The following is a 56,911-nucleotide window of genomic DNA, read 5'->3' as shown; positions in this document are numbered from 1 at the left end:
CGATTCCTCGTGATAGTTCTTCATGTCGAAGCCGACCGCTTCGAGCATGCGCTTGACCGCAGTCATGTATGGCGTCGGGCCGCAGCAGAACACCACACGGTCCATGTAGTCCGGCGCGATCAGCTCCATCAGGCGCTGGTTGAGGTAACCGCGATAACCCGCCCACGGCTCACCCAGGCCATGCTTTTCACAAATGATGTGCAGGCTGAAATTGGGGATGCGCGAGGCCATCTGCTCCAACTCGCGATGGTAGATGATGTCCTTCGGCGAACGGGCGCTGTGCACGAACACCATGTCGACATTGCCGTTGGTGTCGTAGAACCAGCGTGCCATCGACATGACCGGGGTGATCCCGACACCGCCCGAGAGGTACAGCACCTTCTGCGCCGGGAAATCGATGGCGTTGAACAGCCCCACCGGGCCGTGCACCGGCAGCTCGGCGCCTTCGTGCATGGTGTCGTGGAGGAAGTTGGACACCAGGCCGCCCGGTACACGCTTGACGGTGATCGAGAAGCTGTAGGGCACCGACGGTGAACTGGAGATGGTGTAGGAACGCATCACCGGCTTGCCTTCGATCTCCAGCTCCAGGGTGACGAACTGCCCCGGCTTGAAGAAGAACATGATCGGTTGATCGGCCATGAAGCAGAAGGTGCGCACGTCCCAGGTCTCCTGGATGACCTTGACGCAGCGCACGATGTGGCGGCCGTTGGCCCAGGTCTGGGTAGTGACCGGATTGAGGAAGGTATCGGACATGTTCATCTCCAGCAGCCGACTATTGGCCGTTTTATGGCTTGGATAATGCGCAAGCTGAAGACGACGTACATTCCTGCCAGCGACATCGGCGTGCTTATCGCGACCAGCCCCGCACTGCAAGGGCTGGCGCGTCGTAATTCAAATCGGCCATGTCGCCCATGGATACGGTTCATGACGCCTTCGGACGCACACTCCACGGCAAAACAACTAGCTGTTTCTGATGAGCAGCCTTGCGGCACCACAACAACGATTAGCCACCTTTTGCCGGCCGCACACGGCCCCGAGGAATACACGATGGACGTCACCGCAACCCTGAGCCTGGGCGATCCACTGGAACCTGCACGCAAGGCCACCGCCGAGATGCTGCAGACCCGCGAGCGCACCTACTCGCTGCCCCAGCCTTTCTACACCGACGAGCGTCTGTTCCAGATCGACATGCAGGAGATCTTCCACAAGGAGTGGCTGATCGCGGGGCTGGTAAGCGAGATCCCGACAAAGGGCAACTTCCTGACCCTGCAGATCGGCAAGAACCCGATCATCGTGATCCGTGGTGCCGAGGGTAAGGTGCATGCCTTCCATAACGTCTGCCGCCACCGCGGCTCGCGTCTGTGCACCAGCGAAAAAGGCAAGGTGGCCAAGCTGGTCTGCCCTTACCACCAGTGGACCTACGAGCTGGACGGCCGCTTGCTGTTCGCCGGCACTGAAATGGGCGCCGACTTCGACATGAACCAGTATGGCCTGAAGCCGGTGAACGTGAAGGTCGCTGGCGGCTACATCTTCATCAGCCTGGCGGAAAACCCGCCCGCCATCGACGAGTTCCTGGCCACCCTGGACCACTACATGGAACCGTACGACATGGAAAACACCAAGGTGGCGGTACAAACCACCTTGATGGAAAAGGCCAATTGGAAACTGGTGCTGGAAAACAACCGCGAGTGCTACCACTGCAATGGGTCGCACCCTGAGCTGCTGAAAACCCTGCTGGAGTGGGATGACACCAACGACCCTCGCGCCGACCAGGCCTTCAAGGACCACGTAGCCGCCTCCGCCGCTGCCTGGGAAGCCGAGAAGATCCCGTACCTGCACAAGAGCCATGGCCTGCGTAACCGTATCGTGCGTATGCCGCTGCTCAAGGGGACCGTGTCGATGACCATGGATGGCAAGCAGGCGTGCAAGAAGCTGATGGGCCGCATCAAGAACCCGGACCTGGGCTCGATGCGCATCCTGCACCTGCCGCACTCCTGGAACCACTGCATGGGCGACCACATGATCGTGTTCACCGTGTGGCCGATCAGCGCCCAGGAAACCATGGTCACCACCAAGTGGTTGGTGCACAAGGATGCCGTGGAAGGCGTGGACTACGACCCTGAGCAGATGCGCAAGGTGTGGGACGCGACGAACGATCAGGACCGTCGCCTGGCCGAAGAAAACCAGCGCGGTATCAACTCCACCGCTTACCAGCCTGGCCCGTACTCGAAGACCTACGAGTTTGGCGTGGTCAACTTCATTGACTGGTATAGCCAGCGCTTGCTGAACAATCTGGGCGCGGAACCTGCGCCTTACCTGAAAGAAGTGCAGGCGCAGTAACTGCCCGGGAAATACGGATAGCGACAGATGTCGCTATCCGTACTTCTAGGATGGGGTTATGCCTCTGATACCGGCCGCTGAAGTGTTCACATTTGCGGTAGGCGGAAATTCTCGCGGCCCCAAAGCGACAGGCGTGTCCGTTTTCCATGGCTTCTCCTGAGCCTGCCCCCATGCCTCATAGCCCGTCGTTGCGAGCGACACAACGGTCAGCGCAGCCAAGGCCCATGTCTGCCAGTTGTTTTCAGGATCGGCCGTTCTCACAACACCAATGGTCAACCCCGCAACGCCAGCGACCGCACTCACGCTGGACAAAGCCCAATCCTGTCGTGTTGGCGGCATAATCGACGGTGAAAGGCTTTCCACGGCAATTCTTCGACTAGCACCCACCTGCTTGACGAAAGCTCTGAATCGTAGCGCGCTGATAAACAGACCTAGCACGTTGGTAAGGATACTCAGCACTGGCAGTAGATAATCCTCTGCCTTCTGCCCTGTGGGATCGCGGTGGTTGACCGGGTCACCAAGGCAGTACAAATAAGCATTGAGCCCGCCCTCGCCGAACGGGCTTTGCGTGTCCGGTGACTGGAAACGCATGAGCGAGGGTGTGTAGGTACGATGGCCATTTCCCAGTGGGTAATTCCCAGTCACTGGGTCCCGATACTCTCCACAAAATGCCAGCCCTGGTGCGCAGGCGGCGCTCATGACTCCATAAGGCGCATAAGCACGCGGGCCGCCGAGATGCGCACCCAGTACAGAGTGCTGCCGATCGGCATTTAGCAGGTATGTCGCCATGAGTTATTCACAAATACGAAGACCTGTGGATACGGTAATGGTTGGTTGAACATTCGCGTACTGGCAAAAATGTCAGGTAGGACCTTGATCATTATTTGACCATATCAGCCAAGGTCGCGTATTAACTGGCCTACAGCGGAGTTCATACATCTTGTCCACAGAAACACCAACAGACTTTGTGGGCAACCAATGAGCTTTTTGCGATCGCCCTGTTGATAAGTGACCCAAGGGCTTGATTTTCAGGCATCGCGTAGCATCCGGGCGGGATTGTTCAATTTTTGAACAGATCTGCCAAAGCCTTTGACTACACCGCTTACAGGTGTTGCCGAACAGATTATCCACAGACCGGCTAACAGCGATTGTGGGCAAAATCGGCAGGGTGCTGCCGTGCTTTGCATGCGAAGGCAGGGATAAGACTGATCGTTTTTTGATCAAACGCTTGGAGGCCACGTCAGACAAGGGCTGCGGCCATGCGCCAACACTTTATCCACACCTTGGCGAACAGATTTGGTGGGCAAAAGCGCTCGGATGGATGCTGAGTATTGAATGTAGGAGCGGCCTTGTGTCGCGATGGGCAGCAACGCGGCCCCAGGATCTCGACTACGAGTCAAGATTGCTGGGGCTGCTGCGCAGCCCATCGCCACACAAGGCCGCTCCTACACCGGGACCGCGTGAGGCTCTAGCGCAGCACGCCTTCTTCCACCAGCAGCTTGAGGATGGCCTCGGCGCCTTCCTGTGCAGAAACGTCCTTCAACACCTTGCCACCGCCACCACTGGCCTTGGCCGTCGCCGCCTTCATCCGGTCGGCACCGCTCTTGGCCTTGATCACCTTAAGCCGCTTGGGCCGTGGGCGGGCTGGCTGCAGTTCGGCTTCGGCCAGCAGTTCGTCCTCGACGATAGCCACGTTGCGTGCCGCCAACACACCCCGACGCGCCGGCCCGAAAGCGCTCTGGCGTGGCTTGGGCGCAGCGTTATCCACAGTCGCCAGCAGCGGCAGGCGTACCTTCAGTCGACGCCGCTGACCGCGCGGCAGCGCCTGCAATACCTGGGCGGTGCCGTTGTCGATCGACTCCACTTCAGCCAACCCCACAATCAGTGGCCAGCCGAGCTTTTCGGCCAACAGGAACGGCAACATGCCCGACCCTTCGCCAGTCTCGGCCTGGCTGCCGGTCAGCACCAGCTGTGCCCCGGCATCGCGCAGGTAATCCCCGAGCACGCCCAGCACGTCGGCACCGGCCGGCTGCTCCAGCACATCCAGATGGTCCAGGCCCATCCCCAGGTAGGCGCGCAGCGCCTCTTCCCGTGGGTCGCCGGCATGCACCACCTGCAAGTTACCCCCCGCCAGCTGCAAACCCAGCTCCACGGCGCGCGCATCCTGCTCGGCGCGGCGAGCGCGACCGGAGCTGGGGTGGGCACCGATGGAAACCAGGCTGATCACTTTCGTACTCATGCTCGTGCCCTTATGCCGCGTCGCGCTGGCCGCCGCTGCGGTAGTTGTCCACAGCCTCGATCAGTGCCTGGAGAATCGCCGAACTGTCACCAATCACCGACAGGTCGGCCCGTTTGATCATGTCGCAGCCCGGGTCCATGTTGATCGCCACCACCTTGTCGCAGGCGCCGATGCCCTGCAGGTGCTGGATCGCGCCCGAGATACCCACAGCCACGTAGACCCGCGCGGTAACCCAGGTACCGGTGGCACCCACCTGGCGGTTGCGCGGCATGAAGCCGTCGTCCACCGCCACCCGCGAGGCGCCTTCGGTGGCGCCAAGGGCCGCGGTGGCCTTGTGATACAGGTCCCAGTCCTTGACCCCGTTGCCGCCCGAGACGATGAACTCGGCTTCAGCCATGGCAATGGTGGCCGGGTCCACGGCCACCGAGCCGAGGTCTTCGATGCGCGACAGGCTGCGCGCCACGCTTGTGGACAACTCCACCGGCAGCGCTTCGTGACGGGTTTCGCTGACTGGCTCGGCGCACTCGGCCGCCGCCAGGATCAAGCGTGGTACGGCGCGTTGCAGGTCTTGCTGGCCGGCACCGGCACGGCCGATGCACTGGCCGTCTTTGACCTGCCATACCCGCGTTGCCGGGCGCTCGCCCAGTGCCGCGCCCAGGCGCCGGCCCAGTTCGCCGCCACCGGTGCGGCTGTCGGGCAGCAGCCAGTGGCGCGGGGTGAACTGGTTATCCACAGCCCGCAAGCCTTGTACCAGTTGCTCCGGTGCATAACCTTCGAAAGCCTCGCCTTCGATGACCAGCAGGCGGTCGACCCCGGCTGTGGAAAAGTTGCTTTCCTTGTGCTCGCCAAACACCACTGCCAGCACCGCACCGTCGCTGCCGGCCAGGCTGTGGGCCAGGCCGAGCAGGTCGCGGTCGTGGCTGCTCAGGCGGCCACCGACCATGTCCGGCACCACGGCGATGTAGAACGCCGGCGCCGGCACCTGGTGCAGCGGCAGCTTGACTTCGGCCGCCGCCGTGCGTCGCCCGCCCACGGCGGTGCCCTGCTGGGCGCCGCTGCGGTCGATGCGCTTGATGCCGGCCGGGCCGATGAAGCCTGCGGCAATCGCGTGGGGGTTCTTGCGGATGAGGCCGTTGGGCCCCATCCAGCTGGTCTGCTGCGTCTGCATCGCTGCATGCAGCGGGTGCAGACGGTTACGGGCGATCCACTCGGCGCGTGGGTCGCGGCGGATAATGTCGCTCATCAGTGCACCTCCGCAGGTTCACGTTTGGCCGTTTGCGGCTTTGGGGCAGAGGGCGCGTCCTCTTCGATCAGCACGTCGGCCACCAGTTCGGCCAGGTCCTTGATCTGCGGGCGCGGTTCGACCACACCTTCGAGCATGGCGGTGCACTGTGGGCAACCCACAGCTACCAGCTCGGCCTCGGTCTCGCGGATGTCGTCCATGCGCATGTCCGGGATACGCTGCTTGCCAGGGATGTCGGTGATCGGCGCACCGCCACCACCGCCGCAGCAACGGGAACGGAAGCCCGAGCGCTGCATCTCGCGCACTTCGATACCCAGGGCCTTGAGCACGGCACGCGGAGCTTCGTACTCACCGTTGTAACGACCCAGGTAGCACGGGTCGTGGTAGGTGACGCTGCCGCCCTTGTGCTGGCCGAGGTTGAGCTTGTTGGCCGCGATCAATTCGGCGATGTAGGTGCTGTGGTGCTGCACCTGGTAGTCGCCGCCCAGGGCGCCGTACTCGTTCTTCAGCACGTGGAAGCTGTGCGGGTCGCAGGTGACGATGCGCTGGAACTTGTACTTGGCCAGGGTCTGGATATTGCGTTTGGCCAATTGCTGGAAGGTCGCTTCATCACCCAGTCGGCGTGCCACGTCGCCGCTGTCGCGCTCTTCCAGGCCGAGCACGGCAAAGTCCACGCCCGACGCCTTGAGCACTTTGACGAACGAGCGCAGGGTGCGCTGGTTGCGCATGTCGAAGGCACCGTCACCGACCCAGAACAGCACCTCGGTGGTTTTCACCTCCGACAGCAGTTGCAGGTTGAGGTCGGCGGCCCAGTTCATGCGCCCGCCTGGGGCGAAGCCGCCCGGGTTATCGGTAGCGATCAGGTTGTCCAGCACTTCGGCGCCCTTGTTCGGGGTAGCGCCTTTTTCCAGGGTGAGGTGACGACGCATGTCGACGATGGCATCGACGTGCTCGATCATCATCGGGCACTCCTCGACGCAGGCACGGCAAGTGGTGCACGACCACAGCGTTTCGGCGTCGACCAGGCCATTGACGATCGGCTGGTGCGGGTGGCCGCCATGTTCACCGATCGGTTTGCCCGGGTATGGGCTGCCGGCGAACTGCGCGTCGGTGCCACCGGCCAGGCCGATGACCATGTCCTGGATGAGCTTTTTCGGGTTCAGCGGCTGGCCGGCGGCAAAGGCCGGGCACATGGCTTCGCATTTACCGCACTGCACGCAGGCGTCGAAGCCCAGCAGCTGGTTCCAGGTGAAGTCCACCGGCTTTTCCACGCCCAGCGGCGCGTTCGGGTCTTCCAGGTCCAGCGGCTTGAGGCCGGTGGAACGGCCGCCGCCAAAGCGTTCGGCGCGGCGGTGCCAGGCCAGGTGCAGGGCACCGGCGAAGGCGTGTTTCATCGGGCCGCCCCAGGTCATGCCGAAGAACAGCTCCGACACGCCCCACAGCACGCCCAGACCGAGAATGCCCACCATCACCCAGCCACCGGTGTTGGCCGGCAGGATGCCGGCAACCGGCAAGGTGGCGATGAAGAAGCTAACGGCAAACGCCAGCAAGCTCTTCGGCAGGCGCATCCACGGGCCCTTGGACAGGCGCGAAGGCGGGTTGAGGCGGCGCTTGAAGACGAAGATGGCGCCGCTGAACATGATCACCGTGGCCACCAGCAACGCGTAGCCGAGGATCTTGCTCTGCAAGCCGAAGCCGTGCACCAGGATCGCCAGCACGGCCGACAGCACGAAGCCGCCAGCGGTGGCCACGTGGGTCTTGGACATGTACTTGTCGCGCTCGACCACATGGTGCAGGTCCACCAGGTAGCGGCGCGGCATGGCCAGCAGGCCGCCGATCAGGTTGACCTTGGACGGCCGGCCACGCCGCCACATGCGCACCCGGCGCAGGGCGCCGAGCACTGCCAGGCCAAGGGCAGCGAACAGCAGGATTGGTAGAAGGGTGTTCAACATGGGAGGCTCCCACAACAGCTGGATTCTTGCGCCACTCTGAAGATGGGATTGGCCCCTTGTAGGAGCGGGTTTACCCGCGAATGCGTCAGATCAGACAACTCTGTTGCTTGTGCTGACGCTTTCGCGGGTGAACCCGCTCCCACAGGGACCGCGCCCGGTGGCGACGATTTTTCTCGATCAGAAGTCCTTGCACAGGCGCAAGGCGTCGTAGATCGCCGCATGCACGTTGCGCTGGGCCACGCAGTCGCCGATGCGGTACAGCAGGTAGCCTTCGCCCGGCTGGCTGAGGATCGGCTGTGGCTTGATGGCGAACAGCGCCTCCACGTCGATCTGGCCTTTGTTGCGCGAACCTTCCTTCAGTGCGTAGTACAGCTGCTCGTCAGGACGCACGCCGTTCTCCACCACCACCTGGTCGACCACGCGCTCTTCCTTGGCACCGGTGTATTCGTTTTCCAGCACCGCCACCAGCTTGTCGCCTTCGCGGTAGACCTTTTCCAGCATCATGTCGCCGGTCATGATCACTTCTTTCGGATACATGCTGCGGTAGTAGGTCGGGAAGGTAGTACCGCCCATGGCCACGCCTGGCTTGATATCGTCGGTGACGATCTCGACCTGGCTGCCCTTGTCGGCGATGAAGTCTGCCACCGACATGCCAGTGAACTCGCAGATGGTGTCGTACACCAGCACGTTCTTGCCCGGCGCAACCTTGCCGTCGAGCACGTCCCAGCTGCTGACTACCAGCCCTTCGGCGGCGCCCCAGTGCTCGTTCTGCTCCAGGAAGGAATGCCCACCTACCGCCAGCACGATGATGTCCGGGCGCAGGTCCTGGATGGCAGCCACGTCGGCGGCGGTGCCCAGGCGCAGGTCGACCTTCAGGCGCGCCAGCTCCAGCTGGTACCAACGGGTGATACCGGCGATCTGGTCACGCTGCGGGGCCTTGGCGGCGATGGTGATCTGCCCGCCAATCTGCTCCTTCTTCTCGAACAGGGTCACATCGTGGCCACGTTCGGCAGCCACACGGGCCGCTTCCATGCCGGCCGGGCCGGCACCAACCACCACCACCTTGCGCTTGGCGCCGGTGGTCTTCTCGATGATGTGCGGCACGCCCATGTATTCACGGGAGGTCGCGGCGTTCTGGATGCACAGCACATCCAGGCCCTGGTACTGGCGGTCGATGCAGTAGTTGGCACCGACGCACTGCTTGATCTGGTCGATCTGGCCCATCTTGATCTTGGCGATCAGGTGCGGGTCGGCCATGTGCGCACGGGTCATGCCGACCATGTCCACGTAGCCACCTTCGAGGATACGGGTAGCCTGGTTCGGGTCCTTGATGTTCTGCGCGTGCAGCACCGGTACCTTGACCACTTCCTTGATGCCGGCCGCCAGGTGCAGGAACGGCTCCGGCGGGTAGCTCATGTTCGGGATGACGTTGGCCAGGGTGTTGTGGGTGTCGCAACCCGAGCCGACCACGCCGATGAAGTCGAGCATGCCGGTGGCGTCGTAGTAGGCAGCGATCTGCTTCATGTCCTCGTGGCTGAGGCCATCGGGGTGGAATTCGTCGCCACAGATACGCATGCCCACGCAGAAGTCGTCACCGACTTCGGCGCGCACGGCCTTCAGTACTTCCAGGCCGAACTTCATGCGGCCTTCGAAGGTGCCGCCCCATTCGTCAGTACGCTTGTTGACCCGTGGGCTCCAGAACTGGTCGATCATGTGCTGGTGCACGGCCGACAGTTCCACGCCGTCCAGGCCGCCTTCCTTCGCACGGCGGGCAGCTTGCGCATAGTTGCCGATCACGCGCCAGATCTCTTCCACCTCGATGGTCTTGCAGGTGGCGCGGTGCACGGGTTCACGGATACCCGACGGCGACATCAGGGTCGGCCAGTTGAAGCCGTCCCAGCGGGAGCGACGGCCCATGTGGGTAATCTGGATCATGATCTTGGCGCCATGCTTGTGCATGGCGTCGGCCAGGTTCTGGAAGTGCGGGATGATGCGGTCGGTCGACAGGTTGACCGACGACCACCACTCCTGCGGGCTGTCGATGGCCACCACCGACGAGCCGCCGCAGATCGCCAGGCCGATACCGCCCTTGGCCTTTTCTTCGTAGTACTTCACGTAGCGGTCGGTAGTCATGCCGCCGTCAGTGGCGTAGACCTCAGCGTGCGCGGTGCTGAGCACACGGTTGCGGATGGTCAGTTTGCCGATCTGGATCGGCTGGAACATTGCTTCGAATGCCATGACGCTATCTCCGGCTTACAACGGCTTTGTAACGAACAGGCCATCTTCGTGGCCTTCTTCCGACCCGCCATAGACCTGTTCGGCCACGGTGCGGATCGAGCTGCCGCGGGCAGCGAGAATCTGGTCCATGGCGCCGGCGAACCAGCCGGTGAACATGTAATCGACCTTGCGGCCGCACTTGCCATAGACGTACACGAATGCGGAGTGCTTGAGCTTGACGCTGCAGGTGCCTTTGTCGAGGTCGATGTCCTGGATTTCGAACAGGCCCCAGCCACGCTGGCTCAGACGCTTCATGTAGTGCTCGAACACCGCCACGCCTTCCAGGCCATGGCACTCGGCCTCTTTTTCACACCAGTGCCAGGCGGACTTGTAGCCGGCCTTGTAGAGGATCTCGGCGTACTTGTCGGCGCCCAGGACTTCTTCGATGCCCATGTGGTTGTTGACGAAGAAATGGCGCGGCACATACAGCATCGGCAAGGCGTCGCTGGTCCAGACACCGGTCTCGCTGTCTACTTCGATTGGCAATTGCGGGGCGATCTTGGCCATGGAAACTCAACTCCATAAAATTTTTTATCGGGATGCCCCGGCGTTGCTGGCAGGGGCTTTCAGGCTTGGAGAGCGGCTTATTCGCCCCACACGTCCTTGAGGACGTTGACCCAGTTCTCACCCATGATCTTGCGCACCACGCGCTCGGAGTGGCCGCGCTTGAGCAAGGTTTCGGTGAGGTTGGGGAATTCGCCCACAGTGCGGATGCCCAGTGGGTTGATGATCTTGCCGAAGTTGGTCAGGCGACGGGCGTAACCCTTGTCGTGGGTCAGGTATTCGAAGAAGTCCTGGCCGTGGCCCTGGGTGAAGTCGGTACCGATACCGATGGCGTCTTCACCGACGATGTTCATGGTGTACTCGATGGCTTCGGCGTAGTCGTCGATGGTCGAGTCGATGCCCTTGGCCAGGAACGGCGCGAACATGGTCACGCCAACGAAACCGCCGTGGTCGGCGATGAACTTCAGCTCTTCGTCCGACTTGTTGCGCGGGTGCTCTTTCAGGCCCGAAGGCAGGCAGTGCGAGTAGCAGACCGGCTTTTTCGACTCGAGGATGACTTCTTCGGAGGTCTTGGAGCCCACGTGGGACAGGTCGCACATGATGCCGACGCGGTTCATTTCGGCAACGATCTCGCGACCGAAGCCCGACAGGCCGCCGTCACGCTCGTAGCAACCGGTACCGACCAGGTTCTGGGTGTTGTAGCACATCTGCACAATGCCCACGCCCAGCTGCTTGAACACGTCGACGTAGGCGATCTGGTCTTCGAAGGCGTGGGCGTTCTGGAAGCCGAAGAGGATGCCGGTCTTGCCCAGCTCCTTGGCCTTGCGGATGTCGGCGGTGGTGCGTACCGGCATCACCAGGTCGCTGTTATCGCGGATCAGCTTCTGGCTGGCGGCGATGTTGTCGACGGTAGCCTTGAAGCCTTCCCAGACCGACACCGTGCAGTTGGCCGCAGTCAGCCCGCCTTTGCGCATGTCTTCGAACAGCTCGCGGTTCCATTTGGCAATGATCAGGCCGTCGATGACGATGCTGTCGGCGTGAAGTTCGGCTGGGCTCATCAGGCTGTCCCCTTTTATTGAATGGGTTTGCGCCAAACCTTATTGCCGGCGCTTTGGGGCCAGCATATGCCTGTGCCCAAAGGCGCCCCGATGCAAAAACGACAGGGGGTTTGCCGAAAGCGTCAATGCGCGACATCGCGCCCTCTGGCGCGCCGTCTGGCGATGAGAGACAGTCTCGATAACGACATTTCCGACCGTTTCATGAACATTTCTTCAGGGAGCTATCGTCTTGTCGGCGGCTGAGCGAGAATCCAGCCGATTCGTCAGCCTGGTTGAGGAGAAAACGGATGAAATCAATGGCATGGCTGGTATTGCTGGCTGTCGTATCGGGCGCCCAGGCCGGCGAGGAAGAAAGCACCCCGTGCGACAACGTCGAGACCGACCAGCAGACATTCGCTTGCGCGGCGTTCAACAAGCAGACGGCCGAGCGTGAACTTAAGTCGGCGTATGACGACCTGATACAGCGCATTCGCGACCAGTACGCCGACGAAGGCGACAAGGCAGACGCCTTGGCCGGGCGTATGGAGGCGGCTGAGAAACTGTGGACGCAACTGCGCGATGCCGACTGCAAGGTCGAAACCTATGCCGAGAAACCGGGCAGCAAGGCGTTCGAAGCAGCGTGGAACACCTGCGTGGCACAACGCAGTGATGACCGCTCGGAGTACCTGCAGTCCATCGGCCAGCAGTAAGGGAGTTCCTCGGCAGGAAAGGCTTTCGGCTTATCTGTCTTGACGATCCGAACCAAAGTGCGTTCCCGGCGCCTCACCCGAGGTGCCGATGATGAACTCGATCGGAAACCAAGACATGACCTCTACTATCAGCAAGACCGACATGAACAGCGCCATTGCCGCCCTGAAGAAAGAAGGCGAAGAACGCGCCGTCATGGTTGCCAACACCGTCTGCATCTTTGCCCCGGATGTACCTGCCAGCGTTGCCGAAGACGTGCTCGATGGCATGCGCTTGATGAACCTGTCGGCAAACAAGAAGTTCGACAAGGAAACCCAGCAGCGCGAGTGGTACAACTTCTACAACGACGGCCTGGGCAAGTTCGGCTGGACGCTGACCGGCGCCGCCCATGTCGAGGAGGCAATCGACAAGGACACCCACACGCTGGCCACCCTGGTGCCGCAGATCGTCACCGTCCAGATCGGCGCCAGCCACCGCCTGAGCCGCTGTGTAAAACGCTCCTTCGAAGTGATCGTGCAAACACCCAAGGCGCAGCAACTGCTCGAAGAAAGCAGCGTGAGTGTTTCGGGCAAATCCAGCACCATTCAGATTTCGGCCTGCGAGATGACACCGCAGGGCCTGCCGATCATGCACATGACCAGCGTTCAGCTGAGCTATGACAAGGCCGAGAAAGCCGCAGGGTCCGCTGGCCGCATCATCGACAAGTCGAATACCCGTGTATACCGGGCCTCGCAACAGGGCTCGTTCAGTGTTCGCCACTTCGACGCCATGCGCGAAGCCGTCAGGATGAAGTTGGCCAGCCAGGCGTTCGACATCCTGGCGCTGGAACTCTGACCTGCACCTGGCGCCGCCCAGCGGCGCCAGGCTCCCCTTCCTACGCCTGCAGCGAGGACCACAAGCATGCCCACCAAACTCGCCAACCAACCCTGGGAAGACCTTCATGCCTGCCTACGCCTGGCGCAACTAGAGGCCAACCAGGCTCACGATCGCCAACAGGATGGCCAGCGCTGGTTCAGCCGTTTTCTGCAGGGCCTGGAGAACAGCGGTGTCGAACTGATCGAACGGACGACGAAAAGCATCAACTGCGTACCCACGGATGCTGTGTTTCAAGACGTCTTCAACGGCTGGATTCCAGCGCCCCAGCGTCGCAACCTCAAGTTCGAGCGGGTTGCCAACGACATACTTAATGGCTTGAAACAGCCAGACCTCGCCCTGCTGCGCAGCACTTCGGCCAGCTCGCACCTGCGCATCGAATTTGACCTGGATGACAGCGGCAGCCCGCTGGCGATCGTCTTCAACCTGTGCTGTTCGACCGACCCGGATGCCCCACGTACGCGCCTTGCCCTGCAACTGGACCACATGGGCGCGAAACTCGACGCCCGGGCTTTCGAGGCGCGACGAGTACAGGTCGAAAACCGCCTCCAGACGCTTTCTGACCTCGATCAGTTCTGATCCGGCAGCTGCGGCTTGAGCGCCTGACGTTCTTCACGCGGACAGCGCCCAAAGCGTCTTTTGTACCGGCGGGTGAAGTACGACGGCAGCTCGAAACCACATGCCACGCTGACCTGCGTGATGCTCATCTGCGTCTGACACAACAGCTGACGCGCCTTGTCCAGACGCAGGTCAAGATAGAAGCCACTGGGCGTATCATTCAGGTACAAGCGAAACAAGCGCTCCAGTTGACGCCTGGTGATCATGGCACGGGCGGCCAGCTCCAATGTGCTCAACGGTGGCTCGGTATGCTTTTCCATCTCGCCGATCACCTGCACCAGCTTGCGGTTGCTGATGCCATAGCGTGAGGCGATCTGCATCCGCTGATGATCCTGCCGCGGCCGAATACGGCCCAACACGAATTGCTCCGAAACCTGCACCGCCAGCTCGCTGCCATGGGATTGCGCAATCAGGTCTAGCATCAGGTCGATCGAGGCTGTACCGCCCGCACAGCTGATGCGCCGCCGGTCGATTTCGAACAGTTCCTGGGTGGCCTGCAGGCTCGGGTAGTTCTCCTTGAACGCCTCCAGCGCCTCCCAGTGCACGGTGGCGCGGTGGCCGTCGAGCAGGCCGGCCTCGGCCAGCACCACCGCGCCGGTATCGATGCCACCCAGAACCACCCCCTCATGGTCCAGGCGGCGTAGCGCCTGCTGCAGCGCCGGCCCATAACAGGCCAATGGCTCGAAACCGGCGACGATCAGCAGGATGCCACCAGGCTCGCCCGCCGCCAGCGCTGCATCGGCGTTCACCGACATGCCATTGCTGGCCTGCACCGCCCCGCCGTCCAGGCTCAATACCTGCCAGCGATACAACGGGCCCTTGAAGCGGTTGGCCACCCGCAGTGGTTCCAGGGCACTGATGAAACCCATGGCCGAGAACCCGGGCAACAACAGGAAGTGAATGATTTGCGGCATTGCATGCTCCACGGCAAAGGTGGTCGCCTCCGTGCAAATGTTGGTCGCCAGGGTGCGATTTTCCACCCTGACAGCAGCGTAGCTTCTTCATACGACCCAGAGAGGTCGAACCCCAATAACAATATGCACTGCCGATGGAGAGCCACCATGCACAGCTTGATCCGCCGCAGCCTGTTGACCCTTGCCCTGAGCAGCATCGCCACTTCCCCACTATTCGCCGCCGAGCCCGCGGCTTGCAAGAACGTCCGTCTGGGCGTGGTCAACTGGACCGACGTCATCGCCACCAGCGCCATGGCGCAGGTGCTGCTCGATGGCCTTGGCTACCAGACCAAGCAGACCAGCGCTTCACAGCAGATCATCTTCGCCGGCATCCGCGACAAGCGCCTGGACATGTTCCTGGGTTACTGGAACCCTATCATGACCCAGACCATCACCCCGTTCGTCGACGCCAAGCAGGTCAAGGTGCTCGACAAGCCGAGCCTGGAAGACGCCCGCGCCACCCTGGCGGTGCCCAAGTACCTGGCCGACAAGGGCCTGAAGACCTTCGCCGACATCCACAAGTTCGAGAAGGAACTGGGTGGGAAAATCTACGGCATCGAACCGGGTTCCGGCGCCAACACCCAGATCAAGGCGATGATCGCCAAGAACCAGTTCGGCCTGGGCAAGTTCCAGCTGGTCGAGTCCAGCGAGGCCGGCATGCTCGCCGCCGTCGACCGCGCGGTGCGGCGCAACGAAGCCGTGGTGTTCTTTGGCTGGGCACCGCACCCGATGAACGTGAATATCGACATGGTCTACCTGGGCGACAGCCAGGACGCCCTGGGCCCTGACGAAGGCCGCGCGACAGTGTGGACGGTGACCGCGCCGGACTACGCCGAACGCTGCCCCAACGCCCACCGCCTGCTGGCCAACCTGAACTTCAGCGCCGAGGACGAGAGCCGCATGATGCAGCCACTGCTCGACCACAAGGATGCGCTGGAGTCGGCCCGCCAGTGGCTCAAGGACCACCCCGAGGACAAGGCCCGCTGGCTGGAGGGTGTGACCACCTTCGATGGCAAGCCGGCTGCCGACAACCTAAACCTCACTGCCAACTGATCCGGCCCATTCGCGGGTAAACCCGCTCCCACAAGTCATGCACATGCCAGGGGCAACATCGTCCCCTGTGGGAGCGGGTTTACCCGCGAAAAGGCCACCAGACACCACAAGGAACCCCGCCATGAACCACGACGTCATCATCACCTGCGCCCTCACCGGCGCCGGCGACACCGCCTCGAAAAGCCACCTTGTTCCAGTCACCCCCAAGCAGATCGCCGAGTCTGCCGTAGAGGCCGCCAAAGCCGGCGCCACCGTGGTCCACTGCCACGTGCGCGACCCGCAAACCGGTCGCTTCAGCCGTGACGTGGCGCTGTATCGCGAAGTCATGGAGCGCATCCGCGAAGCCGACGTGGACATCATCGTCAACCTTACCGCGGGCATGGGTGGCGACCTGGAAATCGGCCCGGGTGAAACACCACTGGAGTTCGGCGCGGGTACCGACCTGATCGGCCCACTGGAGCGTCTGGCCCATGTCGAAGCGCTGCTGCCGGAAATCTGCACCCTCGACTGCGGCACTCTCAACTTCGGCGACGGCAACTCGATCTACGTCTCCACCCCGGCACAACTACGCGCCGGCGCCAAGCGCATTACCGAGCTGGGGGTAAAAGCCGAGCTGGAAATCTTCGACACCGGCCACCTGTGGTTCGCCAAGCAGATGATGAAGGAAGGCCTGCTCGAAGACCCGCTGTTCCAGCTGTGCCTGGGTATCCCGTGGGGCGCTCCGGCCGATACCACCACCATGAAGGCGATGGTCGACAACTTGCCGCCAAACGTCACCTGGGCCGGGTTCGGTATCGGTCGCATGCAGATGCCGATGGCCGCACAGGCGGTGCTGCTGGGCGGCAACGTGCGGGTGGGCCTGGAGGACAACCTTTACCTGGACCGTGGCGTGCTGGCCAGCAACGGCCAGTTGGTCGAGCGCGCGGTGGAAATCATTTCGCGCCTTGGCGCACGTGTGCTGACCCCGGCCGAAGGCCGGGAAAAGATGAACCTCAAACGCCGCTGACACTTTCAGGAGCCCAACATGACCTTCATCACCGAGATCAAGACCTTCGCCGCGCTGGGTAGTGGCGTGATCGGCAGCGGCTGGGTCGCGCGCGCCCTGGCCCACGGGCTGGACGTGGTCGCCTGGGACCCGGCGCCAGGCGCCGAGCAGGCCTTGCGCAAGCGCATCGCCAACGCCTGGCCGGCACTGGAAAAACAAGGCCTGGCACCAGGCGCATCACAAGACCGCCTGAAGTTCGTCGCCACCATCGAGGAATGTGTCCGCGACGCCGATTTCATCCAGGAAAGCGCCCCTGAGCGCCTGGACCTGAAGCTCGACCTGCACGCAAAGATCAGCGCCGCCGCCAAACCCGACGCGATCATCGGTTCCAGCACCTCGGGCCTGCTGCCCAGCGAGTTCTACGAGTCGGCCACCCACCCCGAGCGCTGCGTGGTCGGCCACCCGTTCAATCCGGTGTACCTGCTGCCGCTGGTGGAAATCGTCGGAGGCAACCGCACCGCCCCCGAAGCCATCGAAGCGGCCCGGACCATCTACACCGCCCTGGGCATGCGCCCGCTACACGTACGCAAGGAAGTGCCCGGGTTCATCGCCGACCGCCTGCTCGAAGCGCTGTGGCGCGAAGCACTGCACTTGGTCAACGACGGCGTGGCCAGTACCGGCGAGATCGACGATGCCATCCGTTTCGGTGCCGGCTTGCGCTGGTCGTTCATGGGCACGTTCCTCACCTACACCCTGGCCGGTGGTGATGCGGGCATGCGTCACTTCATGGCCCAGTTCGGCCCGGCGTTGAAACTGCCCTGGACCTACCTGCCGGCGCCGGAACTCACCGACAAGTTGATCGACGATGTGGTCGAAGGGACATCCGTGCAACTGGCGGATCGCAGCATCGCCGCGCTGGAGCGCTATCGTGATGACACCCTGTTGGCAGTGCTGGAAGCGGTAAAGACCAGCAAGGCCAGCCACGGTATGGCTTTCGGCGACTGAGGAGACCGCGATGCCCGCACTGATCACCTACCGCACCCCGGTCCAGGAGGACTGGGTCGACTACAACGGGCACCTGCGCGATGCCTACTACCTGCTGATCTTCAGCTACGCCACCGACGCGCTGATGGAGCGCATCGGCCTGGATGCCGACAGCCGCGGCCAGAGCGGTAACTCGCTGTTCACCCTGGAGGCGCACATCAACTATCTGCACGAAGTGAAGCTGGGCACCGAGGTATGGGTGCAGACGCAGATCATCGGCTTTGATCGCAAGCGCCTGCATGCGTACCACAGCCTGCACCGGGCAGGGTTCGCCGAAGCGCTGGCGGCCAGTGAGCAGATGCTGCTGCATGTGGACCTGGCGGGGCCGAAGTCGGCTCCGTTCAGTGAGCGTAGTGTCGAGTTGCTGCAAGGGTTGGTGGATGAGCAGCAGGATGTGCCCCCGGCTGAGTTCGTCGGACGGGTGATGGGTTTGAACACCCGATCCTGAACAAAACTGCGTACCCTGTGGGAGCGGGTTCACCCGCGAATGCGATGGTGAAGCTACCGACGCATTCGCGGGTGAACCCGCTCCCACAGAGGCATGCATGCCTGCAAGTACTGAGCAAGACATTGTGCCAACAGCGGTGGAGGTGTTGCTCCGGGCAAAAAATAACCCCGGAAAGCCGTGAGCATCCGGGGCCAAGAGCGAGCAACATCCACTGTACACGAACGAGGGTGACCAAACCCTCCGTTGCGGCAGATGGCTTGAGTTTGCGCACTTCCCGAACACTGGATTTAGCCGTAAACGACCTGTTCTTAGCCAAAGCAGCCATGGCGCCATTCTGTTGTTGCGGGCATGTCGCCGGCGTCACAGAATCGGTCGTAAATCACAGCAGCACTCTCTTAGCGATAAAAGGGACAACAGCCATGATGCATGCGGATTTGATTGACCAGGACGATCTGGCAGGCCACCTGCGCGCGCGCGGGTTCGAGATTCCGGCCGGCGCTACTGCCGAGCAGGCGTGCGAAGCGGTGGTGCGTGGGCTGACCGAGCCCAATGCACGGGCGCTGAAGGGGATGGTGGAGCAGATGTATACCGGTAGTGCGACGATCCTGCCGGCGGTGCGCCAGGCCATCGACAAACAGCTGTTGCCGGCGTTGGCGCAGTTCAACAAGCGCGGCTGATTCGTTTTCCTGTACTGGCCTCTTCGCGGGTAAACCCGCTCCCACAGGTACTGCACTGAATTCAAAAGCAGTGCAGTACCTGTGGGAGCGGGTTTACCCGCGAAGAGGCCAGTGCTGTTTCAGAGCCTTACACTGGCAAAGGTCGACTCGTTGCGCGCCTGGCTCAGGGCCGCCATCGGCCCGCTGTGCGGCGACAGGGTCATGGCCTGCGGGATCGGCATCATCGCCACCTGCTGCGCGGTGTTGGAGCCCACGCGCTCGTCACGCGGCGGAATGCCGAAGTACTCGCGATAGCACTTGGAGAAGTGCGGGGTAGACACGAAGCCGCACACCGACGCCACTTCGATGATCGACATCGGCGTCTGCTTCAGCAGCTGCCGGGCGCGGATCAGGCGCAGCTTCAGGTAGTAACGCGACGGCGAACAGTGCAGGTACTTCTGGAACAGGCGCTCGAGCTGCCGGCGCGATACCGACACGTATACCGCCAGTTCGTCCAGGTCGATCGGCTCTTCGAGGTTGGCCTCCATCAGCGCAACGATTTCCTGCAGCTTCGGCTGGTTGGTGCCAAGCATGTGCTTGAGCGGCACGCGCTGGTGATCCTGCTCGTTGCGGATGCGCTCATAGACGAACATTTCGGAGATCGCCGCCGACAGTTCACGGCCGTGGTCGCGGCTGATCAGGTGCAGCATCATGTCCAGCGGCGCAGTACCGCCGGAGCTGGTGAAGCGGTTACGGTCGAGGGTGAACAGGCGGGTGCTCATGTTGACGCGCGGGAAAGCCTCTTGCATCGCGGCCAGGCACTCCCAGTGCACACTGCAATCGAAACCATCCAGCAACCCGGCACAGGCCAAGGCCCAGCTGCCGGTGCATACCGCGCCCAGGCGGCGCGACTGGCGGGCCTGGGTTTGCAACCAGGTGACATGCTCGCGGGTGACACTGCGCTGGATGCCCACGCCGCCGCAAACAATCACGGTATCGATGGGAGGCGCACTGTGCATCGCGGCGTCAGGGGTTATCTGCAAGCCATCGCTGGCCCACACCTGTCCACCATCGGCGGTGAGGGTGTGCCAGCGGTACAGCTCGCGGCCGGACAGCTGGTTGGCCATGCGCAGCGGCTCGACGGCCGACGCCAGGGAAATCAGGGTGAAATTGTCCAATAGGAGAAACCCGATGGACTGGGGGGCTGTGCGGTTCTGGGTTGGGTTCCCGGAGGTGTACGACGTCATCGCGATTTCTCCTCACACAAATGCAGGGGGTGCCTCAGGCGAGCACTGATTTCTTGTTATGTATGGCCCCGGTTTCATGTGTGGGGGCCTTGGTACCAATCTCTACGCAAACGCCGTGCCTGAAGTTGAACGGCCATCCAAAAAAACCTGAAAACGACGCCTTTGTTAGGCAAATCAGGTGCTTTGATCGAGTTGGTCAATCATCGTAGAACGGGCGTGCTAGGCGGTGTGCGTGGAATGGCTGAGCAATTTGGTGACACGCGCAGTGTAGGATGCCCAGAAACGACACTCTTGAGTGTCACCGACAATGCCCGCACTGATTACGACACCCGACGATTGGTATGCGTCGCACTGCACCATAAGGATGCATTGGGGGGCTGTGCTGCACCTGCGTCAAACTCAAGGGCCTCTTCACGGTTTCACCCGCGAAGAGGCCCTTGAGGTCCGGTCAAGCTATCAGCACTCGATCGCGCTGACCGCCAAACCACCGCGCGAAGTCTCTTTATACTTGTCGTGCATGTCGGCCCCGGTATCGCGCATGGTGCGGATCACCTGGTCGAGGGAAATGAAGTGCTCGCCGTCACCACGCAGGGCCATCTGCACAGCGTTGATGGCCTTGACCGCGGCAATCGCGTTGCGCTCGATGCACGGAACCTGCACCAACCCACCGACCGGGTCGCAGGTCAGGCCCAGGTTGTGCTCCAGGGCGATCTCGGCAGCGTTCTCCACCTGTGGCGGGGTCGCGCCCAGCACTTCGGCAAGCCCCGCCGCTGCCATGGCGCAAGCCGAACCGACTTCCCCTTGGCAACCCACTTCGGCACCAGAGATCGAGGCGTTCTTCTTGCACAGGATGCCCACCGCGGCAGCACCGAGGAAGAAGTCGACCACGCTGGACTCGTCCACCGCATCGCTGAAGCGCATGTAGTAGTGCAACACCGCCGGGATGATGCCCGCCGCACCGTTGGTCGGTGCGGTAACCATACGCCCGCCGGCAGCGTTTTCTTCATTGACCGCCAAGGCGAACAGGTTGACCCACTCCATGGCGCTCATGGTCGAGCCGATCACGTTGGGTTTGCCGATTTCCTGCAGGCTGCGGTGCAGCTTGGCGGCGCGGCGGCGCACGTTCAATCCGCCGGGCAGCGTGCCTTCGTACTTGAGGCCGTTGTTGACGCATTCCTGCATGGCTTCCCAGAGCTTGTGCAGGCCGGCGCGGATCTCTTCCTCGCTGCGCCAGACCTTCTCGTTGGCCATCATCAATTGCGACACGCTGAGGTCGTTTTGCTTGCACAGGCGCAGCAGTTCGGCAGCGCTATTGAAATCGTAAGGCAGCACCGTCTGGTCAGCATCCAGCACGCCGCTGGCGGCCTGGGCGGCATCGACCACGAAGCCGCCACCCACCGAGTAGTAGGTGTCGCGGTGCAGCTCGCCCTGTTCGCCTTCGGCAACCAGGGTCATGGCGTTGGGGTGGTACGGCAAATTCTCGTCCAGCAACAGCATGTCGCGGGCCCAGACGAATTCGATGGGCAGGCGGCTGTCCAGCTGCAGGGTGTTGGTTTCGCGCAGGTCGGCTATACGCGGCACGATCTGGGTCGGGTCGATGGCGTCAGGCCATTCACCCATCAAGCCCATGATGGTGGCATTGTCGGTGCCGTGCCCCACACCTGTGGCCGACAGCGAGCCATACAGGCGCACTTCGATCCGCTTCACACGTTCCAGCTCGCCGCGTTCGCGCAGGCCCTGGACGAACAGGGCGCCAGCACGCATGGGGCCTACGGTGTGGGAGCTGGAGGGCCCGACACCGATCTTGAACAGGTCGAACACGCTGATGGCCATTGTCGAATCACCTCTTGCTGGGCTTGTCTCTGCGCGCCATGCGCAGGGCGGGGCAACTGCTAGGCTGAAGCAGCGGGCCGCCTTGAATGCACGCATCATCGGGCTTTTACCAACCCCCTCGCCGTCTGCAACCGACGTACTTTTGTCCAGCAGCGCCGCGCTGTTTTCAACCGGGGAGCTGCCCTTGCCACGCCGCTTTACGGCGGCCTGGTGACGTAAAAATGCGGCTGAGGGGGTGGAAAAATCCATAAACGACATCGCCCATACTGGATACGACCCGTTCCGTACTGGTTACGACCCCACCAGTAGGCGATTGCCCGGCGCTGGAGGATTATCGAAAGCGACTCGTAAAGCACGGCCACGCATCCTGCCCTCTGCAGGCCTGGTCGACCGGACCCTGAGAAAGCCCGGCGACCCACGCGAACCCGAAGACAAAATCACAGGAGTCCATCCATGAAAGGTTCACCCTCGCTGTTGCTGGTTGCGTTGCTGTCCGCGCCTTTGCTGGCCCAGGCCGCCGAACCCGAGCAATGCCAGACGGTACGGTTCTCGGATGTCGGCTGGACCGACATCACGGTCACTACCGCGACCACCAGCGTTGTGCTCGAAGCACTGGGTTACAAGACCCACACCACCATGATCTCGGTACCGGTGACCTACAAGTCGCTGGCCACCGGCAAGGACCTGGACGTGTTTCTCGGCAACTGGATGCCGACCATGGAGAACGACATCAAGCAGTATCGCGACGCCGGCACCGTGGAAACCGTGCGCGCCAACCTGGAAAACGCCAAGTACACCCTGGCAGTGCCCCAGGCGCTGTATGACAAGGGCCTGAAGGATTTCAGCGACATTCCCAAGTTCAAGCAGGAACTGGACGGCAAGATCTACGGCATCGAGCCCGGCAACGATGGCAACCGCACCATCCAGAGCATGATCGACAAGAACGCCTTCGGCCTGAAGGACGCCGGATTCAAGATCGTTCAGTCCAGCGAGGCCGGCATGCTGTCGCAGGTCGACCGCGCGCAGAAACGCGGCGAGGCCATCGTGTTCCTCGGCTGGGAACCGCACCCGATGAACACCCGCTTCAAGATGCAGTACTTGACCGGCGGAGACGAATTCTTCGGCCCCGACTTCGGCAAGGCGACCGTATTGACCAACACCCGCAAGGGCTATGTGCAGGAATGCAGCAACGTTGGCCAGCTGTTGAAGAACCTGTCGTTCGAGCTCAAGGATGAAAGCACCATGATGGGCTATGTCCTGGACGACAAGATGAAACCCGAGGCGGCTGCCAAGAAGTGGCTCAAGGACAACCCTGGCAAACTGGATGCCTGGCTGGCCGGCGTAACCACCGTGGATGGCAAACCCGGCCTTGAGGCGGCCAAGGCCAAGCTGACGCAATAACGAAATACGCAATAGCGCTACCTCGGGGCAGGACCGTGCCTGCCCCGGGTTGAGTTCAATCTATGCAGGTGGAAGCTCGCTATCATGCTTATCGATCAGAAAATACCCCTGGGCCAGTACATCGCGTCGTTCGTCGAGTGGCTGACCCAGAACGGCGCGAATTACTTCGACGCCATCGCGCAAGGCCTGGAGTTCATGATCCATGGCGTAACCAGTGCCCTGACTTTCTTCAATCCGTTCGTGCTCATCGCTCTGTTCGCCGCCCTGGCGCATTTCATCCAGCGCAAGTGGGCGCTGACCGCATTCGTCGCCCTGTCGTTCCTGCTGATCCTCAACCTGGGTTACTGGCAGGAAACCATGGAAACCCTGGCGCAGGTCACCTTCGCCACGGTGGTTTGCGTGGCCATCGGCGTGCCACTGGGCATCGTCGCCGCGCACAAACCGATGTTCTATACCGCCATGCGCCCCGTACTCGACCTGATGCAGACGGTACCTACCTTCGTCTACCTGATCCCCACCTTGACCCTGTTCGGCCTGGGTGTGGTGCCGGGGCTGATCTCGACAGTGGTGTTCGCCATCGCCGCGCCGATCCGTCTCACCTATCTGGGCATCTGCGACGTCCCGCAGGAGCTGATGGATGCCGGCAAGGCCTTTGGCTGCTCACGGCGCCAGCTGCTCACCCGTATCGAACTGCCGCACGCGATGCCAAGCATCGCCGCCGGCGTTACCCAGTGCATCATGCTGTCGCTATCGATGGTGGTGATCGCCGCCCTGGTCGGCGCTGACGGCCTGGGCAAACCTGTGGTCAACGCACTGAACACCGCCGATATTTCCCTGGGCTTCGAAGCGGGCCTGGCGATCGTGCTGCTGGCGATCATGCTCGACCGTATCTGCAAGCAACCGGACCTGCCGGTAAGGGGTGAAGCATGAGCATCATTCGTTTCGAAGACGTCGACGTCATCTTCTCCAACAAGCCGCGCGAAGCGCTGGCGCTGCTCGACCAAGGCCAGACCCGCGAGCAGATTCTCAAGCAGACCGGCCTGGTTGTGGGTGTCGAGAAGGCCAACCTGGATATCCAGAAGGGCGAGATCTGCGTGCTGATGGGCCTGTCCGGCTCGGGCAAGTCGAGTTTGCTGCGCTGCATCAACGGCCTGAACACCGTCAGCCGCGGCAAGCTGTTCGTCGAGCACGAAGGCAAGCACATCGATATTGCCCACTGCACCCCGGCCGAACTGAAGATGATGCGCACCAAGCGCATTGCCATGGTGTTCCAGAAATTCGCCCTGATGCCCTGGCTGACGGTGCGCGAGAACATCAGCTTTGGCCTGGAAATGCAGGGCCGCCCCGAGAAGGAACGGCGCAAGCTGGTAGACGAGAAGCTCGAACTGGTGGGCCTGACCCAGTGGCGCAACAAGAAGCCGGACGAACTGTCTGGCGGCATGCAGCAGCGCGTGGGCCTGGCCCGGGCGCTGGCGATGGATGCCGACATCCTGCTGATGGACGAACCGTTCTCGGCACTGGACCCGCTGATCCGCCAGGGCCTGCAGGACGAGTTGCTTGGCCTGCAGGCCAAGCTGAGCAAGACCATCGTGTTCGTCAGCCACGACCTGGACGAGGCACTGAAACTGGGTAGCCGCATCGCCATCATGAAGGACGGGCGGATCATCCAGTACAGCAAGCCGGAAGAGATCGTGCTCAACCCGGCCGACGAGTATGTGCGTACCTTTGTCGCCCATACCAACCCACTGAACGTGCTGTGCGGGCGCAGCCTGATGCGCAGCCTGGACAACTGCAAGCGGGTGAACGGTTCGGTGTGCCTGGACCCCGGCATCGACTCGTGGCTGGACCTTGGCGAAGGCGGCTCGATCAAGCGCGCACGCCAGGGGCAGAACGGGCTTGACCTGCAGAACTGGGCACCAGGGCAGGATGTGGAGCTGCTGGGCCGCCGCCCAACGTTGGTAAATGCCGACATCGGAATGCGCGAGGCGCTACAGATTCGTTATCAGACCGGCAACAAGCTGGTGTTGCAGGATAACGACAAGGTGGTGGGGATACTTGGGGATACCGAGCTTTATCACGCATTGCTCGGCAAGAACCACGGTTGATGCCATTGGGGCCGCGTTGCGGCCCTTTCGCGACACAAGGCCGCTCCTACAGGGGAACGCATATCCCTGTAGGAGCGGCCTTGTGTCGCGAAAGGAGGGCAAAGCCCTCCCAACAATGGGTCAGCGAACGACGATCCCGCGCGAAGCCATGTAGGCCTTGGCTTCCGGCACCGTGTACTCACCAAAGTGGAAGATACTGGCAGCCAGCACCGCACTGGCATGCCCTTCCAGAATGCCGTCAGCCAAGTGCTGCAGGTTACCCACACCGCCCGAGGCAATCACCGGAATACCCAGCGCATCACTGATCGCACGGGTAACACCCAGGTCGAAGCCGTTCTTCATGCCGTCCTGATCCATGCTGGTCAGCAGGATCTCGCCAGCACCCAGGCCTTCCATCTTCTTCGCCCATTCAACGGCATCCAGCCCGGTCGGCTTGCGCCCGCCGTGGGTGAAGATTTCCCAGCGTGGTTCTTCGCCCGGCCCGGACACCTTCTTGGCATCAATGGCGACGACGATGCACTGCGAACCGAAACGGTCCGCGGCCTCGCCGACGAACTCTGGGTTGAACACCGCGGCCGTGTTGATCGAGACCTTGTCGGCACCGGCATTGAGCAGGTTGCGGATGTCCTGCACGGTGCGCACGCCACCGCCCACGGTGAGCGGGATGAACACCTGGCTGGCCATGCGCTCGACGGTATGCAGGGTAGTGTCGCGGCCGTCGACGCTGGCAGTGATGTCGAGGAAGGTGATTTCGTCGGCACCTTGCTCGTCGTAGCGACGGGCGATTTCCACCGGGTCGCCGGCATCACGGATGTTCTCGAACTTGACGCCCTTGACCACCCGGCCGTTGTCCACGTCCAGGCAAGGGATGATGCGCTTGGCCAGTGCCATGGTTCAGTCCTCAGCCTTGGTAGTTGTCGCAGAAGGCCTGGGCCTCGGCGACATCGAGGGTGCCTTCGTAGATGGCACGGCCGGTGATGGCGCCGATGATGCCCGGGGCCTTGGCGTCCAGCAGGGCCTTGATGTCGCCCAGGTTGTGGATGCCGCCCGAGGCGATCACCGGGATCGAAGTGGCTTCTGCCAGCGCCTTGGTGAACGGCACGTTGCAGCCCTGCATCATGCCGTCCTTGGCGATGTCGGTGTAGACGATCGCCGAGACGCCATCGGCCTCGAAACGCTTGGCCAGGTCGATGACCTGAACCGAGCTCACTTCAGCCCAGCCGTCGGTGGCGACAAAGCCGTCCTTGGCGTCCAGGCCGACGATGACCTTGCCCGGGAAGGCCTTGCACGCTTCGGCGACGAATTCCGGCTGCTTGACCGCCTTGGTGCCGATGATCACGTAGCTGACGCCGGCCTTGACGTAGTGCTCGATGGTTTCCAGCGAGCGAATACCGCCGCCGATCTGGATCGGCAAAGTCGGGTAGCGCTTGGCAATGGCAGTGACCACTTCACCATTGACCGGCTGGCCTTCGAAGGCACCGTTGAGGTCGACCAGGTGCAGGCGGCGGCAGCCACCCTCGACCCACTTGGCGGCCATGCTCACCGGGTCGTCGGAAAATACCGTGGAGTCTTCCATGCGGCCTTGGCGCAGGCGCACGCAGGCACCGTCCTTCAGATCGATAGCGGGGATAATCAGCATCTTGGGAACCTGTCTGTTCTTGGGGTTTCAGGGCTTCTCGAGCGCCCACAGATCGCTTTCGATGCTCTCGAACCGCTCCTTGAGGTGCAGCTGAACATCGGCAATCGCCCTGTTGTAGTAAAGGGGTGCAATTTCTTTGCTGAACAGTTCGAGGACTTCGGCCACTTCGAACGACCCCAGCTCCAGCTCGAAACGGTCTTCGAGGAAGCGCTTGAGCATGTGCAGCGCTTCGCGCTCCTGCTCGGGGGCCAGGGTGATGACCGGGGCCTTGGTCTTCGACCTGCTCATTTACCAGCGCCCGTCCCAGGCGACGAAGTTCTGCAGCAGCTGCAGGCCATGGGTATGGCTCTTCTCCGGGTGGAACTGCACGGCAAAGCGCGAGCCATCGGCCAGTGCAGCGGCGAAATCGACACCGTAATGGCCGCGACCGACCACCTGGGCCGGCTTGCCGGCATTGATGTAATAGCTGTGCACGAAGTAGAACCGCGCACGATCGGGGATGTCGTGCCACAGCGGGTGGTCGTTGGTCTGGCCGACTTCGTTCCAGCCCATGTGCGGCACCTTCAGGTGCTCGCCGTCTTCCTGCAGGTCTTTGCCGAAGAAGCGAACCTGGCCGGGGAATAGGCCGATACAGTCGACACCGTCGTTTTCTTCGCTGTGGTCGAGCAGTGCCTGCATACCCACGCAGATGCCGAGAAACGGGCGGTCCTGGCTGACTTCACGCACCAGGCTGTCGAAGCCCAGGCGGCGGATTTCTGCCATGCAGTCGCGAATCGCGCCCACGCCCGGGAATACCACGCGGTCGGCTTCGCGGATGACCGTGGCATCACTGGTGACCAGCACCTTGCCGGCACCTACATGCTCGAGCGCCTTGGCCACCGAGTGCAGGTTGCCCATGCCATAGTCGATTACGGCTACCGTCTGCATTTACAGGCACCCTTTGGTGGAAGGCATCTGCCCGGCCATGCGCTCGTCGAGGGTAATGGCCATGCGCAGGGCGCGGCCGAAAGCCTTGAACACGGTCTCGATCTGGTGGTGGGTGTTGTGGCCACGCAGGTTGTCGATGTGCAGGGTCACCAAGGCGTGGTTGACGAAGCCCTGGAAGAACTCCTGGAACAGGTCGACATCGAAGCCGCCGACGCTGGCGCGGGTGTACGGCACATGCATCTGCAGGCCCGGGCGACCGGAGAAGTCGATGACCACGCGCGACAGCGCTTCGTCCAGCGGCACATAGGCGTGGCCGTAGCGGAAGATGCCCTTCTTGTCACCGATGGCCTGGGCAAATGCCATGCCCAAGGTGATGCCGACGTCTTCGACGGTATGGTGATCGTCGATATGCGTGTCACCCTTGCACTCGATATCCAGATCGATCAGCCCATGGCGGGCAATCTGGTCCAGCATGTGTTCAAGGAAAGGCACACCGATATCGAATCGGGCCTTGCCACTGCCATCGAGGTTGATCGAGCACTTGACCTGGGTTTCCAGGGTATTGCGCTCGACGGAAGCCTTACGTTCGACCATCACCAGCTCCGCAAAATCATTAGGCGAAAAGGGCTTCATTATAGGCCTAGAACGCGCCGGCTTGAAACGCGGATGACATATGGCAGAACGAGGAATTACGCAGGCTGGATACCGTTACAGGTCTATACAACCGCATGGCTTGGGGCTGCTTTGCAGCCCATCGCGACACAAGGCCGCTCCTACAGGGGTCACCTGTAGGAGCGGCCTTGTGTCGCGAAAGGGGCGCAAAGCGCACCCAATCAATGGAACAGCACAGCCGTCTTCTGCAGGGTAATCCAAACGCCCCAGGCCAACGGCACGACCACCACAGCCCAGGCCAGCAGCACCAGCGGCAGGCTGCCCGGCGCCGCCTTCCACTCCAGCGAGCGCGCCCCGTCGGCGCCCTTGTCATGGCTCAAAGCCCGCTCGGCAGCCAGTTCGGCATCGCTCATGAAGTGCTTGTCGGCCACCGGTCGTACCAGCATGTTGCAGACAAAGCCCAACACCAGCAGGCCGGCGAGGATGTACAGGGTCATGTCATAAGCAGCCGCACGCTCCACCCCGGCCGCCAATTGGTACTCGCGCAGGTAGGTGATAAGCACCGGCCCCAGCACCCCCGCCGCCGCCCAGGCAGTCAGCAGGCGGCCATGAATTGCGCCGACCATCTGCGTGCCGAAGAGGTCGGCCAGGTAGGCCGGTACCGTGGCAAAACCACCACCGTACATCGACAGGATGATGCAGAACGCCGCCACGAACAGCGCCACGTTACCCAGGTGCCCCATGTTCGGCACCAGGCTGTACAAGCCCACGCCCAAGGCAAAGAAGGCGAAATAGGTGTTCTTGCGGCCAATGTAGTCCGAGAACGACGCCCAGAAGAACCGCCCGCCGATGTTGAACAGGCTCAGCAGGCCAGTGAAGCCGGCGGCGATCGCGGCAATCTGCGCCAACTGGGCGCTGTTCAGCTCGCTGAAGCTCAGCCCGTTGCCCAGCAGCTTGCCGGCGAACACTTCCTGCAGCAACGGCGAAGCCTTGCCGAGGATGCCGATACCCGCCGACACGTTCAGGCACAGCACCAGCCAGATCAGCGCGAACTGCGGGGTCTTCCAGGCCACGCTGACGTGAACGTGGCGGTCGGTGACCATGGTGTTGCCAGCTTTCTTCACTGGGGCGCTCCAGCCTTCGGGCTTCCAGCCGGTTGGCGGTACGCGATACGCCAGGGCACCAGCGGTCATGAACACGAAGTAGATCGCCGCCATGACGACGAAGCTCTGCCACACGCCCACTTCCTGCGCATTGCCGAAATGGCCCATCAGCGCGGTGGCCAGCGGTGCACCGACCATGGCCCCGCCACCGAAGCCCATGATCGCCATGCCGGTGGCCATGCCGCGCTTGTCCGGGAACCACTTGATCAGGGTCGACACCGGCGAGATGTAGCCCAGGCCCAGGCCGATACCGCCGATTACGCCGGAACCCAGCCACATCAGCCACAGCTGATGGGTTTTCACGCCAATCGCCGAAATCAGCATGCCACCGCACCAGCACAGCGCCGACACCAGGCCGGCCTTGCGCGGGCCGGCGTGTTCCAGCCAACCACCCAGCACGGCCGCCGAGCAACCGAGGAAGACGAAGAACAGGGTGTAGATCCAGCTCAGCATGGAAATCGGCCAATCGCATTCGGCGCTGAACATGCGGGCCATGAAGCCCATGTCCGCCGCGCAGGCGACCGGGGCGGTGATGCCTAGGGCTTGCGACAGCGGCAGCCAGAACACCGAGAAGCCATAGGCCATGCCGATGCACAGATGGATGGCAAGGGCGGCCGGTGGGACCAGCCAGCGGTTGAAGCCCGGACGGGCGATGATGCGCTCCTTCGACAGGAAGCCTGGCGCACTGGCCAAGGTCCCCGCCGCGACGGTACTGCTCATGGATCAGATCCTTCTTATTGGGAGGGTGCAGGCAAAGCGGCGCAAGGGTAGCAGCATCAAGTAGCGTGAAAGCAATCTGATATCGTTAATTTTTGCTCGGCTGAAACGGTCATGTTGCCTATACCGGCGATAGGGCCAGTACAGGCCACACATTCGGAACTGACAAAATCATGGCTGTCGAAAGCCGTACCATCTGCTGTACGCGTAGGAAATGCCCCGTATCTCTAGTCGAATACGCAGGGGTAACCACTGCGGCGCTATACTCTGGCGCTTGAATTTCAAAAACGGACTACAAGGACTCGCCCATGAAAGCGTTCGGCAAAATCCTGGGACTTGGGCTTCTCGGGTTGCTGCTGATCATCGTGGCGCTGGGCTTCGCCCTGACCCACCTCTTCGATCCCAACGACTACAAAGACGAGATTCGCCAGCTGGCACGTGACAAGGCTCACGTCGAGCTGACCCTCAACGGTGACATTGGCTGGAGCCTGTTCCCGTGGCTGGGCCTGGAGTTGCACGATGCGAGCATCGCCACCTTGAACAAACCCAAGGAGCCGTTCGCCGACCTGCAGATGCTGGGGCTTTCTGTACGTGTGCTGCCACTGCTGCGCCGCGAAGTGCAGATGAGCGACGTGCGCGTCGAGGGCCTGAACCTGACCCTGGCCCGTGACGAACAGGGCCATGGCAACTGGGAAGACATCGGTAAACCGCTGCCCGCGCAGAACGGCGCCAGTGCCGATGGGCAGGCCAGTGCTCCAGCCCAGGCACCGGCCGAACAGGCGTCGGCACCGGTCGCCAGCAACGAACGCGCCGTCAAGCTTGACATCGACAGCCTGACCGTGAACAACGCTCGCGTACAGTACACCGATGCCAAGACCGGCCAGAGCTACAGCGCCGAAAGCATCCAGCTGAGCACCGGCCCGGTCCACGAAGGGGCGAACATTCCGCTCAAGGCCAGCGCTTTCCTCAGCGCCAGCCAGCCGAACATCAAGGCCCGCACCGAACTGGCCGGCGAGCTGCGCTTCGACCGCAAGCTCAAGCGCTACAACTTCGAAGACATGCGCCTGTCGGGCGAAACCTCGGGTGAGCCCACCGGCGGCAAGACCGTGACCTTCGCCGCCCAAGGCCAGTTGCTGGTCGACCTGGCCGCCAATGTCGCCTCGTGGAACGGCCTGAAAGTCTCGGCCAACCAGCTGCGCGCCCTGGGCGAGCTGAACCTGCGAGACCTGGACAAGGCACCGCAGCTGAGCGGCGGCCTGTCCATCGCCCAGTTCGACCTGCGCACCTTCCTCGACAGCATCGGCCGCCCGCTGCCGGCCACCAACGACCCGGCGGCCTTCGCCAAGCTGGAACTGGTCACCCGCCTGCAGGGCACGCCGAACAGCCTGGCCCTGGAAGACCTGGCGGTGAAGCTGGACGACAGCACCTTCACTGGCCGCGTGGCGGTCGAAGACTTCGCCAAACAGGCCCTGCGCCTGCAGCTCAAGGGTGACACCTTCAACGCCGACCGCTACCTGCCGGCCAAGAGTGAAGAGGCCAAGGGCGCCACCGCCGCGCGTCAGGCCGAGGTCAAGCAACAGGAAGCCACCGCGGTCGCCGGCCCTGGCACCACGCCGCTCCCCAACGCCCCGACCCAGGTCGCCTGGAGCGACGACAAGCTGCTGCCGGTCGACCGCCTGCGCGCCCTCGACCTACAGGCCGACCTGGCCTTCGGCTCGCTGACCCTGGACAAACTGCCGATCGAAGACGCCCAGCTCAAGGCTATCGGCCAGGGCGGCCTGCTGACCTTGCAAACGCTGCGCGGTGAACTGTACAACGGCACCTTCGAGGCCAAGGGCACGGTCGATGTGCGCCCTGCCGTGCCGCAACTCGGTGTCAACACCAGCATCCAGCGGGTGCCGGTGGAACACTTCATCAAGACCAAGGGCAAGGAACAGACGCCACCGGTCAAAGGCCTGCTGACCCTGACCAGCGACCTGACCGCCACCGGCAACAGCCAGAAGGCCCTGGTCGACACCCTCAACGGCAACGCCAACTTCGTCATCAACGATGGCGTGCTGGTCAATGCCAACCTGGAACAGCAACTGTGCAAGGCCATCGCCACGCTGAACCGCAAGTCGCTCAGCGGTGAGCCGCGTGGCAAGGACACCCCGTTCCAGGAACTGCGTGGCAGCCTGGTAGTACGCAATGGCGTCGCCAACAACCCGGACCTCAAGGCGCGCATTCCGGGCCTGACCGTCAATGGCCATGGTGACCTCGACCTGCGTGTACTGGGCATGGACTACAACGTTGGCGTGGTCGTCGAAGGCGACCAGCGCGCCATGCCGGACCCGGCCTGCCAGGTCAACGAACGCTATGTGGGTGTCGAAATACCGCTGCGTTGCCGCGGCCCGCTGGAGCTTGGCGCCAAAGCCTGCCGCCTGGACCAGGACGGCCTGGGCAAGGTAGCTGCCAAACTGGCCGGCAACCGCCTGCAAGACAAGATCGATGAAAAACTCGGAGACAAAGTGAGCCCGGAATTGAAAGACGCGCTCAAGGGGCTGTTCAAGCGATGAGCCCCGAGCAGTTCTCCAGCGCTGTGCTGGATTGGTATGACGAACACGGCCGGCACGACCTGCCCTGGCAACAGGGCATCAACCCGTACCGGGTGTGGGTGTCGGAAATCATGTTGCAGCAGACCCAGGTCAGCACCGTACTCAACTACTTCGACCGCTTCATGCAGGCCCTGCCGACCGTGCAGGCCCTTGCCGAGGCGCCGGAGGACGAAGTGCTGCACCTGTGGACAGGCCTGGGTTACTACACCCGGGCACGCAACCTGCAAAAGGCCGCGAAGATCGTGGTCGAACAGCATGGCGGCGAATTCCCGCGCAGTGTCGAGCAGCTCACCGAACTGCCCGGCATCGGCCGCTCCACCGCCGGCGCCATCGCCAGTATCAGCATGGGCATCCGCGCACCGATCCTCGACGGCAACGTCAAGCGCGTGCTGGCCCGCTACACCGCCCAGGCCGGCTACCCCGGCGAGCCCAAGGTGGCCAACCAGCTGTGGGCCACGGCCGAACGCTTTACCCCACAGCAGCGCGCCAACCACTACACCCAGGCGATGATGGACATGGGTGCCACGCTGTGCACCCGCAGCAAGCCCAGCTGCCTGATCTGCCCGCTGCAGCGCGGCTGCGAAGCGCACCTGCACGGTGAAGAAACCCGCTACCCCGAGCCCAAGCCGCGCAAGGCACTGCCGCAGCGCCGCACGCTGATGCCGCTGCTGGCCAACCACGAAGGCGCCATCCTGCTTTACCGCCGTCCGTCCAGCGGCCTGTGGGGTGGTTTGTGGAGCCTGCCGGAACTGGACGACATTGCCCAGCTCGATGACCTGGCCTACCAGCACGGCCTGCGCCTGGCTGACAGCCGCGCCATGGACGGCCTGACCCATACCTTCAGCCACTTCCAGCTGGCGATCGAGCCCTGGCTGGTGCGCGTCGACCCGGTCGGCCAGCACGTGGCCGAGGCCGACTGGCTCTGGTATAACCTCGCCACCCCGCCGCGCCTGGGCCTCGCCGCCCCGGTGAAAAAGCTGCTCAAACGCGCGGCCGACGAACTGATTGCAGGAGACGCCCGATGACCCGCACCGTGATGTGCCGCAAGTACAAAGAAGAACTGCCAGGCCTGGAGCGCCCGCCCTACCCAGGCGCCAAGGGCCAGGACATCTTCGAACACATCTCGCAGAAAGCCTGGGCTGATTGGCAGAAGCACCAGACCATGCTGATCAACGAAAAGCGCCTGAACATGATGAACGCCGAGGACCGCAAATTCCTCCAGGGCGAGATGGACAAGTTTTTCGCCGGCGAAGAATACGCCCAGGCGGAAGGCTACGTTCCACCCTCGGAATGACCCCACGGAACGTAAGCGACGGAATTAATTTAAAATTTTTTCAAAAAGTCGTTGACGAGCGGTCTGAAAGTCTATTTAATTCACCTCGTCGCCCAGATAGCTCAGTCGGTAGAGCAGAGGATTGAAAATCCTCGTGTCGGCGGTTCGACTCCGTCTCTGGGCACCACCTTCAAGCTTCTGGTGGTTGCAAAGTTACCCGAAGCGACAACAAGAAACCCGCCTAGTGCGGGTTTTTTGTTGTCTGTGGTTTTCTGCCCGCTCCGCCTATCCGCCCAAGCATACCCCCACCGCAACATACCGTCATGACAAGGCGCTGGACTCGGTTACCACTCACGCCGAGACTCTTCCCCCAAGCGGCCCGCTTGAAAGGAGAGGAAAATGGTTTTTACGGTAGAAGAGCAGCAGCTGTGGAACAGCGCCATAGCATTTGCAAAAGCCAATAAGAAAGCGATCGCCAGAAAACTCACCTGTACCGATCGGTACCCGGCCGAGCAGGAGCCAGTGTCGGTTTTCATGTCTGGTTCACCCGGCGCAGGCAGACAGAGGCTTCCATTGAGCTTCTGAAACTGTTCTCCGATCAGCCAATCCTTCGGATTGATCCTGATGAGCTGCGCAGTGAGTTTGCCGACTACCAAGGCGGAAACGCCTACCTCTTCCAGGGCGCGGTCTCCATCGTGGTAGAAAAAATTCTGGATTTCGCCCTGAAACAGCACCAGTCGTTCCTGCTTGACGGGACGCTGGCCAACCTGGATGTAGCACGGCGCAACATTGATCGCTCGCTACAGAAGGGGCGCTACGTTCAGATTCTCTACGTCTACCAGAATCCGCAGTTAGCATGGGAGTTCGTGAAGGCCCGGGAGCAAGCTGAAGGACGACGGATTCTGGTCGACCATTTCGTCGAACAGTATTTCGCCGCTCGTGACGTGGTGAATACCCTTAAGCTAGAGTATGGCAAAGAGGTCCACGTTGACCTACTGTTGAAGCACATTGATAACTCGAACCGCCTTTACAAGGCAGGCGTTGACAAAATCGACTACCACATTCCCGAGCGCTTCACCCGCGAACAACTGAAGGCGACGCTTGAGAACCCCCAGGAGTGAAGCATGAGCCTCTTCAAGTCCACACCCGAGAAGGTAAAAAGCCCCTTCGCGGAGTTCATTCGCAATGCCAAGTCCGACGAGAAGAAACGCGTATATAACACCGTGCTCGTTGAAGCCACAAAACGCCAGAAAGCAGTCATGCTCGAGGCTGCTGCCAAATCTGCGTAAGGCCTGTTCTCAATGGCCGCTGGACTGCATCAACCCTGCAAGGGCCCATAAAGGGCCCTTTGAAGCACACCATTTTCCGCTAGCCTTCATACCCCTTGCTTTCACCCCTCTTCCTCCGTCTCCAGACCAATGAACCGCAGGCAGAAATGGCCCATTCAGGCAACCTGAGTTGACCAGCATCAAAAAGCCATCAATCGCTCATCCTTAAGATGCCAGGTGGACATTGGACCTGACCTCGCAAGGACCTCCATGAGCGAAGAATCCCCCCTCCTGCTCCCCGCCCCCAGCGAGCCCGCCATCACCCCAGCCCGCACGCGCCGCCCACGCCAGCGCAAGCCGGAGTCGACGATCACCAGCATCAGCCAGCAACCTGCTGCACTGGAAGTCGCCACCGCCCCCAAGGGCAGCAACGAAGACAGCACCTCGGCCCGCTTGCCCACCAGCTACCCGTACCGCACCCGCATGCGTCGCCAGGACTACGAGAAGGCCAAGCATGCGCTGCAGATCGAGTTGCTGAAGGTACAGAGCTGGGTGAAGGAAACCGGCCAGCGCGTGGTGATCCTGTTCGAAGGGCGCGATGCCGCAGGCAAGGGCGGCACCATCAAGCGGTTCATGGAGCACCTCAACCCACGCGGCGCGCGCATCGTGGCCCTGGAGAAGCCTTCCGAGCAGGAAAAAGGCCAGTGGTACTTCCAGCGCTACATCCAGCATCTGCCCACGGCAGGTGAAATGGTGTTCTTCGACCGCTCCTGGTACAACCGCGCCGGTGTCGAGAAGGTGATGGATTTCTGCTCGCCACTGCAGTACCTGGAGTTCATGCGCCAGGCGCCGGAGTTGGAGCGCATGCTGTGCAACAGCGGCATCCTGTTGTTCAAGTACTGGTTCTCGGTGAACCGAGAAGAGCAGCTGCGCCGCTTCATCTCGCGCCGGGACGACCCGCTCAAACACTGGAAGCTGTCCCCCATCGACATCAAGTCGCTGGACAAGTGGGAGGACTACACCGCAGCCAAGGAGGCGATGTTCTTCCATACCGACACGGCCGATGCACCTTGGACAGTGATCAAGTCCGATGACAAGAAGCGTGCGCGGATCAATTGCATCCGGCACTTCCTGCATTCGCTGGACTACCCGGGGAAGGACCGCAGCGTGGCGCATGCGCCGGATGCGCTACTGGTCGGGCGAGCGTCCCACGGCGTCGAGGAAGATGAGGCAGAGCCGCAGGCCAGTTGAATCGGCGTGCCTGCTGCGCTTCAATACGCGCAATTTCCGCCCCACCAAGGATTCACCCCATGGCCACCCCAACCAAGCAACAGAAACGCGCCAAGCGCGCCGCCAGCAAGGCCAAGCAGAACCGCATGGTACGCAGCGGCCAGGCGGTCAAGGCCAGTGCTGGCGACAGCGCCAGCATCGAGCAGGTGTACAACAAGGCCATGGAGTCGGGCAGCTACGACCCGCTGTTCAAGAAGATGAAGGAAGCCCAGGAAGGCGGCTTGGTACCGATGATTTCGGTGTTCCTGGTAGACCCGCTGCTGGCCCTGGTGCTCAAGGGGCACAAGGAAGAGCACGCCACCGATTACATCGTGCTGGTGTTCAACGCCTACCGCAAATGGCTGGATGGGGCCGACGAAGAAGCCACCATGGCCTGGCTGGAGAGCGATGAGTTCCAGGCCGCCTACGTGGCGGCTTCGGAGCTGGTTGCCAAGCAGCAACAGCAGCAGAAGCAATTTGGCTGACAGGGCTGCGTAGCCTGCCCGGGCCCTATCGCCGGCAAGCCGGCTCCCACAGGTACACCCCAGGCTTAAAGGCAATGCCGTCCCTGTGGGAGCGGGCAAGCCCGCGAAAGAGCCGGAACAGGCAACAAAAAGGCCGCGCCCTTCACAGGACGCGGCCTTTTCATTTCAGCCAGCGCGGATCAGTTATCCAGCGCCACCCGCCCGGCAGCTTCACGCTTGCGGTGCACCAGCAAGCCAGCCGCCACCACACCAATGCTCAGCAGCGCGGTCGCGATGATTTCGGCGCGGTGGTCCTCACGCAGCGCCATTACCACCAGAATGGCAATGATGAAGGCAATGGTTGCCCAGGTAAGGCCCGGGAACAGCCACATCTTGAAGGTGATCTTCTCGCCGCGAGCCTCACGCTGGGCGCGCATGCGCAGCTGCGATACGGCAATCACCAGGTACACCAGCAGCGCAATGGCACCAGAGCTGGCCAGCAGGAACTCGAACACCTGGGCCGGGGCCACGAAGTTGGCGAACACACAGAGGAACGCCGCTGCAGTGGACAGCAGAACCGCCACATGCGGGGTAGCCGACTTGGTGGTGCGCTGGGCAATGGCCGGGGCGTCACCACGCTTGCTCAGCGAGAACAGCATGCGCGACGAGGTGTACAGCGCCGAGTTCAGGCAGCTGGTCACGGCGATTAGCACGACGATGTCGACAATCAGCTTGGCATTCGGCACGCCGATGCGGCTCAGCACGGTCTGGTAGGAACCGGTCTCGGCCAGGGCCGGGTCGTTCCACGGTACCAGGGCTACGACCAGGAAGATCGACACCAGGTAGAACAGGCAGATACGCCAGATCACCGAGTTGGTGGCGCGGCTGATCTGCTTGCCCGGGTCCTTCGACTCGGCAGCGGCGATGGTAACGATTTCGGTACCCATGAACGAGAACATGGTGGTCAGCATGGCTGCCAGCACCGCGCCCAGGCCGTTAGGCATGAAGCCCTGGGTGTCGAACAGGTGGCTGGCACCGCTTACCTGGCTGCTCGGCACAAAGCCGAACAAGGCAGCACAACCCACAGCGATGAAGCCGATGATCGCCAGCACCTTCAGCAGAGCGAACCAGAACTCGAACTCGCCGTAGTTCTTCACGCTGCACAGGTTGGTCAGGGTCAGCGCCAAGGTGATGACCAGGGAGAACGCCCACAGGTCGACCGCAGGGAACCAGGCATGCAGGATGGCCGCGGCGGCGTTGGCCTCCAGCGGAATTACCAGTACCCAGAACCACCAGTACAGCCAGCCAATGGTGAAACCGGCCCAGCGCCCGATGGCGCGGTCGGCATATGTAGAGAAAGAACCGGTGTCAGGCGAGGCCACAGCCATTTCACCCAACATGCGCATCACCAGCACGACCAGCGTACCGGCGGCAGCGTAAGCCAGCAGCACGGCGGGGCCGGCAGCAGCGATGGCGTGGCCGGAGCCAACGAAAAGGCCGGCACCGATGACGCCAGCGATGGACAGCATGGTCACATGCCGTTGTTTGAGCCCCTGAGCGAGGTCATTGGAATTGTTACCGCTCATTGAAACTACCTTTGTAAGGAGTGGACCACTCCGACTGCGGTTACGGAGCGCGCCTGGGGTTGACCTGGGCGTCGCTGCAATCGGCGGTTTCCTACTGGCAATAAGCGCGCCATGTGCTGAATGCATTCGTCAGAAAAGTCGGTAGCCCTTTTAGCATGCGGTTTGGAGGGCTTTCGGCCAACGGCTGACCGAAAGACCATCAAATCATCGGATTACTGAAATACCCACTTACAAACGCACCAAAGGTGCTCCCCGGTAACACCTGTGCACCGCTGCAATGCAAAAAAGTGCAACCTAGAGGTACAACCTAAAGACCTGGCCGCCCCCGTTCGCGGGCATGCCCGCTCCCACAGGTCAGGTGCAACCATTTGAGCCCTTTTAAAGAACCTGTGGGAGCGGGCGTGCCCGCGAAAGGTCTAAAACCGCTTCCATGAGCGGGCCAAAGCTGGCACCATCGCGCCTTTTTTCATCAAGGCTCTGGTGCTGGGCGACACCTTCGCGGACATCCGCGCGACGTTGCGCTGCAACGATGCGACAAACTGCCCCACCAGCGCCCCGAGTCCCCAGCGACCCTGTTGGCCGTGATAATGCCGCTATGCTAGCGTGGCGCACGCCAGGAAGGCCGCCAACAGCTGGGAACGCACCCGTACACATGAGGACCGCACATGGCTCAGGCCACGCCCGCGCTGGAAATCCGCAATCTGCACAAACGCTACGGCGAGCAGGAAATTCTCAAGGGCATTTCGCTGACCGCACGCGACGGTGACGTGATCTCCATCCTGGGGTCGTCCGGCTCCGGCAAGTCCACCCTGCTGCGCTGCATCAACCTGCTCGAAAACCCGCACCAGGGTGAAATCCTGGTTGCCGGTGAAGCCCTCAAGCTCAAGGCCGCCAAGAACGGCGACCTGGTCGCCGCCGACAACCGCCAGATCAACCGCCTGCGCAGCGAGATCGGTTTCGTCTTCCAGAACTTCAACCTGTGGCCGCACATGTCGATCCTCGACAACATCATCGAGGCGCCACGCCGCGTGCTCGGCCAGAGCAAGGCCGAGGCCATCGAAGCCGCCGAAGCCCTGCTGAACAAGGTGGGCATCTACGACAAGCGCCACAGCTACCCCGCCCAGCTTTCCGGTGGCCAGCAACAGCGCGCCGCCATTGCCCGTACCCTGGCCATGAAGCCCAAGGTCATCCTGTTCGACGAGCCAACTTCGGCGCTCGACCCGGAAATGGTCCAGGAAGTGCTAAACGTTATCCGCGCATTGGCCGAAGAAGGCCGTACCATGCTGCTGGTGACGCACGAGATGAGCTTTGCCCGCCATGTGTCCAGTGAAGTCGTCTTCCTGCACCAGGGCCTGGTCGAAGAGCAGGGATCGCCGCAGCAGGTCTTCGAGAACCCGACCTCGGCGCGTTGCAAGCAATTCATGTCCAGCCACCGCTAACGGAGCAATACATGCACACTTACAAGAAGTTCCTCCTGGCAGCTGCTGCCACGCTGGTGATGTCGGCCAACGCCCTGGCCGCAGAAAAACTGCGCATGGGTATCGAAGCCGCCTACCCACCGTTCAACAACAAGGATGCCAGCGGTAACGTGGTCGGCTTCGACAAAGACATCGGCGACGCCCTGTGCGCCAAGATGAAAGTCGAGTGCTCGGTCGTCACCTCCGACTGGGACGGCATCATCCCGGCCCTGAACGCCAAGAAGTTCGACTTCCTGGTGTCGTCGCTGTCGATCACCGACGAGCGCAAGCAGGCCGTGGACTTCACCGAGCCGTACTACTCCAACAAGCTGCAGTTCATCGCGCCGAAAAACGTCGACTTCAAGACTGACAAACCTTCGCTGAAGGGCAAGGTCATTGGCACCCAGCGCGCAACCTTGGCTGGCACCTACCTTGAAGACAACTACCCGGATGTCGAGATCAAACTCTACGACACCCAGGAAAACGCCTACCTCGACTTGGTTTCCGGCCGCATCGACGGCATCCTGGCCGACAAGTACGTGCAGTACGAGTGGCTGAAGAGCAAAGACGGCTCGAACTTCGAGTTCAAGGGCGAGCCGGTGATGGACAGCGACAAGATCGGCATTGCCGTGCGCAAGGGTGACACCAAGCTGCGCGACGACCTGAACAAGGCCCTGGCAGAAATCAAGGCCGACGGCACGTACAAGAAGATCAACGACAAGTACTTCCCGTTCAGCATCGAATGATCCGCCCCGACCGGCGCGCCCTTGCGGCGCGCCAGTCCCTAGAATGACCTGCCCATGAATATCGACCTGCACGGATTCGGTCCGGCCATGATGGCCGGCACCCTGATGACCGTAAAACTGGCGCTTTGCGCCTTGCTGCTGGGCCTGGTCCTGGGCCTGCTCGGCGCCCTGGCCAAGACTTCCGCGATCAAGCCGCTGCAATGGCTTGGTGGCTTCTATTCGACCCTGGTTCGTGGCGTGCCCGAACTGCTGTGGGTACTGCTTATCTATTTCGGCACCGTCGGCTTGATGAACGCCCTCGGTGAAGCCCTGAACATGCCGGGCCTGGAGCTCAGCGCCTTCGCTGCGGGCGTGATCGCCCTGGGCCTGTGCTTCGGCGCCTACGCCACCGAAGTGTTCCGTGGCGCCATCCTGGCGATCCCCAAGGGCCACCGTGAAGCCGGCCTGGCGCTTGGCCTGTCCAAAGGCCGCATCCTGTCGCGGATCATCCTGCCGCAGATGTGGCGCATCGCCCTGCCCGGCCTTGGCAACCTGTTCATGATCCTGATGAAGGACACCGCACTGGTATCGGTGATCGGCCTGGAAGAAATCATGCGCCACGCACAAATCGGCGTGACCGTGACCAAAGAGCCGTTCACCTTCTACATGGTCGCGGCCTGCATCTACCTGAGCCTGACCATCATTGCCATGACCGGTATGCACTTCATGGAAAAACGCGCCGCTCGCGGCTTTGCGAGGGCTGAATAATGAATTGGGAAGTCATCATCAAATGGCTGCCACGCCTGGCCCAGGGTGCGACCCTGACCCTGGAGCTGGTGGCCATCGCGGTGGTTGCCGGGTTGATCCTGGCCATCCCGCTGGGCATCGCCCGCTCCTCGCGCCACTGGTATGTGCGCGCGGTGCCGTTCAGCTACATCTTCTTCTTCCGTGGCACGCCGCTGCTGGTGCAGCTGTTCCTGGTCTACTACGGCCTGGCGCAGTTCGACATGGTGCGTTCGAGTTCGCTGTGGCCGTACCTGCGAGACCCGTTCTGGTGCACCGTGCTTACCATGACCCTGCACACTGCTGCCTACATCGCCGAGATCCTGCGCGGCGCGCTGCAGTCGATCCCCAAGGGTGAGATCGAGGCGGCGCGGGCGCTGGGCATGTCGCGGGGCAAGACGCTGTTCTACATCATGCTGCCACGCGCCGCGCGCATCGGCCTGCCGGCGTACAGCAACGAAGTGATCCTGATGCTCAAGGCCAGCGCCCTGGCCAGTACCGTGACCCTGCTGGAACTGACTGGCATGGCCCGTACTATCATCGCCCGCACCTACCTGCCGGTAGAGATCTTCTTTGCCGCCGGGGTGTTCTACCTGGTGATCTCGTTCGTGCTGGTGCAGGGCTTCAAGCTGCTGGAGCGCTGGTTGCGCGTGGATGCGTGCCAGGGCCGCTGAGACCTCACTGACTGCTTCGCGGGCACGCCCGCTCCCACAGGGACCCCACAGCCCTCAAGCTGTGCACTATACCTGTGGGAGCGGGTTCACCCGCGAAGAGGCCCTGAAAACCAACACACATCCCATGCCCAACCACCTCCACAGCCCCCACCTAAGCACCCGCTTCCAGGCCCTCGACCAGTTCCTGATCGAGCACCAGCAACTGTGGAAACCCCGCCCCTTCACCAGCCTGCAGCTGGCTTGGGAAACCGCCCACCCCGAGCTTGCCGCCCACCTGCGCCAATGCTCCCTGGCAGACGCCGAAACCGACACCACCGCTGCCCCGTTGCCCGCCCCGTTCCCGCAACTGGCCCTGCAAGCCCGACAGCTTTCGGCACTCGGCAACCTCCCGAAAACCGACCTGCCCCCCGCCGCGCACCGCCTCGACGTAGCCGTCCCCGGCCGCAAATGGCAGCAGATCGAAGCCTTCGCCAGCCACCTGGCCTTCCGCGAACAGCCCCGTCACTGGCTGGACTGGTGCTCCGGCAAAGGGCACTTGGGCCGCCGCCTGCTGCAACCCGGCCAACACCTGACCTGCCTGGAATACGACGCCGAACTGGTCGCCGCCGGCCAGGCCCTGAGCACGCACCACCACTTGCCGGCGCAGCATGTGCACCAGGATGTGATGGCCAACGACAGCGCCCGCCACCTGGCTGGCGACAAAAGTGTGGTCGCCCTGCACGCCTGTGGCGACCTACATGTGCGACTGATGCAACTGGCCAGCCAGCAAGGTTGCCGACAACTGGCCGTGGCCCCCTGCTGCTACAACCGCATCGCGGCGCAGCATTACCAGGCGTTATCCACAGCCGCCCAAGCCTCCAGCCTGCGGCTGTCGCTGGACGACCTGGGCCTGCCCTTGAGCGAAACCGTTACCGCCGGCGCCCGCGTGCGGCGCCAGCGCGACACCTCGATGGCCCGGCGCCTGGGCTTCGACCTGCTGCAACGCCAGCAGCGCCAGACCGACGAGTACCTGCCGACACCGTCGCTACCCGTGGCCTGGCTGGAGAAGCCCTTCGAGCAGTACTGCCGCGACCTGGCCGAACTCAAGCAATTGCAGCTGACTGGCAACCCGGACTGGGCAGCCCTGGAAGCCGCCGGCTGGCAACGCCTGGCCGAGGTCCGCAACCTGGAGCGCGTGCGCAACCTGTTCCGCCGGCCGCTGGAGCTGTGGCTGGTTCTCGATCGGGCCCTGTTCCTCGAAGAACAAGGCTACAACGTGCGCCTTGGCCTGTTCTGCGACTACCCACTCACCCCGCGCAACCTGCTAATCCTTGCCGAACGCGACCGTTAGCCGCAGCACAACCTGTGGATAACTCTGTGAACAAGCTTGTGATTACCTGTTGGATCCAAGCGCTATTTCAAGCGTTTGGCTTATTCCGGCCTGCGCGTCAAGGCCAGTAAAAACAGGCGTTTGCGCAAAGACCGGCGGTGTATCGATCCGGCATGCCTTTCGCGCAAGTCGCCGATGCCACTTGTGCATAAACATTTCTTGTGGTTGGCGACTGCGTCTAAAGCCTTACCCAGAATGGCCTGATTTACGCGCTCCCACACTGACCGCATCAGGGCTCAATGCGCCTTGTTCTTGGCAATCTCGATATCGTTCATCAGCGCCTTGGCCATGTCGCACAGATAATCGGCAGCGCCCAGGAATTTATGGTCATCCTCCATATCCCCCTCGCGCACCAGATGCTTGATGTAGCCCATCAGGATCGAGACATGCTCATAGGCAGCATCGACGGGGACGCCAGGCTCGACGCGTAGCAGATTGAGGGATGGGTTACCGGCTGCGAGGAAGGTTTCCACGCCTGCGGTGGTGATTGGCTTTGGGCTGCGGGGATCAGTATCAATCGTTTTCAATTTTCAAACTCCTAGTTCAAAGGAGTTGCCGTGTTCATTCTTTCTCACGGAACAAAGGCGGCAACCGTGCACGAGGTGAGAAACCGAGTGAACATAGGAAGCTCGGCCAGACCAAGGTCTGCCCGCGCACGGTCGCCATTACGCAGCCGATACGTTCAAAATCGGGTTCTCACACCCGGTCGCCAGAGCGACCCGAGAACGGTATCCGTGAGCCATTTCCCCGACAACAGCGATACTTCGGCGGCGCGCGTAGGATAGTTCCGAAGCCACCAAACCCTGAAGCTGTTAGCCCCCTAGTTCAGAATTTTCGTACGGCTGATGGCCCTTTCGCGGGTAAACCCGCTCCCACAGGAATCTCACAAGGCTTGAGAACAGTGATATCTCTGTGGGAGCGGGTTCACCCGCGAAGAGGCCAGAACAGGCAACAAAAAGCTAAAGCCTCACCGCTGATCCCGCCCAACGGTGTATCATCCGCCCCCCAAATGATTAAAAAGTGACGTCGCGCGCTGCCCGCCAGCCCCGCGACCTTCTGGCGTTGCGCCAGAGCCGACAATGGACTAACGGACCCGACCATCGTGACCCAAGCCAAGCCCCTCGCCCTGCTGACCCTCACCCTGGCCCTGACCGCCTGCGCCAGCGGCACCGCTCCCCACCCCACCAGCAGCCTGGGCTGGAACCACCCCGGCATGCAGCTGGGCGGCGACAACGGCCTGCCCCTGCGCACCGAAAGCCCCTGCCGCAAGCGCGGCTGCGACAACGACAAGCTGTTCTTCAACCCGGGCAAAACCGAGCCGAGCGTCACCACCATCCATCGCGGCTGGTAGGAAAATTCTTCTTTCAGGTCGGTGACTTAGGTCATTTTCGAACATTCGCAACGAAGTGGTTTACAGGCGCCAACCGATCGTTATAATGACGCCCCATTGCCGGTATAGCTCAGATGGTAGAGCAACTGACTTGTAATCAGTAGGTCCCGGGTTCGATTCCTGGTGCCGGCACCATACGCAGTATCAAAAAAGGCTCACCGAAAGGTGGGCCTTTTTTGTTTTCAGCACGCTCTGCATGATCCCTTCCTCCAAGATTGATCTCAGTCAAGCCTGACGCCGGCACGCAGCTTAGCCTGAGATCAGTCAGCCCTTGAGGGAAGGAAACCATGGCCAAGAAATTCCCCAAAACCCCCAGCCACCCGGAGCGCATCTGCTGGGGCTGCGACCTGTACTGCCCGGCCAAGGCATTGGCCTGTGGCAATGGGTCGAGTCGGACCATGCACCCGGTGGAACTGTTTGGCGAGGACTGGGACAGTTTCGAGGACCGGCTGGAGAAGCCGGTTGATTGCCAGCAAGAGACTGGCCCTAGGTGAAATAGGGCAGCTTTGCGGCCCATAGCCGGCAAGCCAGGCTCTCATAGAACTGCACATAACTCATTGAATTAGCGGGGGCCCTGTGGGAGCGGCTTTAGCCGCGAACACCGGCGCAGCCGGTGCCATGCACCGCGTTGGATTCTTCGCGGCTAAAGCCGCTCCCACAGGGTACGCGGATTGCTTGCAAATTCAGTTATCTACGCGACAGCGCAGCCCAAGGGCTGGGCCATCTACCACAGGTACAGCGCATGGTTTGAGCCTGGCGCCGACCCAGCGAATGAGGTGCTGCGGTGGATGGCACGGGCTTCGCCCGTGTTCGCGGGCGCGCCCGCTCCCACAGGGATCGCGCCACCTGTTAGAAATTGAGCACGGTGGTTGCGACCAACGCGGCACGCCGGGCTCAAGGTGTGCGCTGTATCTGTGGGAGCCCGGGTTGCCGGCGATGGGCTGCGCAGCAGCCCCCGGTGCGGTTGATCAGAACGCTGTGCTGACCGTCAGCGACAGGTTGCGTGGGTCGCCATAAATCGCCCCGGCATAGAACCCGTAGCGGGTGTAGTAGTGCTTGTCGAACAGGTTGTTGGCGTTGAGGCTGACGCTGGTGTCGTCGGTCAGCTGGTACTTGGCCATGGCATTCCAGATGGCATAACCGGACCAGTTCACGTCAGTGGCACCGTTGCTCACACCATTGCTCGGCTGGCCCGCCGGGCTGGAGATTGCGCGGATGTTGCTCTGCGCAGTCACCCCGGCGCCCAGGGTCAGGCGGTCGAGCGGGCCGGAAAGGCGGTAGGTGGTCGAGGCCTTGAACAGGTGCGACGGGTCGCTGCGGCCGTCGCTGTCGACGCGGCGAAAGTGCAGGTAGGTGTAGCCGGCGTACACGTTCCAGCTGGGGGTCAGGGCGCCGGCGATTTCCAGGTCGATACCGTCGGTTTCCTGGCCGGAACCGGCCTTGTAGGCGTCGCCACCGGTGGGGGTGGTGAGGTCGCCGTCGAGCACTGCCTTGTTTTCCTGCTTGGTGCGGAAGTACGCCGCCGAGGCGTTCAGGCGGCCATCGAACCACTCTCCCTTGATACCCGTCTCGTAGCTTTGCCCGCGAATCGGCTCGACCTTGCTGCCGCTGCTGGTTTCAGCGGTTTGCGGGGTGAAGATGTCGGTGTAGCTGGCATACAGCGAGTAGTTGTCGTTGAGGTCGTACACCGCGCCCAGGTACGGGGTGACGATGCCGTTCTCTTCCTGGCTGGTACGTGCGCCAGCCACGCTGCGGGTGGTGGCCGAGTAGTTGCTTGTGCGCACACCGAGGATGACCGACAGTGGGTCGGTGATGCTCAGGCGGGTTGCCGCGTACATGCCCTGCAGGCGGGTGGTGGTCTTGCTGTGGCGGCCGGTGCGCGAGGCGATGATGTTGTAGTCGTCATCCACACCATTGCGCCAGTCGGTCAGCGGGAAGCCGTTGTTGGCGCGGAACTGGCAACCCAGCGCAGGCGCACTGGCCATGCCGTCGCCAACCATGGTGCAGGTGTATTCCGGCGACCAGGCCACGGTGCGGCTGTCGTTGTAGCCAACCATCGCCTGGTGGATACGGCCAAACAGTTGGAACGGGCCGGACAGGTCGATCTGCACCGACTGCTGGGTGGTGTCGGTGGAGCTGTGCAGGCCGTTGAGCACGGCGCCGCTGCCATCCTGGTCCCAGTAGCCGCCGTAGCTGCCACGGCCCGCCGAGTTGACCTTGGCCAGGCCGCGGTGGTTGAGGGTTTCGGCGGTGCTCTGGGCGGCTTTCAGGTCCAGCGTCCAGTCGTTGTCGAAGCGGTGCTCCAGCGAGCCGAACGCGGTGCGGGTGGTGTACTCGCCAAAGCTCCAGCTGGGTACCACGTTGGTGCTGCGTGGCAGGTCGGTCTTGCTGCCATCGCGGTACCAGATCGGGATGTTCGCACCCCAGCCACCGCCAACAATCTTGTTGTACTCGTACTGGTAGCCGGCACCAAGGGTGGTGGCGTCGTCCAGGTCGAACTCGAAGTTGGCCAGCGCGGCGCGGGAGCGCTCGGACTGGTTGTCGCGGAATGAGTTGGCGTCCTGCTGGGTCATCACGAAGCGCGAACGCAGGCGGCCGTCTTCGGACAGCGGCAGGTTGAGGTCGGCGCCCAGGCGGCGCTTGTCCCAGCTGCCGTAGGTGGCATAGGCGCTACCGCCGAACGTCCTGGTCGGCGCCTTGCGGATCAGGTTGACGGTGGCCGACGGGTCGCCGGTACCGCCCAGCAGGCCGTTGGCGCCGCGCACGATGTCGATGCGCTCGTACAGGTCCATGTTCAGTGCGTTGCCGCCGCCACTGAAATCGGACCCGCCCTGGAACTGCAGGCCATCGACCTTCCAGTTGCTGATCGAGTAACCACGAGCACGGTAGTCAGTACGCCCGCCCACTTCGGACTTGCTCGCGGTCACGCCTGGGGTGGTTTCCAGCGCTTGCTCGATGGTGTGGATGTCGCGGTCATCCATTTGCTGGCGGGTAATGGTGGTGACCGACTGCGGCGTCTGGCGCGGCGTCAGGGCCAGGCCGGTGGAGCTGCGGGTGCTTTCGACGGTGTAACCCAGCTGACCGGCTTCGTCGGCAGGCAGCAGGGCGCTGTCTTCGATCTGCGTGGCATCCAGTTCCAGGGGCTTGCTGTCGGCAGCCATCGCGCCACCGCTGACGGCCACGGCAATGAACAGGGCCAGCGGTTTGAGGCGCGTGCCGCCTCGGCTGATGGAGGGGAAGGCGTTCGGGGTGCTCTCGGAGTTCATTTGGGAAGGCTTCGTATTTGCAGATGATTTTTTGTTAGGATTCTAGGGATCGGCCCCCCGGGCTCCAGACCCGGCTTGTACGGGGATGTAATCGAACGTAACGAGCGCCACCGGCCCTCACCGAACAGGTGTTTTTCTGCATGAGCACAACTTTGCTTGTTGTCGATGATGACGACGAGATCCGCGAACTTCTTTGTGATTACCTGACAGATGCCGGCTATAACGTGCTGGCAGCGGCTGACGGCGAGCAGATGCGCGAGCACCTGGCCCGGCACAAGGTGGAGCTGGTGGTGCTGGACCTGATGCTGCCGGGCGAAGACGGCTTGAGCCTGTGCCGCCAGCTGCAAGCCACGCCGGGGCTGGCGGTGATCATGCTGTCGGCCAAGGGCAGCACGCTGGACCGCATCATCGGCCTGGAGGTGGGTGCCGATGACTACCTGGCCAAGCCTTTCGAGCCACGCGAGCTGATCGCCCGGATCAAGGCCGTGCTGCGTCGTCCGCAACGCCTGGATGCCCCCGCCGAAGAGCCGGTAGAAGATGCTCAGCTGTTCGCCGGCTTCCGCCTGGAACACGTGAAGCGCCTGCTCACCCGCCCCGATGGCGAGACCCTGACCCTGCCCCGCTCCGACTACCGCGTACTGCGCGAGCTGCTGGAAGCCAACAACCGCGTGGTATCCCGCGACCAGCTGACGCGCAGTGCGTTCGGCCGCGACCACCTGCCAGACGACCGTTCGGTGGACATGTGCGTCAGCCGCCTGCGCCAGCACCTGCGCCACGCGCCGGCGGGTGCCGCGCAAATTCTCACCATCCGCAACGAAGGCTATTTGCTGAGCATCGCCGCCAACGGGGCCGATGCCTGACATGCGCTGGCTGCGCCGGATGTGGCCACGCACGTTGTTCGGCCAGTTGCTGCTGATAATGGTCAGCGGTACCGTGCTGATCCAGTTGATGTCCAGCAGCATCTGGTTCGATGTGCGTTTTGCCCAGGTTCTCGAGGCCCCTGTCCGGCTGATTGCCGCACGCAGCGCGCCGTTGATCGCCCAGGCCGACTGCCGTGCCGGTTCACAGCAGGCGCCAGCGCATTACCAACTGCGTTGCAGCGAAGCCCTGCCCACGCCGGTGCAGGACGAGCGCCGCGGGCGCAGGCGTGTCGAGCTGTTGCTGCACCAGGCCCTCGAGTACGAGTTGGGGCATGCCCAGGACGTGCGCCTGATGAAGGTGCAGTTGACCGACGAACAGGGCCAGCCGATCGTCTGGCGCAGCCTGTTCGGCCTGCGCACGGCCCAGGCACATCTGCAGTTCGCGGTGCCGTTGGCCGGTGGGCACTGGCTGACCATCGAGGGCCAGGAACTGCAAGGCTGGAGCGGCGAGTCGGCCTGGGTGCTGATCAGCGATTACCTGTTGCGGGTGTACGCGCTGCGCATCGTCGCGGTATTGCTGGTGTGCCTGATAGCCGTGCGCCTGTGCCTGCGCCCGTTGCGGCGCCTGGCCGATGCCGCGCGCGGCCTGGGTAGCAACCTCGAGCAGCCGCCCTTGGCGCTGGATGGCCCGGAGGAAGTGCGCCAGGCGGCCCAGGCCTTCAACGCCATGCAGCAGCGGCTGATCGCGATGGTCAACGACAAGGCCTACTTCCTGGCCGCCGTGTCCCACGACCTGCGCACCCCGCTGACGCGCATGCGCCTGCGCCTGGAGCGCTTGCCGGACGACGAAAACCGGCAACGCCTGCGGCAGAACATTGCGCAAATGGACAACATGATCGGCCAGGTGCTCGATTACCTGCGCGCGGGGGAGCAGCAGGACTTGCAGCAGGTAGACCTGGACCGGCTGGTGGTGCGCCAGTGCGCGGAGCTGGCCACTGCCGAAGAGCCGTTGCCGGTGCATGGCCAGGCGGGCAGCCTGCGGGTCGATGCCCTGCTGCTGCAGCGCTGCCTGCAGAACCTGCTGGTCAATGCGTTGCGTTATGCCAAGGAGGTTTCGGTCACGCTGGAGCAGGCGACCACGGGGGTGTTCATCCATATCGATGACCGTGGCCCGGGGATTGCTCCGGGCCTGCTGGCGACCATCATCGACCCGTTCGTGCGCGGTGACGGGTCGCGCAATCAGGCGTCCGGGGGGTATGGGCTGGGGTTGAGCATCGCCCAGCGGATTGCTGCCAGCCATGGGGGCGAGTTGCTGTTGGCGAACCGCGAGGGGGGTGGGTTGCGGGTCAGCGTGTTGCTACCCAATCAGCCTTTACGCGCCCCCCTGTAGGAGCGGCCTTGTGTCGCGATGGGCTGCGCAGCAGCCCCGGATTCTGGAGTTGATGCAAAGAATGCCGGGGCCGCTTCGCGGCCCTTTCGCGACACAAGGCCGCTCCTACAAAGAACCGCATGAGCCTGGAAATACGCGATCAAGTAACAGTCTTTTACCGATTACACAGGTTTTCCCCTCCCCGCCTTTGCCTATCCTATGCCCGGTCATCCTGCCTGCGATGGACCCATGAAACACTCTCTACCCAGCCGCTACGCCTGCCTCGCCCTCTGCCTGCTGTTCACCTTCGCCAGCCTGCCGCTGCTACCCCAGCATGCCTGGCTGTGGCCGTTGACACTGATCACCGCGCTGCTCAGCCTGGTCGGCCTGAACGACCTGCGGCAAAGCCACCACGCCGTGCGCCGCAACTACCCGATCCTAGGCAACATCCGCTACCTGATCGAAACCATCCGCCCGGAAATCCGTCAGTACCTGATCGAGGGCGACGACGACAAGCTGCCGTTCTCCCGCTCGCAGCGTTCGCTGGTCTACGCCCGGGCCAAGAACGAAAGCGCCGAGAAGGCCTTCGGCACCCTCAACGATGCCTACAAGCCCGGCTTCGAATTCATCAGCCATTCCATGCTGCCAGTGGCCACGCCAGACCCGGCATCGTTCCGCATCGCTATTGGCGGGCCGCAATGCCGCCTGCCCTATTCGGCATCGATCTTCAACATCTCGGCCATGAGCTTCGGCGCCCTCAGCGCCAATGCCATCGCTGCCCTGAACCGCGGTGCACGCATGGGCCGTTTTGCCCATGACACCGGCGAAGGCAGCATCAGCCCGTACCACCGCGAACATGGCGGTGACCTGATCTGGGAAATCGGCAGTGGCTACTTCGGCTGCCGCACCGAGGACGGCCGCTTCGACCCGCAGCGCTTCGCCGAGCAGGCGCGCTCGCCGCAGGTGAAGATGATCGAGATCAAGCTCAGCCAGGGCGCCAAGCCGGGCCACGGCGGCATCCTGCCGGGGCACAAGGTCAGCCCCGAAATTGCTGCAACCCGTGGCGTGCGCGTGGGCGAAGATTGCATCTCGCCAGCGGCGCACAGTGCCTTCCGCACGCCAGTCGAGTTGCTGCAGTTCGTGGCCAGCCTGCGCGAGCTGTCGGGCGGCAAGCCGGTGGGGTTCAAATTCTGCCTGGGCCACCCTTGGGAGTTCATGGGCATTGCCAAGGCCATGCTGGCCACTGGCATCACTCCGGACTTCATCGTCGTCGATGGCAAGGAAGGCGGCACCGGGGCGGCGCCACGCGAGTTCAGCGACAACATGGGCGTGCCGATGCGCGAGGGCCTGATGTTCGTGCACAACACCCTGGTCGGCCTGAACCTGCGCGCCGGCATCCGCATTGGCGCGGCGGGCAAGATCGTCAGCGCCTTCGACATCGCCAGCGTGCTGGCCATCGGGGCGGACTGGGTGAACTCCGCGCGCGGCTTCATGTTCGCCATTGGCTGCATCCAGTCGCAGAGCTGCCATACCAACAAATGCCCGACCGGGGTGGCCACGCAAGACCCGCTGCGCCAGCGCGCCTTGGTGGTGCCGGACAAGGCCGAGCGGGTGGCCAGCTTCCACCGCAACACGCTGCATACGTTGGCCGAAATGTTGGCTGCCGCGGGCCTGGAACACCCTTCGGAGCTCAAACCCAAGCACCTGGCGCGGCGTATCAGCCCTAGCGAAATCGGGCTGTTCTCGGACCTGCACACGTTCCTCAAACCGGGCGAATTGCTCAGTGGCTCGATTGAAAGCGAGTTTTATGCGCGGATGTGGCGGATGGCGCGTAGTGACAGCTTTGCGCCGGAGACTGGGGAGGGAGAGGTGAAGGTTGCTGGTGTGCGGCGCAGGGAAGTGGTGGAGACGGCTTGAAAGCCGGGGGCCGCTTTGCGGCCCTTTCGCGACACAAGGCCGCTCCTACAGAATCGTGTGGGAGCGGCCTTGTGTCGCGATGGGCTGCAAAGCAGCCCCTAGGCCATCAGATCAGGATCAGAAGATGCTGATCGGGTACTCGACGAATACGCGGACTTCGTTGCCGTCGTCGTTGTAACCGTTCTGCTGCACGGCGTTGTTGGTACGCACGAACGAGCTACGCAGCTTGATCGACAGGTCCTTGGCCGGGCCGTCCTGCACCACGTAACGGATCTGGTTGAAGATTTCGCGCTCTTTACCTTCACCGAAGCCCTGCGGGTTGTCGACGTTGCGGGTGTTGATGTTGTCACCCACCACGTAGGCCAGCTTGTAGGTCAGGCCCGGGATGCCGTAGGCACCGAAGTCCAGGCCGTAGCCCAGCTGCCAGGAGCGCTCGTCTTCGGCGTTGAAGTCGGACCAGTAGGAGTTGGCCAGGTAGATGGTCGAACCACCGTCACCCACGCCACCCTCGTTCTGGTACCAGCCGTAGTTGTAGCCGGTGCTGCCGGTGCTGCGCTGATGAGCGATGGTGAACGAGTGGGCACCGTAGGCGTAGGTGGCTGCCAGGCTCCAGATGGTGTTGGAGTCGCCGTTCAGCCCAGCGGATTTCACGAACTTGTTGTCGATGTCCGACTTGTAGCCGTTGAAGTCCAGGGTCAGGGACTGGTCGTTGGCAATCGGGAAGACGTAGTTCAGGCCCAGGTAGTGCTTCTTCATCACGTCTTCGTTGTCGGCGGTGTACAGCGAAGCGGTGAAGTTGTCGGTGAACTTGTAGCTACCACCGAGGACGTTGATCGACTTCAGGCCACCACCGTCACGGCGCTCGGCGCTCTTGCGCGCTTCCTGGGTGAAGCGGCCGGCGTTCAGTTCCAGGCCCTGGATCTCTTTGGAGGTGATCAGGGTACCGGTGAAGCTTTCTGGCAGCAGACGGGCGTCGTCGTACTGCAGCACTGGCAGTGCCGGCATCTGGTCACCGTACTTGAGCACGGTGTTGGAGATGCGGAACTTCACTGCAGCGCCACCACGGGCCAGGTTGTGCGGCGAGTTGGCGTTGCCGTTCTCGTCCTTGAAGTCCGAAGGCTTGAAGAAGTCGACACCGGCGCCACCGTTGTGGCCCTTGCCGCCGTCCAGACGCACGGCGTACAGGCCGAATGCATCGACGCCGACACCGACGGTGCCCTGGGTGAAGCCGGAGGAGAAGTTGGCGATGACGCCCTGGCCCCATTCGATCTGGTCGTCGGTGCCGTGCTTCTTGTCACGATTGATGTAGGCGTTGCGCAGCAGGACGTTGGCGTGGCTGTCCTCGATGAAGCCTTTGCTGTCGGCCTGATCATTGGCCTGTGCCTGGGTCGCGGCGATCATCGCCAGGGCGACCAGGCTGATCCTGGTTTTCAACATGTTGTTTTCCTTATTTCTTAATCAAAAACGCTCTGCAATATGACGCCAGGAACCAACGCCCCTTCGTAGGTTCGACGCTATGCGGATCCAGACTTGAAGGCCTGCCGGTAATCACACGGCGGCCTCTGGCAGCAGCATGGCCAAGATCATGGCCAGCAGGCGTTGGCCGAATCCTAGCCGTGTGCGATTACAAATGTCAAAAAGTCGTGAAATGCAGGTTGATATAACCAAAATCGCGCGCTTGCCTGGTGCATTTCCATGCAGGTTTGCGCTATCAGCGGACAATTTATCTTGTGTGGGAAATAGCCTTTTGATCGAACGGACAATTTTCCTGTCAGGGCGCCTTCGCAGCACAAGGCTGGTCCTACAGGGAAACGCGGCCCGGTGGAGGCCGTAACAAACTGACACAGATGTAATGACAAGCCTTTACAAATACTCAAGCAATAGCAAATAACAAGCATTACCATCCGCACCTCTTTTTCACCTGCTCGATCCGGATGTGCCCATGCTTGTACCCTGCCGTCTTTCACCCCTGACGCTTGGCCTGTCGCTGCTGTTCGGCGCCAGCCTGGCCAGTGCCGCCACCACCACCCTGCCGGAACTGTCGGTAACCGCCGACAGTGAACGCGAAGAGGACAACCCGCGGGTCAAGGAGGTAAGCACCGCGACCCGCACCTCGACGCCAGTACGCTATGTGCCGCAGGCCATCGACACGGTGAAGACCGTCAACGTGCTGGATTACGGCAGCAACACCCTGGGCAAGGCGCTGGAAGGCATCCCCAACGTCAGCAGCGGTGCCGACACCCGCTTCGACAGCGTGCGCATCCGCGGCTTCGAAGCCAGCAACGACTTCTACCTGGACGGCATTCGCGACGACAGCCAGTACATCCGCGACCTGCATAACATCGAGCGGGTCGAAGTGCTCAAGGGGCCGGCAGCCGTGCTTTATGGCCGTGGCAGCCAGGGCGGTATCGTCAACCGGGTGAGCAAGGCGCCGGAGCACGGCCGCCGTTCGAGCATCGAGGCGCAGGCCGGCAGCGAAGACCTGCGCAGCCTGTATGCCGACCTCAGTGCCGACCCCAGCGACACCGTCAGCCTGCGCCTGAACATGGGCAACCAGGACAACAACAGCTTCCGCGACGGCATCGACGGCAGCCGCCAGCTGTTCGCCCCGTCGATCAGCTGGCAGGTCACCCCCGACCTGAACTGGCTGGTGCAATACGAATACAGCCGCTACAACCGCACCCCGGACCGTGGCATCCCCGAGGTCAACGGCCGCCCGGCCGATGTCGGCCGCAGCACCACTTATGGCGACACACAGCGCGACTATATCGACGACCGCGCCCAGTCGCTGCGCTCGCGCCTGAACTATCAGCTGAACGAAACCTGGCAGTTGCGCCATACCCTGGGCCTGTTCAAGCTCGACAGTGAGTTCGACAACACCTACGTCACGGGCTACGACGCCAGCACCGACACCTTGACCCGCCAGCGCTGGCAGCAGGACCTGAACACCCGCAACCTGTTCAACACCCTGGAGGCCGAGGGCGACTTCGACACCCTGGGCCTGGAGCACAAGCTGTTGCTGGGCCTGGAGTTCGGCAACCAGAAGCGCGACCCGGTGCTGTACAAAGCGGTCGACCAGAAACTGCAGGGCCTGGGCAAACCCGGCCGCAACCAGCAGCTCAATGGCCCAATGACGTTGTTTAGTGACAACCATACCGTGGTCGATAGCCGCGGCCTTTATCTACAAGACCAGATCCGCCTGAACGATCAATGGCAGGTTCTTGCCGGCGTACGCTTCGACCAGTTCGACGTGCAGACCACCAACAAGGATGGCGTGCGCGAAACACAGGACAGCAACAGCACCAGCCCACGCCTGGGTGTGGTCTATACACCGTGGCGCGACCATTCGTTCTACGCCTCGTGGAGCAAGACCTTCTCGCCGGTTGGCGGCGGTCTGATCGGCATCACCCCGGGCGCAAAGGGCAACGGTAACGACGCCAAGCCGGAAGAAACCCGCCAGAAGGAAATCGGCGTGAAGAGCGACTGGCTCGACCAGCGCCTGACCACCACCCTGGCCATCTACGAGCTGGAGCTGTACAACCGCCGCACCCGCGACCCGCTTGTCCCGGAAAACATCTTGCTCAGCGGCATGCAGCGTTCGCGCGGTATCGAGCTGACCGCCACCGGCAACATCGTTGGCAACTGGTACGTGCGCGGTGGCATCGGCCTGCAGGACGCGACCATCGTCAAGGACAACAACGGCCAGGAAGGCAACCGCATCAATGACGTGGCCAAGCGCAACGGCAGCCTGTTCGTGACCTGGAAACCGGAACTGGGCTGGTACGCCGAAACCGGCCTGACGTTGGTAGGCGAGCGTTATGCGGACAACCAGAACACCACGGTGCTGCCGGGGTATGGCCGCTGGGATGCACTGGCGGGGTACCGCACGCATGACTGGGATGTGCGGGCGGCGCTGAGTAATATCGCCGACAAGACCTATTACAGCTCGGCAACCAGTGCGGCGCAGATCCAGGTGGGTGACCCGCGTAGCCTGGTGGTGACTGGCAGCTACAGCTTCTGATCTTTATTGCCTGTGCCGGCCTCTTCGCGGCTAAAGCCGCTCCCACAGGTAT

Annotated in this window: 52 protein-coding genes and 2 tRNA genes (1 of these 54 cut by a window edge); 32 read left to right on the top strand and 22 right to left on the bottom strand. The window is 62.4% G+C overall.

Going from position 1 to position 56,911, the window contains the following annotated elements:
* Positions 1 to 753, bottom strand: partial view of a glycine-betaine demethylase subunit GbcB gene (gbcB, locus tag RR51_RS08485; protein WP_015268654.1) — the 5' portion only. Its footprint begins 348 nt before the window's first position; the window shows 753 of its 1,101 coding nt (coding positions 1-753); its start codon is at positions 751 to 753; its stop codon lies off the left edge, out of view.
* A 294-nt stretch (positions 754 to 1,047) separates the two neighbouring features.
* Between gbcB and gbcA the strand changes: the two genes are divergently transcribed.
* Positions 1,048 to 2,340, top strand: coding sequence for a glycine-betaine demethylase subunit GbcA (gene gbcA / locus RR51_RS08480; protein WP_015268653.1), 1,293 nt, complete (start codon positions 1,048 to 1,050; stop codon positions 2,338 to 2,340).
* A gap of 45 nt (positions 2,341 to 2,385) precedes the next feature.
* Here the strand turns inward: gbcA and RR51_RS29005 are convergent, their stop codons facing one another.
* The 7 genes from RR51_RS29005 to RR51_RS08450 form a co-directional block, all read right to left on the bottom strand.
* Positions 2,386 to 3,129 (bottom strand): RHS repeat-associated core domain-containing protein, encoded by a 744-nt coding sequence (locus RR51_RS29005; RefSeq protein ID WP_082044666.1) that lies wholly within the window; start codon positions 3,127 to 3,129, stop codon positions 2,386 to 2,388.
* A gap of 679 nt (positions 3,130 to 3,808) precedes the next feature.
* Positions 3,809 to 4,579, bottom strand: a complete 771-nt coding sequence (etfB, locus tag RR51_RS08475; RefSeq protein WP_039613191.1) for an electron transfer flavoprotein subunit beta — start codon at positions 4,577 to 4,579, stop codon at positions 3,809 to 3,811.
* 10 nt (positions 4,580 to 4,589) lie between these two features.
* Positions 4,590 to 5,822 carry an electron transfer flavoprotein subunit alpha gene (etfA, locus tag RR51_RS08470; protein ID WP_039613190.1) on the bottom strand — a complete coding sequence of 411 codons (1,233 nt, stop codon included), beginning with the start codon at positions 5,820 to 5,822 and terminating at the stop codon, positions 4,590 to 4,592.
* A complete protein-coding gene (gene dgcB / locus RR51_RS08465; RefSeq protein WP_013970509.1) occupies positions 5,822 to 7,774 on the bottom strand; it encodes a dimethylglycine demethylation protein DgcB in 1,953 nt (650 codons plus the stop codon). The genes etfA and dgcB overlap by 1 nt, the downstream gene beginning before the upstream one ends.
* Positions 7,775 to 7,951: 177 nt before the next feature.
* Positions 7,952 to 10,012 (bottom strand): dimethylglycine demethylation protein DgcA, encoded by a 2,061-nt coding sequence (gene dgcA / locus RR51_RS08460; protein ID WP_013970508.1) that lies wholly within the window; start codon positions 10,010 to 10,012, stop codon positions 7,952 to 7,954.
* 15 nt (positions 10,013 to 10,027) lie between these two features.
* Complete coding sequence (locus RR51_RS08455; RefSeq protein WP_013970507.1) at positions 10,028 to 10,558, bottom strand: DUF5943 domain-containing protein; 531 nt, start codon at positions 10,556 to 10,558, stop codon at positions 10,028 to 10,030.
* 77 nt (positions 10,559 to 10,635) lie between these two features.
* Positions 10,636 to 11,613 (bottom strand): dipeptidase, encoded by a 978-nt coding sequence (locus RR51_RS08450; protein ID WP_003257506.1) that lies wholly within the window; start codon positions 11,611 to 11,613, stop codon positions 10,636 to 10,638.
* A gap of 287 nt (positions 11,614 to 11,900) precedes the next feature.
* On the opposite strand from RR51_RS08450, the gene RR51_RS08445 reads away from it, so the two are divergent.
* From RR51_RS08445 to RR51_RS08435, 3 genes are all read left to right on the top strand, one after another.
* Positions 11,901 to 12,302 carry a lysozyme inhibitor LprI family protein gene (locus RR51_RS08445; protein ID WP_003257504.1) on the top strand — a complete coding sequence of 134 codons (402 nt, stop codon included), beginning with the start codon at positions 11,901 to 11,903 and terminating at the stop codon, positions 12,300 to 12,302.
* Positions 12,303 to 12,417: 115 nt separating this feature from the next.
* On the top strand, positions 12,418 to 13,134 hold the full coding sequence (locus RR51_RS08440; protein WP_230397048.1) for a hypothetical protein: 717 nt from the start codon (positions 12,418 to 12,420) through the stop codon (positions 13,132 to 13,134).
* 66 nt (positions 13,135 to 13,200) lie between these two features.
* Positions 13,201 to 13,752 (top strand): hypothetical protein, encoded by a 552-nt coding sequence (locus RR51_RS08435; RefSeq protein ID WP_039613189.1) that lies wholly within the window; start codon positions 13,201 to 13,203, stop codon positions 13,750 to 13,752.
* On the opposite strand, the gene RR51_RS08430 is transcribed toward RR51_RS08435, so the two are convergent.
* Positions 13,743 to 14,705, bottom strand: coding sequence for a GlxA family transcriptional regulator (locus RR51_RS08430; protein ID WP_039613188.1), 963 nt, complete (start codon positions 14,703 to 14,705; stop codon positions 13,743 to 13,745). The two genes, RR51_RS08435 and RR51_RS08430, sit on opposite strands and share 10 nt — an antisense overlap.
* 147 nt (positions 14,706 to 14,852) lie before the next feature.
* On the opposite strand from RR51_RS08430, the gene choX reads away from it, so the two are divergent.
* From choX to RR51_RS08405, 5 genes are all read left to right on the top strand, one after another.
* Positions 14,853 to 15,797 (top strand): choline ABC transporter substrate-binding protein, encoded by a 945-nt coding sequence (gene choX / locus RR51_RS08425; protein WP_013970502.1) that lies wholly within the window; start codon positions 14,853 to 14,855, stop codon positions 15,795 to 15,797.
* Positions 15,798 to 15,918: 121 nt separating this feature from the next.
* Positions 15,919 to 16,803, top strand: coding sequence for a 3-keto-5-aminohexanoate cleavage protein (locus tag RR51_RS08420; protein ID WP_024088001.1), 885 nt, complete (start codon positions 15,919 to 15,921; stop codon positions 16,801 to 16,803).
* A gap of 18 nt (positions 16,804 to 16,821) precedes the next feature.
* Positions 16,822 to 17,787 carry an L-carnitine dehydrogenase gene (locus RR51_RS08415; RefSeq protein WP_013970500.1) on the top strand — a complete coding sequence of 322 codons (966 nt, stop codon included), beginning with the start codon at positions 16,822 to 16,824 and terminating at the stop codon, positions 17,785 to 17,787.
* A gap of 10 nt (positions 17,788 to 17,797) precedes the next feature.
* Entirely contained in the window at positions 17,798 to 18,274 is a 477-nt protein-coding gene (locus RR51_RS08410; protein ID WP_039613187.1) for a thioesterase family protein, read from the top strand.
* Positions 18,275 to 18,693: 419 nt separating this feature from the next.
* Positions 18,694 to 18,951, top strand: coding sequence for a hypothetical protein (locus tag RR51_RS08405; protein ID WP_003257487.1), 258 nt, complete (start codon positions 18,694 to 18,696; stop codon positions 18,949 to 18,951).
* Positions 18,952 to 19,070: 119 nt separating this feature from the next.
* On the opposite strand, the gene RR51_RS08400 is transcribed toward RR51_RS08405, so the two are convergent.
* Complete coding sequence (locus RR51_RS08400) at positions 19,071 to 20,177, bottom strand: GlxA family transcriptional regulator (RefSeq protein ID WP_015268639.1); 1,107 nt, start codon at positions 20,175 to 20,177, stop codon at positions 19,071 to 19,073.
* A gap of 456 nt (positions 20,178 to 20,633) precedes the next feature.
* On the bottom strand, positions 20,634 to 22,010 hold the full coding sequence (locus RR51_RS08395; RefSeq protein WP_039613186.1) for an L-serine ammonia-lyase: 1,377 nt from the start codon (positions 22,008 to 22,010) through the stop codon (positions 20,634 to 20,636).
* Between the two features lie 453 nt (positions 22,011 to 22,463).
* On the opposite strand from RR51_RS08395, the gene RR51_RS08390 reads away from it, so the two are divergent.
* The 3 genes from RR51_RS08390 (at position 22,464) to choV (ending at position 25,516) form a co-directional block, all read left to right on the top strand.
* On the top strand, positions 22,464 to 23,411 hold the full coding sequence (locus tag RR51_RS08390; protein ID WP_003257486.1) for a choline ABC transporter substrate-binding protein: 948 nt from the start codon (positions 22,464 to 22,466) through the stop codon (positions 23,409 to 23,411).
* Positions 23,412 to 23,492: 81 nt separating this feature from the next.
* Positions 23,493 to 24,341 (top strand): choline ABC transporter permease subunit, encoded by an 849-nt coding sequence (gene choW, locus RR51_RS08385; protein WP_169774667.1) that lies wholly within the window; start codon positions 23,493 to 23,495, stop codon positions 24,339 to 24,341.
* The gene (gene choV, locus RR51_RS08380; RefSeq protein WP_003257485.1) at positions 24,338 to 25,516 is read left to right on the top strand and encodes a choline ABC transporter ATP-binding protein; all 1,179 of its coding nucleotides are present in this window, start codon (positions 24,338 to 24,340) and stop codon (positions 25,514 to 25,516) included. The genes choW and choV overlap by 4 nt, the downstream gene beginning before the upstream one ends.
* A 120-nt stretch (positions 25,517 to 25,636) precedes the next feature.
* Here the strand turns inward: choV and hisF are convergent, their stop codons facing one another.
* The 6 genes from hisF to RR51_RS08350 form a co-directional block, all read right to left on the bottom strand.
* On the bottom strand, positions 25,637 to 26,407 hold the full coding sequence (hisF, locus tag RR51_RS08375) for an imidazole glycerol phosphate synthase subunit HisF (protein ID WP_013970495.1): 771 nt from the start codon (positions 26,405 to 26,407) through the stop codon (positions 25,637 to 25,639).
* Positions 26,408 to 26,417: 10 nt separating this feature from the next.
* The gene (gene hisA / locus RR51_RS08370) at positions 26,418 to 27,155 is read right to left on the bottom strand and encodes a 1-(5-phosphoribosyl)-5-[(5-phosphoribosylamino)methylideneamino]imidazole-4-carboxamide isomerase (RefSeq protein WP_003257484.1); all 738 of its coding nucleotides are present in this window, start codon (positions 27,153 to 27,155) and stop codon (positions 26,418 to 26,420) included.
* A gap of 27 nt (positions 27,156 to 27,182) precedes the next feature.
* Positions 27,183 to 27,443 carry a DUF2164 domain-containing protein gene (locus tag RR51_RS08365; RefSeq protein ID WP_039613185.1) on the bottom strand — a complete coding sequence of 87 codons (261 nt, stop codon included), beginning with the start codon at positions 27,441 to 27,443 and terminating at the stop codon, positions 27,183 to 27,185.
* Entirely contained in the window at positions 27,444 to 28,082 is a 639-nt protein-coding gene (gene hisH, locus RR51_RS08360; protein ID WP_013970493.1) for an imidazole glycerol phosphate synthase subunit HisH, read from the bottom strand.
* Positions 28,083 to 28,676, bottom strand: coding sequence for an imidazoleglycerol-phosphate dehydratase HisB (hisB, locus tag RR51_RS08355; RefSeq protein ID WP_003255736.1), 594 nt, complete (start codon positions 28,674 to 28,676; stop codon positions 28,083 to 28,085). It lies immediately after the preceding gene.
* A 239-nt stretch (positions 28,677 to 28,915) separates the two neighbouring features.
* Positions 28,916 to 30,577, bottom strand: coding sequence for an OFA family MFS transporter (locus tag RR51_RS08350; protein WP_039613184.1), 1,662 nt, complete (start codon positions 30,575 to 30,577; stop codon positions 28,916 to 28,918).
* Positions 30,578 to 30,882: 305 nt separating this feature from the next.
* On the opposite strand from RR51_RS08350, the gene RR51_RS08345 reads away from it, so the two are divergent.
* From RR51_RS08345 to RR51_RS08330, 4 genes are all read left to right on the top strand, one after another.
* Positions 30,883 to 33,129, top strand: coding sequence for an AsmA family protein (locus tag RR51_RS08345; RefSeq protein ID WP_039613183.1), 2,247 nt, complete (start codon positions 30,883 to 30,885; stop codon positions 33,127 to 33,129).
* Entirely contained in the window at positions 33,126 to 34,193 is a 1,068-nt protein-coding gene (mutY, locus tag RR51_RS08340) for an A/G-specific adenine glycosylase (protein WP_013970490.1), read from the top strand. The genes RR51_RS08345 and mutY overlap by 4 nt, the downstream gene beginning before the upstream one ends.
* A complete protein-coding gene (locus RR51_RS08335; RefSeq protein ID WP_003257478.1) occupies positions 34,190 to 34,462 on the top strand; it encodes an oxidative damage protection protein in 273 nt (90 codons plus the stop codon). Before mutY ends, RR51_RS08335 begins: the two co-directional genes overlap by 4 nt.
* A gap of 90 nt (positions 34,463 to 34,552) precedes the next feature.
* Positions 34,553 to 34,628: transfer RNA gene (locus tag RR51_RS08330), tRNA-Phe, on the top strand.
* Between the two features lie 157 nt (positions 34,629 to 34,785).
* On the opposite strand, the gene RR51_RS31805 is transcribed toward RR51_RS08330, so the two are convergent.
* Positions 34,786 to 35,175 carry a hypothetical protein gene (locus RR51_RS31805; protein ID WP_330218082.1) on the bottom strand — a complete coding sequence of 130 codons (390 nt, stop codon included), beginning with the start codon at positions 35,173 to 35,175 and terminating at the stop codon, positions 34,786 to 34,788.
* Here RR51_RS31805 and RR51_RS08325 point away from each other — a divergent pair.
* From RR51_RS08325 to RR51_RS08315, 4 genes are all read left to right on the top strand, one after another.
* Complete coding sequence (locus RR51_RS08325) at positions 35,056 to 35,562, top strand: zeta toxin family protein (protein WP_330218083.1); 507 nt, start codon at positions 35,056 to 35,058, stop codon at positions 35,560 to 35,562. The genes RR51_RS31805 and RR51_RS08325 overlap by 120 nt on opposite strands.
* A 3-nt stretch (positions 35,563 to 35,565) precedes the next feature.
* The gene (locus RR51_RS31190; RefSeq protein ID WP_172827546.1) at positions 35,566 to 35,730 is read left to right on the top strand and encodes a hypothetical protein; all 165 of its coding nucleotides are present in this window, start codon (positions 35,566 to 35,568) and stop codon (positions 35,728 to 35,730) included.
* A 249-nt stretch (positions 35,731 to 35,979) separates the two neighbouring features.
* A complete protein-coding gene (gene ppk2 / locus RR51_RS08320) occupies positions 35,980 to 36,960 on the top strand; it encodes a polyphosphate kinase 2 (protein ID WP_039613182.1) in 981 nt (326 codons plus the stop codon).
* A gap of 59 nt (positions 36,961 to 37,019) precedes the next feature.
* The gene (locus tag RR51_RS08315) at positions 37,020 to 37,463 is read left to right on the top strand and encodes a hypothetical protein (protein WP_013970488.1); all 444 of its coding nucleotides are present in this window, start codon (positions 37,020 to 37,022) and stop codon (positions 37,461 to 37,463) included.
* Positions 37,464 to 37,642: 179 nt separating this feature from the next.
* Here RR51_RS08315 and gabP read toward each other — a convergent pair whose 3' ends face one another.
* On the bottom strand, positions 37,643 to 39,028 hold the full coding sequence (gabP, locus tag RR51_RS08310; RefSeq protein ID WP_013970487.1) for a GABA permease: 1,386 nt from the start codon (positions 39,026 to 39,028) through the stop codon (positions 37,643 to 37,645).
* A gap of 665 nt (positions 39,029 to 39,693) precedes the next feature.
* On the opposite strand from gabP, the gene RR51_RS08305 reads away from it, so the two are divergent.
* The 5 genes from RR51_RS08305 (at position 39,694) to RR51_RS08285 (ending at position 43,997) form a co-directional block, all read left to right on the top strand.
* The gene (locus tag RR51_RS08305) at positions 39,694 to 40,467 is read left to right on the top strand and encodes an ABC transporter ATP-binding protein (protein WP_003257472.1); all 774 of its coding nucleotides are present in this window, start codon (positions 39,694 to 39,696) and stop codon (positions 40,465 to 40,467) included.
* 11 nt (positions 40,468 to 40,478) lie between these two features.
* Entirely contained in the window at positions 40,479 to 41,231 is a 753-nt protein-coding gene (locus tag RR51_RS08300) for an ABC transporter substrate-binding protein (protein WP_013970486.1), read from the top strand.
* Between the two features lie 54 nt (positions 41,232 to 41,285).
* Complete coding sequence (locus RR51_RS08295; RefSeq protein ID WP_013970485.1) at positions 41,286 to 41,978, top strand: ABC transporter permease; 693 nt, start codon at positions 41,286 to 41,288, stop codon at positions 41,976 to 41,978.
* Positions 41,978 to 42,667, top strand: a complete 690-nt coding sequence (locus RR51_RS08290; protein WP_039613181.1) for an ABC transporter permease — start codon at positions 41,978 to 41,980, stop codon at positions 42,665 to 42,667. The genes RR51_RS08295 and RR51_RS08290 overlap by 1 nt, the downstream gene beginning before the upstream one ends.
* A gap of 124 nt (positions 42,668 to 42,791) precedes the next feature.
* Positions 42,792 to 43,997 carry a methyltransferase gene (locus RR51_RS08285; protein WP_039613180.1) on the top strand — a complete coding sequence of 402 codons (1,206 nt, stop codon included), beginning with the start codon at positions 42,792 to 42,794 and terminating at the stop codon, positions 43,995 to 43,997.
* 275 nt (positions 43,998 to 44,272) lie between these two features.
* On the opposite strand, the gene RR51_RS08280 is transcribed toward RR51_RS08285, so the two are convergent.
* Positions 44,273 to 44,563 (bottom strand): DUF3077 domain-containing protein, encoded by a 291-nt coding sequence (locus RR51_RS08280; protein WP_003257466.1) that lies wholly within the window; start codon positions 44,561 to 44,563, stop codon positions 44,273 to 44,275.
* A gap of 575 nt (positions 44,564 to 45,138) precedes the next feature.
* Here RR51_RS08280 and RR51_RS08275 point away from each other — a divergent pair.
* From RR51_RS08275 to RR51_RS08265, 3 genes are all read left to right on the top strand, one after another.
* Positions 45,139 to 45,387, top strand: a complete 249-nt coding sequence (locus RR51_RS08275) for a hypothetical protein (RefSeq protein ID WP_003257464.1) — start codon at positions 45,139 to 45,141, stop codon at positions 45,385 to 45,387.
* 98 nt (positions 45,388 to 45,485) lie between these two features.
* Positions 45,486 to 45,561 (top strand) — tRNA-Thr (locus tag RR51_RS08270).
* A 152-nt stretch (positions 45,562 to 45,713) separates the two neighbouring features.
* Positions 45,714 to 45,920: a DUF3079 domain-containing protein gene (locus RR51_RS08265; protein WP_013970481.1), complete on the top strand. Its 207-nt coding sequence runs from the start codon at positions 45,714 to 45,716 to the stop codon at positions 45,918 to 45,920.
* Positions 45,921 to 46,394: 474 nt separating this feature from the next.
* On the opposite strand, the gene RR51_RS08260 is transcribed toward RR51_RS08265, so the two are convergent.
* Positions 46,395 to 48,692, bottom strand: coding sequence for a TonB-dependent siderophore receptor (locus RR51_RS08260; RefSeq protein WP_039613179.1), 2,298 nt, complete (start codon positions 48,690 to 48,692; stop codon positions 46,395 to 46,397).
* Positions 48,693 to 48,832: 140 nt separating this feature from the next.
* On the opposite strand from RR51_RS08260, the gene RR51_RS08255 reads away from it, so the two are divergent.
* The 3 genes from RR51_RS08255 (at position 48,833) to RR51_RS08245 (ending at position 52,838) form a co-directional block, all read left to right on the top strand.
* Entirely contained in the window at positions 48,833 to 49,552 is a 720-nt protein-coding gene (locus tag RR51_RS08255; RefSeq protein ID WP_015268622.1) for a response regulator, read from the top strand.
* A 1-nt stretch (position 49,553) separates the two neighbouring features.
* The gene (locus RR51_RS08250; protein ID WP_039613266.1) at positions 49,554 to 50,942 is read left to right on the top strand and encodes an ATP-binding protein; all 1,389 of its coding nucleotides are present in this window, start codon (positions 49,554 to 49,556) and stop codon (positions 50,940 to 50,942) included.
* Positions 50,943 to 51,170: 228 nt separating this feature from the next.
* Positions 51,171 to 52,838, top strand: coding sequence for an FMN-binding glutamate synthase family protein (locus RR51_RS08245; protein WP_039613178.1), 1,668 nt, complete (start codon positions 51,171 to 51,173; stop codon positions 52,836 to 52,838).
* 117 nt (positions 52,839 to 52,955) lie between these two features.
* Here the strand turns inward: RR51_RS08245 and RR51_RS08240 are convergent, their stop codons facing one another.
* Positions 52,956 to 54,275, bottom strand: coding sequence for an OprD family porin (locus RR51_RS08240; protein ID WP_013970474.1), 1,320 nt, complete (start codon positions 54,273 to 54,275; stop codon positions 52,956 to 52,958).
* 505 nt (positions 54,276 to 54,780) lie between these two features.
* Between RR51_RS08240 and RR51_RS08235 the strand changes: the two genes are divergently transcribed.
* The gene (locus tag RR51_RS08235) at positions 54,781 to 56,859 is read left to right on the top strand and encodes a TonB-dependent receptor (RefSeq protein WP_039613177.1); all 2,079 of its coding nucleotides are present in this window, start codon (positions 54,781 to 54,783) and stop codon (positions 56,857 to 56,859) included.
* Positions 56,860 to 56,911: the final 52 nt, after the last annotated feature.

The organism is Pseudomonas sp. C5pp, from assembly GCF_000814065.1.
Classification (GTDB): domain Bacteria; phylum Pseudomonadota; class Gammaproteobacteria; order Pseudomonadales; family Pseudomonadaceae; genus Aquipseudomonas; species Aquipseudomonas asiatica.
Note: the sequence above shows the minus strand (reverse complement) of the source record. Positions and strands in the feature narration are given on the sequence as shown.

Excerpts from the sequence above, each read along its gene's own strand:
- hisH (WP_013970493.1), bottom strand. The coding sequence starts at position 28,082 with ATGCAGACGGTAGCCGTAATCGACTATGGCATGGGCAACCTGCACTCG.
- RR51_RS08395 (WP_039613186.1), bottom strand. The coding sequence starts at position 22,010 with ATGGCCATCAGCGTGTTCGACCTGTTCAAGATCGGTGTCGGGCCCTCC.
- RR51_RS08440 (WP_230397048.1), top strand. The coding sequence starts at position 12,418 with ATGACCTCTACTATCAGCAAGACCGACATGAACAGCGCCATTGCCGCC.
- RR51_RS08315 (WP_013970488.1), top strand. The coding sequence starts at position 37,020 with ATGGCCACCCCAACCAAGCAACAGAAACGCGCCAAGCGCGCCGCCAGC.
- RR51_RS08455 (WP_013970507.1), bottom strand. The coding sequence starts at position 10,558 with ATGGCCAAGATCGCCCCGCAATTGCCAATCGAAGTAGACAGCGAGACC.
- choV (WP_003257485.1), top strand. The coding sequence starts at position 24,338 with ATGAGCATCATTCGTTTCGAAGACGTCGACGTCATCTTCTCCAACAAG.
- RR51_RS08430 (WP_039613188.1), bottom strand. The coding sequence starts at position 14,705 with ATGCCGCAAATCATTCACTTCCTGTTGTTGCCCGGGTTCTCGGCCATG.
- RR51_RS08295 (WP_013970485.1), top strand. The coding sequence starts at position 41,286 with ATGAATATCGACCTGCACGGATTCGGTCCGGCCATGATGGCCGGCACC.
- RR51_RS08260 (WP_039613179.1), bottom strand. The coding sequence starts at position 48,692 with ATGAACTCCGAGAGCACCCCGAACGCCTTCCCCTCCATCAGCCGAGGC.
- gbcA (WP_015268653.1), top strand. The coding sequence starts at position 1,048 with ATGGACGTCACCGCAACCCTGAGCCTGGGCGATCCACTGGAACCTGCA.
- RR51_RS08235 (WP_039613177.1), top strand. The coding sequence starts at position 54,781 with ATGCTTGTACCCTGCCGTCTTTCACCCCTGACGCTTGGCCTGTCGCTG.
- choX (WP_013970502.1), top strand. The coding sequence starts at position 14,853 with ATGCACAGCTTGATCCGCCGCAGCCTGTTGACCCTTGCCCTGAGCAGC.
- RR51_RS08305 (WP_003257472.1), top strand. The coding sequence starts at position 39,694 with ATGGCTCAGGCCACGCCCGCGCTGGAAATCCGCAATCTGCACAAACGC.
- RR51_RS08265 (WP_013970481.1), top strand. The coding sequence starts at position 45,714 with ATGGCCAAGAAATTCCCCAAAACCCCCAGCCACCCGGAGCGCATCTGC.
- RR51_RS08420 (WP_024088001.1), top strand. The coding sequence starts at position 15,919 with ATGAACCACGACGTCATCATCACCTGCGCCCTCACCGGCGCCGGCGAC.
- RR51_RS08285 (WP_039613180.1), top strand. The coding sequence starts at position 42,792 with ATGCCCAACCACCTCCACAGCCCCCACCTAAGCACCCGCTTCCAGGCC.
- RR51_RS08400 (WP_015268639.1), bottom strand. The coding sequence starts at position 20,177 with ATGACGTCGTACACCTCCGGGAACCCAACCCAGAACCGCACAGCCCCC.
- RR51_RS08240 (WP_013970474.1), bottom strand. The coding sequence starts at position 54,275 with ATGTTGAAAACCAGGATCAGCCTGGTCGCCCTGGCGATGATCGCCGCG.
- RR51_RS08300 (WP_013970486.1), top strand. The coding sequence starts at position 40,479 with ATGCACACTTACAAGAAGTTCCTCCTGGCAGCTGCTGCCACGCTGGTG.
- RR51_RS29005 (WP_082044666.1), bottom strand. The coding sequence starts at position 3,129 with ATGGCGACATACCTGCTAAATGCCGATCGGCAGCACTCTGTACTGGGT.
- dgcA (WP_013970508.1), bottom strand. The coding sequence starts at position 10,012 with ATGGCATTCGAAGCAATGTTCCAGCCGATCCAGATCGGCAAACTGACC.
- RR51_RS08410 (WP_039613187.1), top strand. The coding sequence starts at position 17,798 with ATGCCCGCACTGATCACCTACCGCACCCCGGTCCAGGAGGACTGGGTC.
- RR51_RS31190 (WP_172827546.1), top strand. The coding sequence starts at position 35,566 with ATGAGCCTCTTCAAGTCCACACCCGAGAAGGTAAAAAGCCCCTTCGCG.
- RR51_RS08415 (WP_013970500.1), top strand. The coding sequence starts at position 16,822 with ATGACCTTCATCACCGAGATCAAGACCTTCGCCGCGCTGGGTAGTGGC.
- hisA (WP_003257484.1), bottom strand. The coding sequence starts at position 27,155 with ATGCTGATTATCCCCGCTATCGATCTGAAGGACGGTGCCTGCGTGCGC.
- gabP (WP_013970487.1), bottom strand. The coding sequence starts at position 39,028 with ATGAGCGGTAACAATTCCAATGACCTCGCTCAGGGGCTCAAACAACGG.
- mutY (WP_013970490.1), top strand. The coding sequence starts at position 33,126 with ATGAGCCCCGAGCAGTTCTCCAGCGCTGTGCTGGATTGGTATGACGAA.
- RR51_RS08335 (WP_003257478.1), top strand. The coding sequence starts at position 34,190 with ATGACCCGCACCGTGATGTGCCGCAAGTACAAAGAAGAACTGCCAGGC.
- RR51_RS08435 (WP_039613189.1), top strand. The coding sequence starts at position 13,201 with ATGCCCACCAAACTCGCCAACCAACCCTGGGAAGACCTTCATGCCTGC.
- etfA (WP_039613190.1), bottom strand. The coding sequence starts at position 5,822 with ATGAGCGACATTATCCGCCGCGACCCACGCGCCGAGTGGATCGCCCGT.
- RR51_RS08405 (WP_003257487.1), top strand. The coding sequence starts at position 18,694 with ATGATGCATGCGGATTTGATTGACCAGGACGATCTGGCAGGCCACCTG.
- RR51_RS08245 (WP_039613178.1), top strand. The coding sequence starts at position 51,171 with ATGAAACACTCTCTACCCAGCCGCTACGCCTGCCTCGCCCTCTGCCTG.
- RR51_RS08290 (WP_039613181.1), top strand. The coding sequence starts at position 41,978 with ATGAATTGGGAAGTCATCATCAAATGGCTGCCACGCCTGGCCCAGGGT.
- etfB (WP_039613191.1), bottom strand. The coding sequence starts at position 4,579 with ATGAGTACGAAAGTGATCAGCCTGGTTTCCATCGGTGCCCACCCCAGC.
- RR51_RS08445 (WP_003257504.1), top strand. The coding sequence starts at position 11,901 with ATGAAATCAATGGCATGGCTGGTATTGCTGGCTGTCGTATCGGGCGCC.
- ppk2 (WP_039613182.1), top strand. The coding sequence starts at position 35,980 with ATGAGCGAAGAATCCCCCCTCCTGCTCCCCGCCCCCAGCGAGCCCGCC.
- RR51_RS08345 (WP_039613183.1), top strand. The coding sequence starts at position 30,883 with ATGAAAGCGTTCGGCAAAATCCTGGGACTTGGGCTTCTCGGGTTGCTG.
- RR51_RS08365 (WP_039613185.1), bottom strand. The coding sequence starts at position 27,443 with ATGAGCAGGTCGAAGACCAAGGCCCCGGTCATCACCCTGGCCCCCGAG.
- hisB (WP_003255736.1), bottom strand. The coding sequence starts at position 28,676 with ATGGTCGAACGTAAGGCTTCCGTCGAGCGCAATACCCTGGAAACCCAG.
- hisF (WP_013970495.1), bottom strand. The coding sequence starts at position 26,407 with ATGGCACTGGCCAAGCGCATCATCCCTTGCCTGGACGTGGACAACGGC.
- RR51_RS08390 (WP_003257486.1), top strand. The coding sequence starts at position 22,464 with ATGAAAGGTTCACCCTCGCTGTTGCTGGTTGCGTTGCTGTCCGCGCCT.
- RR51_RS08450 (WP_003257506.1), bottom strand. The coding sequence starts at position 11,613 with ATGAGCCCAGCCGAACTTCACGCCGACAGCATCGTCATCGACGGCCTG.
- RR51_RS08255 (WP_015268622.1), top strand. The coding sequence starts at position 48,833 with ATGAGCACAACTTTGCTTGTTGTCGATGATGACGACGAGATCCGCGAA.
- RR51_RS08350 (WP_039613184.1), bottom strand. The coding sequence starts at position 30,577 with ATGAGCAGTACCGTCGCGGCGGGGACCTTGGCCAGTGCGCCAGGCTTC.
- RR51_RS08250 (WP_039613266.1), top strand. The coding sequence starts at position 49,554 with ATGCGCTGGCTGCGCCGGATGTGGCCACGCACGTTGTTCGGCCAGTTG.
- dgcB (WP_013970509.1), bottom strand. The coding sequence starts at position 7,774 with ATGTTGAACACCCTTCTACCAATCCTGCTGTTCGCTGCCCTTGGCCTG.